The organism is Streptomyces sp. DSM 15324, assembly GCF_001514285.1.
Lineage (GTDB): Bacteria > Actinomycetota > Actinomycetes > Streptomycetales > Streptomycetaceae > Streptomyces.
Map to the genome: position 1 here is coordinate 867,189 of NZ_KQ949024.1, position 57,671 is coordinate 924,859.

General features: G+C 71.7%; 46 protein-coding genes and 1 pseudogene (2 of these 47 cut by a window edge). 19 read left to right on the forward strand and 28 right to left on the reverse strand.

The window, feature by feature from the left end; all coding sequences use genetic code 11:
* Positions 1-395, forward strand: the 3' portion of a protein-coding gene (locus AQJ58_RS09940; RefSeq protein ID WP_067247477.1) for a hypothetical protein. 226 nt of this gene lie to the left of the window's left edge; the window shows 395 of its 621 coding nt (coding positions 227-621); the start codon falls outside the window, past its left edge; it ends in the stop codon at positions 393-395.
* 376 nt (positions 396-771) lie between these two features.
* On the opposite strand, the gene AQJ58_RS09945 is transcribed toward AQJ58_RS09940, so the two are convergent.
* From AQJ58_RS09945 to AQJ58_RS09955, 3 genes are all read right to left on the reverse strand, one after another.
* The gene (locus AQJ58_RS09945; RefSeq protein WP_079078811.1) at positions 772-1,398 is read right to left on the reverse strand and encodes a hypothetical protein; all 627 of its coding nucleotides are present in this window, start codon (positions 1,396-1,398) and stop codon (positions 772-774) included.
* A 68-nt stretch (positions 1,399-1,466) separates the two neighbouring features.
* The gene (locus AQJ58_RS09950; RefSeq protein ID WP_067247482.1) at positions 1,467-2,168 is read right to left on the reverse strand and encodes a ribonuclease HII; all 702 of its coding nucleotides are present in this window, start codon (positions 2,166-2,168) and stop codon (positions 1,467-1,469) included.
* A gap of 87 nt (positions 2,169-2,255) precedes the next feature.
* Positions 2,256-2,885, reverse strand: coding sequence for a TetR/AcrR family transcriptional regulator (locus tag AQJ58_RS09955; protein ID WP_067247484.1), 630 nt, complete (start codon positions 2,883-2,885; stop codon positions 2,256-2,258).
* A 518-nt stretch (positions 2,886-3,403) separates the two neighbouring features.
* On the opposite strand from AQJ58_RS09955, the pseudogene AQJ58_RS09965 reads away from it, so the two are divergent.
* Positions 3,404-4,738: pseudogene (locus AQJ58_RS09965) on the forward strand (MFS transporter); the annotation flags it as partial.
* 325 nt (positions 4,739-5,063) lie between these two features.
* Here AQJ58_RS09965 and AQJ58_RS09970 read toward each other — a convergent pair.
* The 3 genes from AQJ58_RS09970 to AQJ58_RS09980 all read right to left on the reverse strand — a co-directional run bounded on the left by AQJ58_RS09970 (position 5,064) and on the right by AQJ58_RS09980 (position 7,376).
* Entirely contained in the window at positions 5,064-5,969 is a 906-nt protein-coding gene (locus tag AQJ58_RS09970; protein WP_067247488.1) for an ADP-ribosylglycohydrolase family protein, read from the reverse strand.
* Positions 5,966-6,640, reverse strand: a complete 675-nt coding sequence (locus tag AQJ58_RS09975; protein WP_067247491.1) for a histidine phosphatase family protein — start codon at positions 6,638-6,640, stop codon at positions 5,966-5,968. The genes AQJ58_RS09970 and AQJ58_RS09975 overlap by 4 nt, the downstream gene beginning before the upstream one ends.
* Positions 6,641-6,770: 130 nt before the next feature.
* The gene (locus tag AQJ58_RS09980; RefSeq protein WP_067247494.1) at positions 6,771-7,376 is read right to left on the reverse strand and encodes a YdbC family protein; all 606 of its coding nucleotides are present in this window, start codon (positions 7,374-7,376) and stop codon (positions 6,771-6,773) included.
* 153 nt (positions 7,377-7,529) lie between these two features.
* Here AQJ58_RS09980 and AQJ58_RS09985 point away from each other — a divergent pair, with 153 nt between their 5' ends.
* Positions 7,530-8,060 carry a TerD family protein gene (locus AQJ58_RS09985; RefSeq protein ID WP_067247826.1) on the forward strand — a complete coding sequence of 177 codons (531 nt, stop codon included), beginning with the start codon at positions 7,530-7,532 and terminating at the stop codon, positions 8,058-8,060.
* A gap of 104 nt (positions 8,061-8,164) precedes the next feature.
* Here AQJ58_RS09985 and AQJ58_RS09990 read toward each other — a convergent pair whose 3' ends face one another.
* Both AQJ58_RS09990 and nrdR read right to left on the reverse strand, forming a co-directional pair.
* A complete protein-coding gene (locus AQJ58_RS09990; RefSeq protein ID WP_067247496.1) occupies positions 8,165-11,068 on the reverse strand; it encodes a vitamin B12-dependent ribonucleotide reductase in 2,904 nt (967 codons plus the stop codon).
* Between the two features lie 163 nt (positions 11,069-11,231).
* On the reverse strand, positions 11,232-11,801 hold the full coding sequence (gene nrdR / locus AQJ58_RS09995; protein WP_067247497.1) for a transcriptional regulator NrdR: 570 nt from the start codon (positions 11,799-11,801) through the stop codon (positions 11,232-11,234).
* Between the two features lie 580 nt (positions 11,802-12,381).
* Here nrdR and lexA point away from each other — a divergent pair.
* Positions 12,382-13,161 (forward strand): transcriptional repressor LexA, encoded by a 780-nt coding sequence (gene lexA, locus AQJ58_RS10000; RefSeq protein ID WP_055635752.1) that lies wholly within the window; start codon positions 12,382-12,384, stop codon positions 13,159-13,161.
* An 84-nt stretch (positions 13,162-13,245) separates the two neighbouring features.
* On the opposite strand, the gene AQJ58_RS10005 is transcribed toward lexA, so the two are convergent.
* From AQJ58_RS10005 to AQJ58_RS10020, 4 genes are all read right to left on the reverse strand, one after another.
* Positions 13,246-15,228, reverse strand: a complete 1,983-nt coding sequence (locus tag AQJ58_RS10005) for an ATP-dependent DNA helicase (protein WP_067247500.1) — start codon at positions 15,226-15,228, stop codon at positions 13,246-13,248.
* A 260-nt stretch (positions 15,229-15,488) separates the two neighbouring features.
* A complete protein-coding gene (locus AQJ58_RS10010) occupies positions 15,489-16,091 on the reverse strand; it encodes a GNAT family N-acetyltransferase (RefSeq protein ID WP_234360013.1) in 603 nt (200 codons plus the stop codon).
* A 63-nt stretch (positions 16,092-16,154) separates the two neighbouring features.
* On the reverse strand, positions 16,155-18,176 hold the full coding sequence (locus AQJ58_RS10015) for an IucA/IucC family protein (protein WP_420712148.1): 2,022 nt from the start codon (positions 18,174-18,176) through the stop codon (positions 16,155-16,157).
* Between the two features lie 407 nt (positions 18,177-18,583).
* Positions 18,584-20,140: a diaminobutyrate--2-oxoglutarate transaminase family protein gene (locus AQJ58_RS10020; RefSeq protein WP_420712146.1), complete on the reverse strand. Its 1,557-nt coding sequence runs from the start codon at positions 20,138-20,140 to the stop codon at positions 18,584-18,586.
* Positions 20,141-20,421: 281 nt separating this feature from the next.
* Here AQJ58_RS10020 and AQJ58_RS10025 point away from each other — a divergent pair, with 281 nt between their 5' ends.
* Positions 20,422-21,642 (forward strand): trypsin-like serine peptidase, encoded by a 1,221-nt coding sequence (locus AQJ58_RS10025; protein ID WP_067247505.1) that lies wholly within the window; start codon positions 20,422-20,424, stop codon positions 21,640-21,642.
* A gap of 181 nt (positions 21,643-21,823) precedes the next feature.
* Here the strand turns inward: AQJ58_RS10025 and hflX are convergent, their stop codons facing one another.
* The 6 genes from hflX to miaA all read right to left on the reverse strand — a co-directional run bounded on the left by hflX (position 21,824) and on the right by miaA (position 30,373).
* On the reverse strand, positions 21,824-23,317 hold the full coding sequence (hflX, locus tag AQJ58_RS10030; RefSeq protein ID WP_067247507.1) for a GTPase HflX: 1,494 nt from the start codon (positions 23,315-23,317) through the stop codon (positions 21,824-21,826).
* Positions 23,318-23,477: 160 nt separating this feature from the next.
* Positions 23,478-25,175: a M1 family metallopeptidase gene (locus tag AQJ58_RS10035; RefSeq protein ID WP_079078813.1), complete on the reverse strand. Its 1,698-nt coding sequence runs from the start codon at positions 25,173-25,175 to the stop codon at positions 23,478-23,480.
* Positions 25,176-25,314: 139 nt separating this feature from the next.
* A complete protein-coding gene (locus AQJ58_RS10040; protein ID WP_067247509.1) occupies positions 25,315-27,501 on the reverse strand; it encodes a RelA/SpoT family protein in 2,187 nt (728 codons plus the stop codon).
* A gap of 299 nt (positions 27,502-27,800) precedes the next feature.
* Positions 27,801-28,670 (reverse strand): diaminopimelate epimerase, encoded by an 870-nt coding sequence (gene dapF, locus AQJ58_RS10045; RefSeq protein ID WP_067247512.1) that lies wholly within the window; start codon positions 28,668-28,670, stop codon positions 27,801-27,803.
* A gap of 89 nt (positions 28,671-28,759) precedes the next feature.
* Complete coding sequence (locus AQJ58_RS10050) at positions 28,760-29,326, reverse strand: hypothetical protein (RefSeq protein ID WP_067247514.1); 567 nt, start codon at positions 29,324-29,326, stop codon at positions 28,760-28,762.
* Positions 29,327-29,434: 108 nt separating this feature from the next.
* Positions 29,435-30,373, reverse strand: coding sequence for a tRNA (adenosine(37)-N6)-dimethylallyltransferase MiaA (gene miaA, locus AQJ58_RS10055; RefSeq protein WP_067247516.1), 939 nt, complete (start codon positions 30,371-30,373; stop codon positions 29,435-29,437).
* 150 nt (positions 30,374-30,523) lie between these two features.
* Between miaA and AQJ58_RS10060 the strand changes: the two genes are divergently transcribed.
* Positions 30,524-30,796 carry an antitoxin gene (locus AQJ58_RS10060; RefSeq protein WP_067247518.1) on the forward strand — a complete coding sequence of 91 codons (273 nt, stop codon included), beginning with the start codon at positions 30,524-30,526 and terminating at the stop codon, positions 30,794-30,796.
* Positions 30,797-30,806: 10 nt separating this feature from the next.
* Here the strand turns inward: AQJ58_RS10060 and AQJ58_RS10065 are convergent, their stop codons facing one another.
* The 4 genes from AQJ58_RS10065 to AQJ58_RS10080 all read right to left on the reverse strand — a co-directional run bounded on the left by AQJ58_RS10065 (position 30,807) and on the right by AQJ58_RS10080 (position 35,417).
* A complete protein-coding gene (locus AQJ58_RS10065) occupies positions 30,807-31,523 on the reverse strand; it encodes a class III extradiol dioxygenase subunit B-like domain-containing protein (protein ID WP_067247522.1) in 717 nt (238 codons plus the stop codon).
* Positions 31,524-32,572: 1,049 nt separating this feature from the next.
* On the reverse strand, positions 32,573-34,102 hold the full coding sequence (gene miaB / locus AQJ58_RS10070) for a tRNA (N6-isopentenyl adenosine(37)-C2)-methylthiotransferase MiaB (RefSeq protein ID WP_107122003.1): 1,530 nt from the start codon (positions 34,100-34,102) through the stop codon (positions 32,573-32,575).
* 65 nt (positions 34,103-34,167) lie between these two features.
* Positions 34,168-34,428, reverse strand: coding sequence for a hypothetical protein (locus AQJ58_RS10075; protein WP_067247527.1), 261 nt, complete (start codon positions 34,426-34,428; stop codon positions 34,168-34,170).
* A gap of 137 nt (positions 34,429-34,565) precedes the next feature.
* A complete protein-coding gene (locus tag AQJ58_RS10080) occupies positions 34,566-35,417 on the reverse strand; it encodes a PP2C family protein-serine/threonine phosphatase (RefSeq protein WP_079078816.1) in 852 nt (283 codons plus the stop codon).
* A gap of 1,182 nt (positions 35,418-36,599) precedes the next feature.
* On the opposite strand from AQJ58_RS10080, the gene AQJ58_RS10085 reads away from it, so the two are divergent.
* Positions 36,600-39,080 carry a SpoIIE family protein phosphatase gene (locus AQJ58_RS10085; protein ID WP_067247830.1) on the forward strand — a complete coding sequence of 827 codons (2,481 nt, stop codon included), beginning with the start codon at positions 36,600-36,602 and terminating at the stop codon, positions 39,078-39,080.
* 34 nt (positions 39,081-39,114) lie between these two features.
* Here the strand turns inward: AQJ58_RS10085 and AQJ58_RS10090 are convergent, their stop codons facing one another.
* Positions 39,115-39,939 carry a response regulator gene (locus AQJ58_RS10090; protein ID WP_234360004.1) on the reverse strand — a complete coding sequence of 275 codons (825 nt, stop codon included), beginning with the start codon at positions 39,937-39,939 and terminating at the stop codon, positions 39,115-39,117.
* Positions 39,940-40,115: 176 nt separating this feature from the next.
* On the reverse strand, positions 40,116-41,210 hold the full coding sequence (locus AQJ58_RS10095; protein ID WP_079078818.1) for a sensor histidine kinase: 1,095 nt from the start codon (positions 41,208-41,210) through the stop codon (positions 40,116-40,118).
* A gap of 205 nt (positions 41,211-41,415) precedes the next feature.
* Here AQJ58_RS10095 and AQJ58_RS10100 point away from each other — a divergent pair, with 205 nt between their 5' ends.
* From AQJ58_RS10100 to AQJ58_RS10110, 3 genes are all read left to right on the forward strand, one after another.
* Positions 41,416-41,901, forward strand: coding sequence for a cation:proton antiporter regulatory subunit (locus tag AQJ58_RS10100; RefSeq protein WP_067247531.1), 486 nt, complete (start codon positions 41,416-41,418; stop codon positions 41,899-41,901).
* A 4-nt stretch (positions 41,902-41,905) separates the two neighbouring features.
* Positions 41,906-43,132, forward strand: a complete 1,227-nt coding sequence (locus AQJ58_RS10105) for a cation:proton antiporter (protein ID WP_067247534.1) — start codon at positions 41,906-41,908, stop codon at positions 43,130-43,132.
* A gap of 301 nt (positions 43,133-43,433) precedes the next feature.
* The gene (locus AQJ58_RS10110; RefSeq protein ID WP_199844555.1) at positions 43,434-44,855 is read left to right on the forward strand and encodes a hypothetical protein; all 1,422 of its coding nucleotides are present in this window, start codon (positions 43,434-43,436) and stop codon (positions 44,853-44,855) included.
* Here AQJ58_RS10110 and AQJ58_RS10115 read toward each other — a convergent pair.
* Positions 44,852-45,334 (reverse strand): pyrophosphohydrolase domain-containing protein, encoded by a 483-nt coding sequence (locus AQJ58_RS10115; RefSeq protein ID WP_234360005.1) that lies wholly within the window; start codon positions 45,332-45,334, stop codon positions 44,852-44,854. The genes AQJ58_RS10110 and AQJ58_RS10115 overlap by 4 nt on opposite strands.
* Before the next feature lie 99 nt (positions 45,335-45,433).
* Between AQJ58_RS10115 and AQJ58_RS10120 the strand changes: the two genes are divergently transcribed.
* Entirely contained in the window at positions 45,434-46,432 is a 999-nt protein-coding gene (locus AQJ58_RS10120) for a TAXI family TRAP transporter solute-binding subunit (protein WP_067247538.1), read from the forward strand.
* A gap of 15 nt (positions 46,433-46,447) precedes the next feature.
* On the opposite strand, the gene AQJ58_RS10125 is transcribed toward AQJ58_RS10120, so the two are convergent.
* Entirely contained in the window at positions 46,448-47,860 is a 1,413-nt protein-coding gene (locus AQJ58_RS10125; protein ID WP_067247540.1) for a sensor histidine kinase, read from the reverse strand.
* 12 nt (positions 47,861-47,872) lie between these two features.
* Entirely contained in the window at positions 47,873-48,559 is a 687-nt protein-coding gene (locus AQJ58_RS10130; protein ID WP_067247542.1) for a response regulator transcription factor, read from the reverse strand.
* A 286-nt stretch (positions 48,560-48,845) separates the two neighbouring features.
* Here AQJ58_RS10130 and AQJ58_RS10135 point away from each other — a divergent pair, with 286 nt between their 5' ends.
* The 8 genes from AQJ58_RS10135 (at position 48,846) to AQJ58_RS10165 (ending at position 55,233) form a co-directional block, all read left to right on the forward strand.
* Complete coding sequence (locus AQJ58_RS10135; protein ID WP_067247544.1) at positions 48,846-49,625, forward strand: amino acid ABC transporter ATP-binding protein; 780 nt, start codon at positions 48,846-48,848, stop codon at positions 49,623-49,625.
* Positions 49,626-49,700: 75 nt separating this feature from the next.
* Positions 49,701-50,552, forward strand: a complete 852-nt coding sequence (locus tag AQJ58_RS10140; protein WP_067247547.1) for a glutamate ABC transporter substrate-binding protein — start codon at positions 49,701-49,703, stop codon at positions 50,550-50,552.
* Between the two features lie 118 nt (positions 50,553-50,670).
* Positions 50,671-51,336, forward strand: coding sequence for an amino acid ABC transporter permease (locus AQJ58_RS10145; RefSeq protein WP_067247549.1), 666 nt, complete (start codon positions 50,671-50,673; stop codon positions 51,334-51,336).
* The gene (locus tag AQJ58_RS10150; RefSeq protein WP_067247552.1) at positions 51,333-52,241 is read left to right on the forward strand and encodes an amino acid ABC transporter permease; all 909 of its coding nucleotides are present in this window, start codon (positions 51,333-51,335) and stop codon (positions 52,239-52,241) included. The genes AQJ58_RS10145 and AQJ58_RS10150 overlap by 4 nt, the downstream gene beginning before the upstream one ends.
* A gap of 174 nt (positions 52,242-52,415) precedes the next feature.
* Positions 52,416-54,017 (forward strand): FAD-dependent monooxygenase, encoded by a 1,602-nt coding sequence (locus tag AQJ58_RS10155; protein WP_067247833.1) that lies wholly within the window; start codon positions 52,416-52,418, stop codon positions 54,015-54,017.
* A 105-nt stretch (positions 54,018-54,122) separates the two neighbouring features.
* Positions 54,123-54,194 (forward strand): putative leader peptide, encoded by a 72-nt coding sequence (locus AQJ58_RS45625; protein WP_309544753.1) that lies wholly within the window; start codon positions 54,123-54,125, stop codon positions 54,192-54,194.
* Between the two features lie 95 nt (positions 54,195-54,289).
* The gene (locus AQJ58_RS10160) at positions 54,290-54,841 is read left to right on the forward strand and encodes a cupin domain-containing protein (RefSeq protein WP_067247555.1); all 552 of its coding nucleotides are present in this window, start codon (positions 54,290-54,292) and stop codon (positions 54,839-54,841) included.
* Complete coding sequence (locus AQJ58_RS10165; protein ID WP_067247835.1) at positions 54,832-55,233, forward strand: rhodanese-like domain-containing protein; 402 nt, start codon at positions 54,832-54,834, stop codon at positions 55,231-55,233. The genes AQJ58_RS10160 and AQJ58_RS10165 overlap by 10 nt, the downstream gene beginning before the upstream one ends.
* A gap of 354 nt (positions 55,234-55,587) precedes the next feature.
* Here AQJ58_RS10165 and AQJ58_RS10170 read toward each other — a convergent pair whose 3' ends face one another.
* Positions 55,588-57,671, reverse strand: partial view of an ABC transporter permease gene (locus AQJ58_RS10170; RefSeq protein ID WP_067247557.1) — the 3' portion only. It continues 451 nt past the right edge of the window; the window shows 2,084 of its 2,535 coding nt (coding positions 452-2,535); its start codon lies beyond the right edge, outside the window; it ends in the stop codon at positions 55,588-55,590.

The window sequence follows — 57,671 nt, forward strand, 5'->3', positions numbered from 1 at the left end:
CGTTCACACGACGTCAGGCACCTGCCGACGGCTGGATGTTCCGTAACGCGCTGCTCGCCCAGCTTCGCCGGGTCATTCCGCACGACCTGCGGCGGCGTACGCCGGTGCGGACCGCGGTGCTGCTCTACTGCCGCGAGGGCGACGCGCGCTGGACGGAAGAGGACGGCGCGTGGATGTGGGGCCTGCGTGACGCCTGCACGCTGCACGGGCTGCGCTGCGGGGCGTACATCACGCTGACCCGGGACGGCTGGCAGGTGCTCGGCGAGGGGCGCGGAGGCCGCCGCCCCAACACGGAATCCGCTCCGGAGCCCTTCGGTCTGTCCGAGGCACCGCCTCCCCTGCCGCGTACCGGTGGGGTCATGTCGGAGGTTCTGCGGCGCGCGGCCGCCCGCTGAGCGCATCAGGGGGTAGGACGGCCCGGACATGCTCCGGGCTCGCCTCGGTGGGCCTCGCGCAGGTCACTGCCCAGTCCCGGCTTTGAAGAGCATCCGGCGGCCGCTGGACCGCCAGGCGTCCCCGCATCCCGTGCCGCCCAGGTGCTCTGCAAGCGCTCGGCGGACCCCGAGCCCGGTGGGGCGCTGCGTCCGGCCAGCGAAGCCTGTGCCGTGCACCGGGGCTACCGCGGGGCCGCGGTCATCCGGCGGCCGGTTCCCGGACATGCCGAAGCGCGCGCCGAGACTCACGTCGTCCGCGCACGCGAAAGCACACCATGGAGGTGCCGCGGCAGCGAGGCCTGCCCGGCCCCGGCGCCTCCTGGTCCACCGGTTCGGCTCAGACTCCGGCGCCGAGCGCCGCGTTGATCTGCTGCGGGTCTCCGCAGACGATCAGCAGCGAGCCGGCCCGGGAACGAGCCGTCGTCAGAGCCGCGGCAGCGGAATCGCCGCCACCGTTGACGGCGACCACGACGACGGGCCGCACGCCCGCGCGGCCCGCGGCGGCGCCATCGGTGTAGAAGACGTCGTCCCCGGCGTCGTGCTGCGCCCAGTAGGACGCCTCACCGAAGGACAGTTCATGGACGGCCCAGGGGTGCTGATCACCGGTGGTGATCACCAGTACGTCACCTGGGGCGCGCCCCGAGTCCAGGAGCAGGTCCACGGCCTCCTCGGCGGCGTCCAGCGCCCCCTGGGCCGAGGCCGGGATCAGCTGGAGCTGGGGAGTCGCCGAAGCGGGCGCGGGAGTGGCCGGGGCCGAGGCCCCGGGCTTGGGGGCGGCGTCACGCGGGGTGCGCTGCACCGGCGGCGCGGGCCGGAGGGGGCCGGGACGACCGGGACGCGACGGAGCCGCGGGACGGGGGCCGGGTACGGGTCGAGGGGTCGGCGCTGTGCGGCCGCTGGCCGGAGTGGCGCGGGGACCCTGGGCACTCTCGTGAATCTGAGGCTCCTCGGGAATGAGAGGCATGGGCTGATTTTTATCAAACGTTGGTGCGGCTCGCGCCAGTGGGTGGCACATCAGTGCGAGCGGAATCGTCAGAAGTCGAAGCCGAGCTGACCCTCGATCTCCGGAACGCTTCCGTCCGCCCAGCTGCGGGCCTTCTTGAGGTGCCGCCACTGGGGCAGCGCATCAAGATACGCCCACGACAACCGGTGGTACGGGGTGGGGCCCCGCTCCTCCAGTGCGGCCTTGTGCACGGGCGACGGATACCCGGCGTTGTCCGCAAAACCGAAGTGTGCATGCTCGACACCCAGTTCGGCCATCATTTTGTCGCGCTGGACCTTGGCGATCACCGAGGCCGCCGCGACCGCCACGCACGAACGGTCGCCCTTGATGACCGTGCGGACCTGCCACGGGGCGCCGAGGTAGTCGTGCTTGCCGTCGAGGATCACCGCGTCGGGCCGGACGGGCAGCGCCTCCAGCGCCCGCCCGGCCGCGAGCCGCAGCGCGGCTGTCATCCCCAGGTCGTCGATCTCCTCCGGGGAGGCGTGTCCCAGGGCGTAGGACGTCACCCAGGTCCGCAGCACCTCGGCCAGCTCGGTGCGCCGTTTGAGGGTGAGCAGTTTGGAGTCGGTGAGACCTGCGGGCGGGCGACGCAGTCCGGTGACCGCCGCGCAGACGGTGACGGGGCCGGCCCAGGCTCCGCGGCCCACCTCGTCGACACCGGCAATGACCTTCGCTCCGGTCGTTGCGCGGAGGGAGCGCTCGACGGTGTGGGTGGGGGGTTCGTACGGCATGGCGCCCTTAGCGTACGCCGCCGAGATCCCCTCGCGACACCCCGGTTCGCCACGACCGCCCACCCGCCCCCGTCAGGCCCGCCTCCGTCAGCGGCAGGCGGCGTCCGGACGCAGCAGCGGAAGCATGAACCCGTCGATCATCTCTTCCAGCTCTTGATCGCTCCATTCACTTCCGCACACTTTGGATCGGTACATCATCATGGCCGGAATGGCGTCGAAGACGTAACCGTTCGCAGCTCCCTCCCCCACCTCACCCCGCTCAATTCCACGCGTGATGACTTCATGCAGCATCCTCACGGCCGGCTCGACGACCCCGCGGACGATCAGATCCCGGAACCGCTCCGACTGAGCTGGATCGCATTCGTGAATAATCGAACGCAACGCGAAGCCAGGTCGCGAGAACATCGCGTCGCGCGCCGTCCGACACAGCGCCACCAGGTCCTCACGCACGTTCCCGAGGTCGGGTGCCGCGTCCAGCCGGGGCAGCTCGGCACTCAGCGCATCGGCGACGAGATCCTCCTTGGAGGGCCAGCGGCGATAGACAGCCGCCTTTCCGGTCTGAGCCCCGGCGGCAACCCCTTCCATCGTGAGGCCGTTCCAGCCGACGGTGCCGAGTTGCTCCAACGCGGCATCGAGGATCGCGCGTTCGAGCACGGCGCCGCGCCGCCGGGGGGAGGCCGTCCGGGCAGGTGCGGCCGTCCAGCGCGAAGTAACCATCCGAGTGTCTCCAGGCGAGCAGAGGGGGCGGGGAGTTCCAAGCGGTGCGGGGGGCGGGGGTGGGTCTAGGCGACACAGCGGGGGACGGCGCCGACGGACACCCTGAAAGTGAACGCTTGCGTTCACTAGTGGGGACTCACTACCGTGAACGGGAGAGTGAACGCCAGCGTTCACTAATGCAGTTGTGGGGGAGCCATAGTGACAACCTCTCAGTTGACCCAGGACCAGAAACCGGGGCGCGCCCGCCGAGAGGGGCACCCCGGTGTGGCGCTCACCGTCATCGCGGCCTGCCAACTCATGGTGGTACTCGACGCGACGACTTGATCATGAGTCTCGGAGTCCTCCAAAAGGAGCCGAGGCTCAACGGCCCCCGAAATCTCCAGGTCAGGCAGGCCAACCGCCGTGGACACGTCCGGCACGGGAGCCGTATCAACGCCAGCAAGGGCAGCCACGACACGGCCCCAGGTCCCATCGTCCACCCACCTTGACCAGCGCGACATGAGGGACTTGCGTGCACCTCGCTCACCTTCGGCGGCCTGCTCCTGCTCGGCGCCCGAGCAGGGGACATCCTCGGCCGGCGCCGGGTGTTCATGACCGGAATCCTGCTCTTCACCTTCGCCTCGCTGCTCGGCGGACTGGCCCAGGAACCCTCGCAACTGCTGGCGGCCCGAGCCCTCCAGGGGATGGGAGGCGCCATCGCCTCGCCCACTGCACTGGCGCTCATCACCACCACGTTTCCCGAAGGCCCGGAACGCAACCGGGCCTTCGGTGTCTTCGCCGCCGTCTCCGCGGGCGGCGGAGCCATCGGCCTGCTCGCGGGCGGCATGCTCACGGAATGGCTGGACTGGCGCTGGGTGCTCTTCGTCAACGTGCCCATCGGCGTGCTGATCGCCTCCCTCACTCCGCTCTACATCAACGAGTCGGAGCGGCATCCGGGGCGCTTCGACATCGCGGGCGCCGTCACCTCGACCGCCGGCATGGCCTCCCGGGTCTACGCGTTCATCCGGGCCGCCGGTCAGGGCTGGCGGGACGATCTGACGCTCGGGGCCTTCGGCGCCGCGCTGGTGCTGCTGCTGGCCTTCGTGTTCACCGAGATGCGGGCCAAAGAGCCGATCACCCCGTTGAAGATGTTCGCCGACCGCACGTACCTGATCATGCTGAGCCTGGCGGCCGCGATGTTCGGCATGTTCTTCTACATCGTCCTCTTCGTGCAGAACGTGCTGGGCTACAGCCCGATCAGGGCCGGGCTCGCCTTCCTGCCCGTCACGGCCGCGATCGCGGTCGGCGCCGGCCTGTCGCAGCGCTTCCTGCCCACTCTGGGCCCCAAACCGTTCATGCTCGCCGGGGCCGCGCTGGTCGTGTCCGGCCTCTCCTGGCTGACGTTCATCAGCCCGGACAGCTCGTACCTGGGCGGAGTGCTGGGCCCGATGCTGGTGTTCGGCTTCGGCATGGGCCTGAACTTCGTGACGGCGACGGTCACCGCCGTCTCCGGCGTCGCCCCGCACGAGGCGGGTGCCGCGTCCGGACTGCTCAACGCCACCCAGCAGGTGGGGGGTTCGCTCGGTCTGGCCATCCTGACCGCGGTCTTCGGGTCGGCCGGCAAGGACGAGGCGGAGAAGCAGCTGCCGGCCTTCCTCGCCGACGGCACGGCCGAGCAGAAGGCCGAGTTCGCCAAGACGCGTCAACTGCCCGCCCCCTGGGGCAACGAGGTCCTCGCCCACGGCATCTCCACCGCCTTCGTCCCGGCCGCCGCGATAGCCTGCCTGGCCCTGGTCACCGCCTGGTTCGTGATCAAGGTCCGCAAGAGCGACCTGGACGCCCTGTCCGGGACGGCGGGGCCCATGGCGGGGTGAGTCGCGCGGATGGCCCGGCGCCGCCCCGAGCGCGGCCCGCTGGGGCGGCGTCACGGCCGTCCGCGACGCACCGTTGACCCCCAGCACCGCGCCGACCACCCGCGCGAACACGACGTACCCCATGCCCACCACCCCCCGACCGCTGCTCCCCGTCGCCCGCCGCCCGCCCGTGGCCTGCGCACATCGCGCGGCAGATGACCGAAGAACGCCCGCCGGTCACACAGAGTTCCCGGCGAACACACAGAGTTTCCGGGTCGGGGCGGAAGAATCCGACCTCGGGGGCGGAGGATGCCGACGCAGTGCTCACCGCCGCCGCTCGACCTGGTCAGGCGGGCGCAGCGACCCACTCCGGAAGAGCTTCCACCTGTTCCGCCCACGCGGCTGGAGGCATTCCGGTCTTACCGGCGGCCAGCACGCCGCCCACGATGGCGCAGGTGGTGTCGACGTCCCCGCCGACCTGCGCGGTCGTCCAGAACGCCGTCTCGTAGTCGCCGAGGGCGCGCGCCGCCGACCAGAGCGCGAAGGGGACGGTGTCATGGGCGGACGTACGCCGTCCGCAGCCCAGCACGGCCGCGACCGTACCCGCGTCGTTGTAGTCGAGCATGTCCCTGGCGCGTCGCAGACCGGCGCCCACCGCGCTCTTGGGTACCAGGGCGATGACACCGTCCAGCAGCGTCCCGGGGCCGGGCGGGCCTCCGGGCGCGCCGACCAGCGCGGCGGCCGCGGCGACGGCCATGGCGCCGACCACGGCCTCCCGGTGCTGGTGCGTGGGATAGGAGGAGATCTCCGCCTGGTGGGTGGCCTGCTCGGGGTCGTCCGCATACCAGGCCCCCAGAGGGGCGATCCGCATCGCTGCGCCGTTGCCCCACGACCCCTGCCCCTTGAACAGGGCCGCCGACAGTTCGCGCCAGTCGGCACCCTCCCGAACCAGCCGCAGCAGCCGGTTGACCGCGGGGCCGTAGCCTCGGTCGAAGTCGTGGTGCTCCGCGAAGGAGCGGGCCAGGGCGTCCTGGTCGATGCGGTCGTGCGAGGCCAGGACGGCCACCACCGAACAGGCCATCTCGGTGTCGTCGGTCCATTGCCAGGGACCGGGCGGCAGGGCGCGTTCCTTCAGCAGCGGGTAGTTCGCGGGTACGAAGAACTGGGACCCGAGCGCGTCACCCACCGCGAGTCCGCGCAGACTGGCGAGGGCGCGCTCCAGGCGCCCGTTGGAAGTGGAGTCAGCGGTCATCGCCCGCCACTGTATCCGGTGACCCCGTACGGCTCAGGATCTCGCCATCGGTCGAAAGGCCGGTCAAGGGTGTACTTGCCGTCGTCCCCGAGGACGAGCATGCGCACCTCGGCGTTCCCCGGGTTCGACAGCGACTCGAATTCGGCGACCGTCCAGTGGAACCAGCGCATGCAGAACAGCCGCATGGCGAGGCCGTGGGTCACGATGAGCACGTTCGGCGGATGGTCGGGGGCCTCGAAGCTGCGGAACAGGCTCTCCAGGAAGCCGCCGACCCTGTCGTACACGTCGGCTCCGCTCTCGCCCTGGGCGAAGCGGTAGAAGAAGTGCCCGTAGGCGTCCCGGTAGGCCTTCTGCAGCCGTACGTCGTCACGGTCCTGCCAGTTCCCCCAGTCCTGCTCGCGCAGCCGGGGTTCCTCGCGCACCCTGATGCGGTCGGGATCGAGATGGAAGGCCTGGAGGGTCTCGTGGGTGCGGCGGTAGGGGGAGACGTACACGCTGACGGGCTCGTCGCCGAGCACCTCCCGGAGCCTTTTACCGGTCTCCTCCGCCTGTCGCCGGCCCAGGTCGGTGAGGGCCAGCGCATGGTCGGGTTCACGCTCGTAGACGGTGTCATCAACATTGCCCGTTGATTCGCCGTGCCGGACAAGGATGATGCGCCGTGGTCGTGCCATGCCAAAACCCTAGATCGGGATGCGGCAGATCGAATACTCGTACGGCGCCCATACGGCGTAGGTCACACGCAGCGACCCTCATTCGTCACAGGAGTGCACATCTTCCCCTACAAGCGGTCAGGATCAGCGCTCATACCGTCCAGGCCGTCTCCAGTTCGACGATGTCACCGGTGAGGGCGGCGATGTCCGCCTCCGTCTGGGCGCGCAGGGCGAGCCGCTCCACACGTTCGGTGCGGTATTTTCCGTGCTCGGCCTCGGAACGCCACATCGACAGGACCATGAACTCGTGGCCGGGCGCCTCGGCGAACAGCCCGCGGATCATGCCGGGCGAGCCGGCCATCGCCGGGTTCCACACCTTCTCCTGCATGAGGGTGAAGTGTTCGGCGCGCTCCTCGTGGACCCTGCACAGGGCCACGCGCAGCAGGTCGGAGTCGGTGAAGCGGGGCTCGAAGCCGGTCTTCACGTCGAAGCGGTGGTCGAACAGGCGCACCTGGGCGTCCTTGAAGGTGCCTGCCTGGGCCGCGGCCAGCCGGTCGTGGGAGCGCGCCATGAAGGAGTCGTAAAAGGCACGGCTCTCCCAGAAGGCGAAGACATGCGCGACGGAGGGCCGGCTCCTGCTCCAGCCCCCGCCCTGTCCCCGAAATCCCGGCTCCCCCAGAAGCCCCGCCCACTTTCGCTGCCCCCGTTCGAAACCGCGGCGGTCCACCACGGTGCAGCGAATCCACTTGACCAGCACCGCGCCATGGTAAGGCCACAGGGCGTGGCGTCGGTCACTCTCTGGCGCAGAGCAGCCATGCCGTGAGCCACGCGCGCGTGGCAGGATGGACAACCGGCCCTGATGATCGGGGAGTTCAGGGTGAGGTCGGACGGTGAACGGGGAGGTAAGTCCGTGAGCGGCATCAACAAGGGGCTCCGCAAGATCGAGCTGGCGCTGAAGTGGGACCCGAGTCCGGCGGGGCAGCCGGCCACCGATCTGGACGTCGTCGCCGCGACGTACCTCGCGAGCGATCCGTCCGGGGCGCCCGCCTATGTGGTGCACTTCGACAGCCGCTCGCCGGACGGCACGATCTATCTCAACCGGGACAGCAAGGACGGCAAGGGTTTCGGCTGGGACGAGGTCATGACGCTCGAACTCGAGCGGCTGGACGCGCGGTACGCGCGCGTGGTGGTCGGTGTCGTCATCCAGCAGCAGCCGGCGCACCGCACGTTCGTCAGCGTCCGCAACCCCGCCTTCCGGATCCGGGAGGGTTACACGGTTCTGGCCGAGGACGAGTTCGGTGATGTGCTCGGCGCGACGGCGGCGACCGTCGGGGAGTTCGTGCGCGAGGCCGACGGCTGGACGTTCCACAGGGGGGTCCAGGGGTTCGAGGACGACCCGGCGACGTTCACCAGGGTCATGGGCGAGGTACGCCGGCCCTGATCCGGACGCCGCAGGTGCGCGCAGAGAACACCGAGGGCGGTGGAGCCGAGGACCGGCTCCACCGCCCTTGCCAGATCACGGGGACCTGGCCGGCACGGCGGGGATCAGCTGCAGCCGCTGGTCGAGCCGCAGCCCTCGCAGATGTAGCAGGACCCGGCGCGCTGCATCTTCGTACCGCAGGAGAAGCAGAGCGGGGCGTCGGCCTGGATGCCCAGCTGCATCTCCACCAGCTCGGCGCTGGTGTGGGCCTGCTGCGGAGCCGGCTTGACCGCCTCGGCGGCGGCCTTCGGGGCGGCGACGGCCTTGAGGTCCGTCTGGCGCGGGGCCGACTGGGCCAGACCTTCGACGTCGACGTCCTCCTCGGCCGGCTCGTAGGAACCGGTCTCCAGATGGCGCTGGCGCTCCTCGGCGGAGTGGATGCCGAGCGCGGAACGCGTCTCGAAGGGCAGGAAGTCGAGCGCCAGGCGGCGGAAGATGTAGTCGACGATCGACTGCGCCATCCGCACGTCCGGGTCGTCCGTCATGCCGGCCGGCTCGAAGCGCATGTTGGTGAACTTCGAGACGTACGTCTCGAGCGGCACGCCGTACTGCAGGCCCACCGAGACGGCGATGGAGAAGGCGTCCATCATGCCGGCGAGGGTCGAACCCTGCTTGGACATCTTCAGGAAGACCTCACCAAGGCCGTCGTCAGGGTAGGAGTTGGCCGTCATGTAGCCCTCGGCGCCACCGACCGTGAAGGAGGTGGTGATGCCGGGACGGCCCTTGGGGAGACGCTTGCGGACCGGGCGGTACTCGACGACCTTCTCGACCGCGGTACGGATCGTGTCCTCGGCCTTCGCCGTGATCTCGGCGGTCTCCTGCTCCTTGCTGTCCTTCGTCTTCGCGGAGAGGGGCTGGCCGACCTTGCAGTTGTCACGGTAGATCGCGAGCGCCTTGACGCCGAGCTTCCAGGCCTCGAAGTAGATCTCCTCGACCTCCTCGACGGTCGCCGTCTCCGGCATGTTGACCGTCTTGGAGATGGCGCCGGAGATCCAGGGCTGGATGGCGGCCATCATGCGGACGTGGCCCATCGGGGAGATGGCGCGCTCGCCCATGGCGCAGTCGAACACCTCGTAGTGCTCCTGCTTGAGACCGGGGGCGTCGATCACATTGCCGTTCTCGGCGATGTGGGCGACGATCGCCTCGATCTGCTCCTCCTGGTAACCCAGGCGGCGCAGGGCCTGCGGGACGGTGCCGTTGACGATCTGCATCGAGCCGCCGCCGACCAGCTTCTTGAACTTGACCAGGGCGAGGTCGGGCTCGACACCGGTGGTGTCGCAGGACATCGCGAGGCCGATGGTGCCGGTCGGGGCGAGCACGGACGCCTGGGAGTTACGGAAACCGTTCTTCTCGCCGAGACGCAGTACGTCCTGCCAGGCCTCCGTGGCGGCGGCCCAGACAGGGGTGTCGAGGTCGTCCATGCGGACGGCCGTGCCGTTGGCGTCGGCGTGCTGCTTCATGACGCGGTTGTGGGCGTCGGCGTTGCGGGCGTAGCCGTCGTACGGGCCGACGACCGAGGCCAGCTCGGCAGAGCGGCGGTAGGCCGTGCCGGTCATCAGGGAGGTGATGGCGCCGGCGAGGGCGCGGCCGCCGTCGGAGTCGTAGGCGTGTCCGGTGGCCATCAGCAGGGCGCCGAGGTTGGCGTAGCCGATGCCGAGCTGGCGGAACGCGCGCGTGTTCTCGCCGATCTTCTGGGTGGGGAAGTCGGCGAAGCAGATGGAGATGTCCATCGCGGTGATGACGAGCTCGACGACCTTCTGGAAGCGCTCGGCCTCGAAGGACTGGGTGCCCTGGCCGTCGTCCTTGAGGAACTTCATCAGGTTCAGCGAGGCGAGGTTGCAGGACGTGTTGTCCAGGTGCATGTACTCGCTGCACGGGTTGGACGCGGTGATCCGGCCGGACTCGGGGCAGGTGTGCCAGTTGTTGATGACGCCGTCGTACTGGATGCCGGGGTCGGCGCAGGCCCAGGCGGCCTCGGCGATCCGGCGGAAGAGCGCCTTGGCGTCGACTTCCTCGATGACCTCGCCGGTCATCCGGGCGCGCAGGCCGAACTTGCCGCCCTGCTCGACGGCCTGCATGAACTCGTCGTTCACCCGGACCGAGTTGTTGGCGTTCTGGTACTGGACGGACGTGATGTCGTCGCCGCCCAGGTCCATGTCGAAGCCCGCGTCGCGAAGGACGCGGATCTTCTCCTCTTCCTTGACCTTGGTCTCGATGAAGTCCTCGATGTCCGGGTGGTCGACGTCGAGGACGACCATCTTGGCGGCGCGGCGGGTGGCGCCACCGGACTTGATGGTGCCGGCGGAGGCGTCGGCGCCGCGCATGAAGGAGACCGGGCCGGAGGCGTTGCCGCCGGAGGACAGCAGTTCCTTGGAGGAGCGGATGCGGGAGAGGTTCAGGCCGGCGCCGGAGCCGCCCTTGAAGATCATGCCCTCTTCCTTGTACCAGTCGAGGATCGACTCCATGGAGTCGTCGACGGCCAGGATGAAGCAGGCGGAGACCTGCTGGGGCTGCGGGGTGCCCACGTTGAACCAGACGGGGCTGTTGAAGCTGAAGATCTGGTGCAGCAGGGCGTAGGCCAGCTCGTGCTCGAAGATCTCGACGTCGGCGGCGGAGGCGAAGTACTTGTGGTCCTCGCCGGCCTTCGAGTACGTCTTCACGATGCGGTCGATCAGCTGCTTGAGGCTGACCTCGCGCTGGGGGGTGCCGACGGCACCGCGGAAGTACTTGCTGGTGACGATGTTGACCGCGTTCACCGACCAGAAGTCGGGGAACTCGACGCCACGCTGCTCGAAATTGACCGAGCCGTCGCGCCAGTTGGTCATGACGACGTCACGACGCTCCCAGACCACCTCGTCGTACGGGTGCACGCCGGGGGTGGTGTGGATGCGCTCGATACGCAGGCCCTTGGTGGTCTTCGCGCCCTTCGCGCGGGACCCTCGTGCCGGACCGCTCGCCGTCTCTGTCATGCCGCCTCCCTGTACAGGCAAAAACGCCCTGAAATGCCACGATGTTCCCGTGGCACGGTGTGGTGTCTGGTGCTGCGGAGTCGATGCGCCTGGTCCGCAGCAAGTCTTGGTCCGCCGCCGCCCGACCGGATCCGGGGTGTCCGCCCGGTTCCGGTTTCGCCGGTCAGTCGGCGGCGTGGGCGGGCTCGGGGACCCGCGTGGTCCCTCCGCGCCCGCCGTCGTCCTCCTGGCCCCCCACGACAGCGTCCGGGTCGCCTTCGCGGTCGTCGTCGTCCGCGCCGGGGCGTCCCGTCTGGTCCCTGAGTTCCGCGATCGCGGCCTCGAAGTCCTCGAGCGAGTCGAAGGCCCGGTAGACGGAGGCGAAGCGCAGGTAGGCGACGAGGTCGAGTTCCTGCAACGGGCCGAGTATGGCCAGCCCCACGTCGTGGGTGGTCAGCTCGGCGCTCCCGGTGGCCCGTACCGCCTCCTCGACCCGCTGGCCGAGCTGGGCGAGCGCGTCCTCGGTGACGGGCCGCCCCTGACATGCCTTGCGCACGCCGTTGATGACCTTGGTGCGGCTGAACGGCTCGGTGACTCCGGACCGCTTCACCACCATGAGCGAGCACGTCTCCACGGTCGTGAAACGACGGGAGCAGTCAGGGCACTGGCGGCGCCTGCGGATCGACGTGCCGTCGTCCGTCGTACGGCTGTCGACGACACGGCTGTCGGGGTGCCTGCAGAAGGGGCAGTGCATGAAGTCCCAACCCTCCTCACAGCAGACTCAATGGCCTCGCCGGGCCTCACGGGCCCCTCGAAGCAGCCCCAAGCATAGGCGATCCTCGTGGATGCGAAGACCAAGGGCAACACAACTTGTGGGCCGCTGATGACATCCAAGCACTAGATATGGGGCTTGGACCATTCATCCAGGCCGTATCGCGTGTCGCGGTCGAACCCTTCACCCCGCGCGTTCCCGCCGTCACGGCGAGCACCCGAAACGGGCCCCACGCGCGCGTGTACAACCATGTCCGCGCGGCGTGTACGGCGATATCGTGGGCACCACAGCGAGGACCCACGGGGCTCTCGCGCGCGGGAGCGGATAGGTCGACCGCGGGGAACCTGATGGCAGACTGGGGCGGCACCGCCCCAGGGGCGCCCCGGCGGTGAAGAGTACAACAACGGACCCTTCCGTCCGCCGGTCACCACGTTGGCTATACACCCAGACACATGATCAAGTCAGGCTAACCACACTTTTTCACTCGAACGTGTGTTTGGCGCAACCTTTCGAAAGCAACTACCGTTGTGCAGCAGGGAGACAACCGAGAGGGGCCGACGACGTGACCACCACCGCAGACAGCGCCACCATCACCGCCCAGGACCGCTCCCAGGGCCGACTCGAGCCGGTGCATGCGATGAACGAAGCCGTGAACCCGGAGGGGCACAAGCGCTCCCTGCCGGGCCGACCTCCAGGCATCCGGGCGGACAGCTCGGGCCTGACCGACCGGCAGCGCCGAGTGATCGAGGTCATCCGGGACTCGGTACAGCGGCGTGGCTACCCGCCGTCCATGCGGGAGATCGGCCAGGCCGTCGGCCTGTCCAGCACGTCCTCGGTGGCGCACCAGCTGATGGCGCTGGAGCGCAAGGGCTTCCTGCGCCGCGACCCGCACCGCCCGCGCGCTTACGAGGTCCGCGGTTCCGACCAGGCCGTCTCCGTGCAGCCCACGGACACCGCCGGCAAGCCCGCCGCGTCGTACGTCCCCCTGGTGGGCCGGATCGCCGCTGGTGGCCCGATCCTCGCCGAGGAGTCCGTCGAAGACGTGTTCCCGCTCCCCCGGCAGCTCGTCGGCGACGGTGAGCTGTTCGTGCTGAAGGTCGTCGGCGACTCCATGATCGAGGCAGCCATCTGCGACGGTGACTGGGTCACCGTGCGGCGCCAGCCCGTCGCCGAGAACGGCGACATCGTGGCGGCCATGCTCGACGGTGAGGCCACCGTGAAGCGCTTCAAGCGCGAGGACGGCCATGTGTGGCTGCTCCCGCACAACGCCGCGTACGAGCCGATCCCCGGCGACGACGCGACCATCCTCGGCAAGGTGGTGGCGGTTCTCCGCCGCGTCTGAGCACGGCGGGCGGCCTCACCTCCTCCGCCCCCCTGACTGGGCCCCGGGATCCCTGCGCCGGTTCCGGGGCCCTGTGCTGTGCCCCTACGCCTGCTCGGCCTCGGTCTGCCGTGCCATCGCGTCGATCGCCGCAAGCGATTTCCGGACCTGGTTGCGGTCCGTGGTGTACCAGAAGTCCGGCAGGGAGGCCTTGAGGTAGCTCCCGTAGCGGGCCGTCGCCAGGCGCTGATCCAGGACGGCGACCACGCCCCGGTCCCCCGACGCGCGGACCAGACGGCCGGCCCCCTGGGCCATCAGCAGCGCCGCGTGCGTGGCGGCCACGGCCATGAAGCCGTTGCCTCCGGCGTCCTCCACCGCTTTCTGGCGGGCGCTCATCAGCGGGTCGTCCGGACGCGGGAACGGGATCTTGTCCATGACCACGAGCTGGCAACTCGTCCCGGGCACGTCGACGCCCTGCCAGAGCGACAGCGTCCCGAACAGACACGTCTTCGCATCCGCCGCGAAGTTCTTGATCAGCTCGCCCAAGGTCTCCTCGCCCTGGAGCAGGATCGGGAACTCGGGGATGCGACCGCGCAACTCCTCGGCCGCGAGCTGTGCGGCGCGCATGGAGGAGAAGAGGCCGAGCGTCCGTCCGCCGGCCGCCTGGATCAGTTCGGTCAGCTCGTCCAGCATGTCCGCGCGATCGCCGTCCCGTGCGGGCCGCGACAGATGCTTGGCGACGTACAGGATGCCCTGCTTGCGGTAGTCGAAGGGCGATCCCACGTCGATCCCCTTCCAGGGAGGAACGTCGTCTCCTTCCGTGCCCTCCGGCGCGAGTCCCAGGGAGGCGCCCACGCCGTTGAAGTCACCGCCGAGCTTCAGCGTCGCCGAGGCCAGGGTCACGGAGCGGTCGGCGAAGAGCTTCTCCCGCAGCAGGCCCGACACGGACATCGGGGCGACGCGCAGGGAGGCGCCGAAGCGGTCGTGCCGTTCGTACCAGACGACGTCGTACTCCGAGCCGGCCACGATCCGCTCCGCCACGTCGTGCACGCTCTCCACCGAGGCGAGCGCCTGCTTGCGGACGGCGTCCTCGTCCTGGACGGACCGGTCACGGGTGGCGCCGATGGCGGAGATGACGGTGCGAGCGGCGTCGCGCAGGGCCATGAGCGCGTAGTTGAGATCCTCCGGGATCTCCTCCAGGCGTCCCGGCAGGGCCAGCTCCATCAGGCGCTCGAAGCCCTCGGCGGCGGTCTGGAGCTGGTCGGCCACCTTCTCGTCGACCAGCTTCGCGGCCCGGCGCGCGGCCCGGTTGACCTGGCCGGGGGTGAGCTCGCCGGTGGCGACGCCGGTGACCCTCGACACCAGTTCGTGTGCCTCGTCGACGATCAGCACCTCGTGCTGCGGGAGGACCGGGGCGCCTTCGATGGCGTCGATGGCCAGCAGTGCGTGGTTGGTGACGACGACCTCGGCCAGCTTGGCACGCTCACGGGCCATCTCGGCGAAGCACTCGGCGCCGTACGCGCACTTGGTCGCGCCGAGGCATTCCCGCGAGGACACCGACACCTGGGCCCAGGCGCGGTCGGACACACCCGGGGTGAGGTCGTCCCGGTCGCCCGACTCGGTCTCGTCCGACCAGTCCCGCAGCCGCAGCAGGTCCTGGCCCAGCTTGCTGCTGGGCGCGGCCGCCTCGAACTGGTCGAAGAGGCCCTCCTCCTCGTCCTGTGGCACTCCCTCGTGCAACCGGTGCAGGCACAGGTAGTTGGAGCGGCCCTTCAGCATCGCGAACTCGGGGCGTCTGCGCAGCAGCGGGTGCAGCGCGTCGACCGTGCGCGGCAGGTCACGCTCCACCAGCTGGCGCTGCAGGGCCAGAGTGGCGGTCGCGACCACGACCCGCTCTCCGTGTGCGAGCGCGGGAACCAGGTAGCCCAGCGACTTGCCGGTGCCGGTGCCGGCCTGGACCAGCAGGTGGGATCCGTCGTCGATCGCCTCCGCGACGGCTTCGGCCATGGTCACCTGGCCGGGGCGCTCCGTACCGCCGACGGCGGCGACGGCGGCATGGAGGAGTTCGGGAAGTGAGGGCTTCGTCATAGCGCGACCACCCTACGGCTCGGCACTGACAAACGGGTGATCTCGCAGGTGGTCGGCGGGGACGGCGGCGAGGGAAACGGTAAGCGGTTCATGGTGCGGGCTTCTCGGAATTCGGGAGGGGAAAGGGTCGGGGAAGGGCCTGGGAAGGGCCTGAGCAAGGCATCGGCAGGCTGGAGAAAAATCCTCGGAGATTTTCGGGACGGGTGGGAACCGGCTGGAATCCCGAGGCGTTGCATGAGTGACGGGACGATTACACACAGTCACAGGACCCCGCGCAGGTGCCTGTCCCTGACCAAGAGGCCGGCCCGCTTCGCGGGCAGGTCGAGCTCGGCGCAGAAGCGGAAACCGGCACGAAGGAAGGCGGCGATGGAGGGGGTATTGCGAAGATCGGGTTCAGCTACGACACGTGAGCAAGCGGGTCTGCTGTCGAGTACGAGGTCGGCGACGGCTCTCAGCAGCAGTCCGCCAAGTCCACGCCCACGGGTGTCCGGGCCTGCGATGAGGAGATGGATACCGATGTCGTGAGGGCGGGCCGGGTAGTGGCGGGCCAGCGGGTCGAGATCTGCCCGGTAGATCTCCCAGTAACTCATCGGTGCGCCTTCCAGCAGGCCGAGGCACGGAAGGCAGTGGCCTTCGGTGAGCTGGGCGCGCAGGTGCCGTTCAGTCACGGTCCGGGGTCCCGACAGCTCCCAGAAGGCGGCGACCGCGGGCTCGTTCATCCACCGGCCGATGCGGGACAGGTCCCGGTCGACCTGTACGGGGACCAGACGGAAGGCTCCTGCGGGTGTGGGGGTGGGTCCCCAGTCTCCCGGGCGGTCGAACAGAGCTGCGGGCGCGGTGCCGGCGACGGCGAGCGGGCCGATGGGGGGCACGTCGGGGCTCCTCTCAGCAGGGAAGAAAGGGGGCGGTGTCGCGTATCCGGCGGTTCAGGAGTGCAGGGGGTTGGCGATGGTGACGTACACGGACTGGGTTTCCACGGGGCCCACGAGTTCGTCCATGCCGTGCAGCCGGGTCAGTAGATTGGCCTTGCAGCGCAGCACGGGTGAGTCGAGGAGGCGGGCGGGCAGCGAGCTGCGCGACCGGGCGGGACCGCAGGCCGCGGTGGTGAGGAAGCGGCGAAAGGCGGCGAGCAGCAGGTGTTCACCGGCGAGACGCTGTGAGCCGAAAGCCCCCACGAGCCCGAGGACGTTGTTGATGCCCAGGTAGTAGGCGAAGCGCTCGTCGGTGACGGCGTCGGAGACGAAGGTGTCGCTGTGCTCGCCGATACCGGGCAGCCGGGCTTCGAGTTCCGCGCGGCGGGAGGCACGGAAGTAGTAGCCCTGGTTGTCGCGGTACCGGCCGCCCGTGGGCCAGCCGTCGGGGTCGAGCAGGAGGAGCGTGTTCTGCTGGTGGGCCTCCAGGGCGATGCCCGCTTCCCCGTCGAGCCAGAGCACCGGTCGCACGACGTGTTCCAGATAGCGCAGGAACCATTCGACGGCGACGGTGGCGAGCGGGCGCCCGGTCCGGGCGGCGAGCCGGGTCACGACCTCGGCCAGTCGAGAGCGCTGTACGGGTCGCACGTCCGTGGTCGGGCTGAAGCCCCCGGCGACGCGCGGGTAGGGCCGGGGCGAGATCAGGCCGGCGACACAGGAGACGTCGTCCGCGGGGGTGAAGGGGTTGTGGCGGATCACCACGTCCAGCCCCGGCACCGGAAGACCGTCGCTCCCGTCGACGGCCAGCCAAGCGGGGTCGCGGACGATGTCGAACCCCGGGTGGGCGGTCAGCCACCGCCGGGAAAGCCCGGCGCGCAGGAGGCGGTGGACTTCGACGCCGCGGTGGAGTTCCTTGCGCAGGTTCTCCCGGCGGGAGTTGGTGATGTGCAGACCGAGCGACGTCTTGAGCATCGCCGGGGCGCCGGACCGGTAGACGGTGCGTAGGGAGGAGGTGGGATGCCAGGGACTGCCGAGCGGGCCGAGGTCGCGAAGCAGGCCGCTTGCGAACAGGGCGGCGACATCGGGGCGGTGACCGACCGCATGCCGTTGCCAGGGGTGCATCGGCAGGAGGGCGTAGCCGTCGGGCAGCGTACGGCGGACGGGCAACGGCAGTCCGGCGTCGGCGAGTCGGGAGGTCAACCGGTCCGCGGGGACGGCACGCCCGCTTTCCGTCCAGGCGGAGTCGGCGGCCAGCACGGAGGGGGCGACAGCCAGCCAGTGGAGCAGGAAGGAGCCGCGCAACTCGGGTGAGTACAGCCGTGTCTCCGCGTCGGAGAGGCCTTCGCGGCTCTTCGGGGTGGGGTGCAGGGGGTGGCCGAGGAGCAGGGCCTGTTCGGCCGCGAGGAACAGGTCGGGGCCGTCGGCGGGGTGCTTACGGCGCTCGCGGATGAAGTCGGTCGTCCGGCGGACGGAGTCCGCGACGCGGGCCACCAGGGCGACCGGGTCGAGGCCGTGGCCGGCCGGCCGGGGTGAGGCGGGCGTCTCGGCCGCGCCGGGCAGGGCGGCCGCATCGACTGGTCCGAGCGGCCGGGGCGCATCGGGGGCTCCGGCTTGTGCGGATGCCGCGGGCGGCTCGTGTGTCGCCGACGTCTCGGGAGTCCGGGGATTCGCCGGCGTCGCGGAGATCGCCGGCGTCGCGGGCATCGTAGGCACCGCCGGCGTCGCAGGCACCGCCGGCATCGTAGGCACCGCCGGCGTCGCAGGCACCGCCGGCGTCGCAGGCACCGCCGGCGTCGCAGGCATCGCAGGCGTCTCCCGCGTCTCGCGGGAGAGGAGCGCGGCGAGCGTGACGGCGTCCACGGGTGGGGACTGCTCGGGGGCGTCGGCCAGCCGTGGGAGACCGAAGCGGTGCCAGCCGGTGGGTGACCAGTGGAGGACGGGGGTGAGCAGGGCGGTGCCGCTGGAGGGGAGCGGCACACGGAGGGTGCCGTCGGCGGGGGCGGGCAGGCCTGCCTCGCGGACCCAGCAGCGCAACAGGCTCTCGACGGCCGCCGCCTGGGCCGCGGTGCGCGGGTCGGGGTGATCGAGGGGGTCAGCAGAGGCGAAAGGCCTCGGCGCGGCGGGGGTGGTCTGGCGCTGCTGGGGAGGGACGGATCCGTTCGGGGTGACATCGGTCGACGTAATGGAGGAGGTGGACGGTGACGGGACGGAAACAGCGGTGGTGGGACCGGAAGAGCGGGTGGGCTCAGGGAAGTCGTTCACGGGCGTTCCTCGTCGGGTGGGGCCGGCGTAATCGGCGGCGTGGGGGGCCGGGACGGCGGTGGGGTCGCGGCGGCGTGGAGCGGTCGGCCGGTGTCCGTCTGCTGGGCGGGGTGGGCGAGGGGCCGGGGCATGGGCGGAGCCGCCGCGGGGGCTTCGTCGTCGTAGGGTCTTCCGGCCCTGGGTCACCGCGTGCGGCCCGCACGGCCGTGCGGCTCCGGGACCTGCTTGGACTGCCGGTTCGGCTGGTCCTTGTCGCGCTGGTTCTTGTCGCGCTGGTTCTCGTCGCGCCGGGGTTTGCGGGGGGTGTGTCCACGGGCCGCCGCCTCGATCGCGTCGGCCAGCCGGTCGAGTACGGCGGCAGCCTGTTCGTCGGTGATCGTCAGGGGCGGGAGCAGGCGTACGACGCTCGCGTGACGGCCGCCCAGTTCGACGATCAAGCCGCGGCGCAGACACTCGCGCTGTACGGCGACGGCCAGTTCGGGGGCTGCGGGGTGGGGGCCACGAGCGGCAATGGCGTCCGTGCCCGCGGAGTCCATTTTCCTCTCCTCCCGCTCCGGGTCGACGAGTTCGACGCCGAGCATCAGTCCGCGTCCGCGCACATCGCCCATGCACGGGAAGGCCTCCGCGAGGTGTCGGAGCCGGGCCAGCAGGTGGGCTCCGAGGGTGGCCGCGCGGTCGGCGAGGCGGTTCTCGCGGACGTGGGCGAGGGTGGCGGTGCCGGCCGCCATGGCGAGCTGGTTGCCGCGGAAGGGGCCGGCGTGGGCGCCCGGTTCCCAGACGTCGAGGTCGTCGCGGTAGACGACGACGGCCAGGGGCAGGCTGCCACCGATGGCCTTGGAGAGGACCATCACATCGGGGGTGACTCCGCTGTGTTCCACCGCCCAGAAGGCGCCGGTGCGGCCGACGCCCGTCTGGACCTCGTCGGCGATGAGAGGGATGGAGCGGTCGGCGGTGATCTGCCGCATGCGCCGCATCCAGGTGTCCGGCGCAGGGATCACATCGCCCTCGCCCTGGACGGGTTCGAGGATCATGCCGGCGGGGCGCCGGTCCCCGGACTTGGGATCGTCGAGGACGGACTCGGTCCAGCGCGCGGCGAGTTCGGCGCCGCGATCGCCGCCGACGCCGAACGGGCAGCGGTAGTCCTGCGGATAGGGCAGACGGGCCACGCGGACGTCGAGGGCGCCGCCGGAGGCTTCGAGGGATCCGGTCGTCATGCCGTGACAGGCGCCGGCGAAGGCGAGAACGCCCGTGCGGCCGGTGGCGGCGCGGACCAGGGTGAGCGCCGCTTCGACGGCGTCCGTTCCGGCCGGCCCGCAGAACTGGACGCGGGCACGGTCGGCGAGCCCGGGCGGCAGGGTGCGGAAGAGTTCGGTGACGAAGGCGTCCTTGACCGGGGTGGCGAGGTCGAGGACGTGCAGGGGCGCACCCGAGTCGAGGACCTTGCGGATGGCCTCCAGGACGACGGGATGGTTGTGGCCGAGCGCGAGGGCGCTGGCGCCGGAGAGGCAGTCGAGGTAGCGGCGCCCGTCGGCGCCCTCGATGGTCAGTCCGCGGGCGCGTACCGGCACGATGGGGAGGGCACGCGCATAGGTGCGCGCCGCGGACTCGCGGGCCGACTGGCGCCGCAGGATGCCGTCGTGCGCGGAGCGCCGGCCGGCCTGGCCGACGGGGGACCTGCCGGCGGTCGATGGTCCGGTGGATCTCCCCGGAGGGACCTCCTCGGGCACTGGCTCGGTCACGGCTTGCTGTCCTCCCGCGGTTCGGGGGGCCGCGCGCGGGCAGCGGAACCCCCACCGCTACCAACCCCGGACGGGCGTCCTGGTTACGGGTTGCCTCAAGATCCCTGCCGTGACGGAACCGTTGCCCTCCTGTCGGAAGTCCCCCACAGCGAACGCATATCGTGTGGGGGCATCGCACAGGGCCGTGAGACCCGGCTGAACTCCGCGTGGGCACACGCCGGGTTCCGCCCCACGGGAGCGGCCGCAGCACCAAGTTCGTTGACAGCAGGGGGAGTCAGACCATGCGATCGATACGGCCGTCGTTCACCGCTCGTCGGGGGAGGCCCGCGCGCCGCAGAACCTCCCCCGTGCTCGGCGCCGTCGCCCTCGCCTCGGTGCTCGCGCTCACCGCGACCGCCTGCGACTCGGGCGACGCCGACGCCGACGGCAAGGCCACCGCGTCGGCCACGGCGGTCGGCGACGGAAAGATCACGATCCCGGACGACATCAAGGACCGGCTCAAGGAGCACGGGATCGATCTGGACAAGTGGAAGAACGGCGCGTGGAAGAACTGGGACAGGGACGACTGGCTGCGTGAGGCCAAGGACTACGTCAACCCGATCATCAAGGGCCTGTGGGACCCGGACCGGATGAGGGAGGCGGAGGACCCCGACCGGCGAGTCGACGACAACGACCTCTCCGGCGACCAGGGCGTGACCGACCCGACGCCCGAGCCCGTGGACGCGAAGGCCGTGCCGACGACGTACCACGCCAACGCCCCCGAGGCGGGCAAGGTGTTCTTCGATTCCCCCGAGGGCACGATGGTCTGCTCGGCGACGGTCGTGAAGGACCCGGCTCACCCGGGCAAGTCCAACCTGGTGTGGACTGCGGGCCACTGTGTGCACGCGGGCAAGAAGGGCGGCTGGTACCGCAACATCGCGTTCGTGCCGTCGTACAACGACAAGGGTCTGTCCGCCGAGCAGCTCCAGACGGCCACCAAGGAGGAGGCCGCGCCCTACGGTGTCTGGTGGGGTGACTGGGTGAAGACCTCGGACCAGTGGATCGCGCAGGGCGGGGAGACGGGCGGTGACGGCGCGCCGTACGACTTCGCCGTGATCCATGTGACGCCGGAGGCGGACGGTTCCGGCAAGTCGCTGGAGGAGACGGTCGGTTCGGCGCTGCCGGTGGACTTCGACGCTCCGGCGGTGCCGAAGGTGGACAGCATCACCGCGACGGGTTATCCGGCCGCGGCGCCGTTCGACGGGCAGAAGCTCTACCAGTGCCAGGACAAGCCGGGGCGGCTGTCGTTCAACGAGTCGGACCCGACGATGTACCGCATCGGCTGCACGATGACCGGTGGTTCGTCCGGCGGCGGCTGGGTGGCCAAGGGCGCGGACGGCAAGCCTGCGCTGGTCTCCAACACCTCGGTGGGTCCGGTGAGTTCGGGCTGGCTGGCGGGGCCTCGGCTGGGTGAGGTGGCCAAGGGTGTGTACGACTCGGTGAGCGACAAGTTCGCCAAGTGAGCGACGGGGCCGCCGGGCGGGAAGCGCATCGGCGGCCATGACGAAGGCCCGCCCCCTGGTGTGTGTCAGGCAAGGGGGCGGGCCTTCGTGTGTCAGGCCGTTGCGTATCGGCCTTCGTCTATCGGCCTTCGTCTATCGGCCTTCGTCTATCGGCCTTCGTGTGTCGGCCTTCGTGTGTCGGTCAGGCGAGGGGGGCCGGGACGTACGGTGCGAGGTCCGCGGCCAGTTCCTCGTGCACCCGTACCTTGAGGAGGGTGCCGTCCGCCGTGTGTTCCGCGGAGATCACCTCGCCCTCGGTGTGGGCGCGGGCGACGAGCTTGCCGTGGGTGTACGGCACCAGGGCCTCGATCTCGACCGAGGGCCGCGGCAGCTCGGCGTCGATGAGCGCGAGCAGTTCCTCGATGCCCTGGCCGGTGCGGGCCGAGACGGCGATGGAACGCTTCTCGATCCGCATCAGCCGCTGCAGGGTGAGCGGGTCGGCGGCGTCCGCCTTGTTGATCACCACGATCTCGGGCACCTGGGTGGCGCCGACGTCGTGGACCACCTCGCGCACGGCGGCCAGCTGCTCCTCCGGGTTGGGGTGCGAGCCGTCTACCACGTGCAGGATCAGGTCGGACTCGCCCACCTCCTCCATGGTGGAGCGGAACGCCTCGACCAGGTGGTGCGGCAGGTGCCGGACGAAGCCGACCGTGTCGGCCAGCGTGTACAGGCGGCCGCTCGGGGTCTCGGCCCGGCGCACGGTCGGGTCGAGGGTGGCGAACAGTGCGTTCTCGACGAGGACGCCGGCGCCGGTGAGGCGGTTGAGCAGGGACGACTTGCCGGCGTTGGTGTAGCCCGCGATGGCCACCGAGGGCACCTTGTGGCGCTTGCGCTCCTGGCGCTTGATCTCGCGGCCGGTCTTCATCTCCGCGATCTCCCGGCGCATCTTCGCCATCTTCTCGCGGATCCGCCGCCGGTCCGTCTCGATCTTGGTCTCACCGGGACCACGGGTGGCGAGGCCGCCGCCCTTGCCGCCGCCCATCTGCCGGGACAGCGACTGACCCCAGCCGCGCAGTCGCGGCAGCATGTACTGCATCTGCGCGAGCGCGACCTGCGCCTTGCCCTCTCGGGACTTGGCGTGCTGGGCGAAGATGTCGAGGATCAGGGCCGTACGGTCGATGACCTTGACCTTGACGACGTCCTCGAGGTGGATGAGCTGGCCCGGGCTGAGCTCTCCGTCGCAGATGACGGTGTCCGCGCCCGTCTCGATGACGATGTCACGCAGTTCGCCGGCCTTGCCGGAGCCGATGTAGGTGGCCGCGTCGGGCTTGTCCCGGCGCTGGATCACGCCGTCGAGCACCAGCGCGCCCGCGGTCTCCGCGAGGGCGGCGAGCTCCGCGAGGGAGTTGTCAGCGTCCTGCGCGGTCCCCGTGGTCCACACGCCGACGAGGACGACCCGCTCCAGACGGAGCTGGCGGTACTCGACCTCGGTGACGTCCTCGAGTTCGGTGGAGAGGCCCGCGACGCGGCGCAGCGCCGCACGCTCGGAGCGGTCGAACTGGTCGCCGTCCCGCTCTCCGTCGATCTCGTGGCTCCAGGCGACGTCCTCTTCCATCAGGGCATCGGCCCGAAGACCTTCGGGGTAGGCGTGCGCGAAGCGCTTCGTGTCCTGGGAGAAGGAAGAAGAGGAGGTCATTGGGTCCTTACGTCGTGGGGATACCGATGCCGGCGGGTTTCACCTTCCATGGTGCACAACGCACGAGCACCGCGGGAGATTCCCGCCCTCGTGCCCCGCGCCCCGTGCCGCGCCGACCTGACGATGGTCGCACGGTACGCCCCGTCTCGTCACGGCCTTATTACCGGCCCGGGGCCCAGGGAGCGGTGCGCGCCGGGCCGGCCGGGACGGCGTCGACAGCCTTGACGGCCTTGGCGGACTTGGCGGACTTGGCGGGCTTGGCCGGCTTGACTGCCTTGGCCGAGTGGACGGCCTGGGCGGAGTGTGGAGCCGGAGAGGCCTGCGTGCCCGCGTCTCCGGCCGCCGTCGGCTTCCAGTCCGGGTGGCCGGGCATCGGCGGGGTCTTCTCCCCGTACAGCCAGCCCTGGAAGAAGGCGCCGAGGTCGCGTCCGGAGACCTCCTCGGCGAGCCGGCGGAAGTCCGCCGTGCCGGCGGTGGAGTCCTTGTGGTCGCGCACCCAGTCCCGCTCGACCTGCTCGAACGCCTTCTGGCCGATCTCCTGGCGCAGGGCGTACAGGACGAGGGCGGCGCCGTCGTACACGTTCGGGCGGAAGATGCTGATCTTCTCGCCGGGGGCGGGCGCCTTGGGGAGCGCCGGTGGGCCGCCGGCGGCGCGCCAGCCGTCGGACGCGCCGTACGCCGCCTTCATGCGCTCCTGGAGGGTATAGCCGCCCTTCTCCTGGGCGTAGAGGGCCTCGTACCAGGTGGCGTGTCCCTCGTTGAGCCAGAGGTCGGACCACGTGCGCGGGCTGACGCTGTCGCCGAACCACTGGTGGGACAGTTCGTGCACCATGATCGACTCGATGTACCACTTGGGGTAGCCCGGCTCGGTGAAGAGATCCTTCTCGAACAGGGACAGGGTCTGTGTCTCCAGCTCGAACCCGGTGTCGGCCTGGGCCATGAGCAGGCCGTAGGTCTCGAAGGGGTAGGGCCCGACCTTCTTCTCCATCCAGGCGATCTGGTCGGGGGTCTTCTTCAGCCACGGTTCGAGGGCCGCCCGGTCCTTCGTGGGCACGACGTCGCGGACGGGCAGCCCGTGCGGTCCGTCGCGGTGCAGGACGGTGGAACGGCCGATGGACACCTGGGCGAGCTCGGTGGCCATGGGGTGCTGGGTGCGGTACGTCCACGTGGTCGTGGAGCCGGACCGGTCAGCGCCGGTGGGCAGCCCGTTGGCGACGGCTGTGTAGTCGTCGGGGGCGGTGATCCGGATGGTGAACATCGCCTTGTCGGAAGGGTGGTCGTTGCACGGGAAGACCAGGTGGGCGACGTCGGCCTGGTTGGCCATGGCGAGGCCGTCGGCGGTGCGCACCCAGCCGCCGTCCCGGCCGTCGGCGCCCACCGGGTCGCTCGTGTGCCGCACGGTGATGCGCGTCCAGTTGCCCGGCGTCAGCTCGTCCTCAGGGGTGACCACGAGGTCGTCCCCGGCGGTCTCGAAGGTCGCGGGCCTGCCGTCCACCTCGACCGACTCGACGTCACCCTGCGCGAAGTCCAGATTGATCCGGTCCAGGGTCTCGGTGGTCCACGCGTCGATGGTGGTGACGGCCTGGAGCGGCTTGCTGTTGGCACCGGAGTAGGTGAAGGAGAGGTCGTACGACACGACGTCGTAGCCGGGATTGCCGAGGTACGGGAAGAGGCGGTCGCCGATGCCGAGCGGTGCCGCAGGGGCGCTCGCGGCGACGAGGCAGACGGACACGGCCGAGGCGAGCAGCGCGGACTTGAGTCGGCGGGCGGCCGCGCCGGGCCGGGCGGCCCGCGGGCGCGGGGCCGAGAGGTGGGGAGCCGAGCGGCGCGGGGCCGAGGGGTGGGGGGTGAGCAGCATGGACCACGGCTACCAGCGCACACCTGTCGTACGGCGGCGACTCGCGCCCTTCCCACCCGAACGGGTTGCCCCCGCGCGCGCGGGTGCGGGTGCGCCGGGCGGATCGGAGTCGTACGACGGGGCCCTGCCGGGGGCCCGTTCAGGAGGCCGAGTCGTGGTGCTGGGCCCTGGCCACGTCGTAGACCCCCGGGACGTTCCGCATGGCACGCATGAGGGTGGGCAGGTGGGCCGCGTCGGGGAGCTGCAGCGTGTACGTGTGGCGTACGCGCTGCTGGCTCGGGGGTTCAACGGTCGCGGAGACGATCTCGGCGCCCTCCATCGCCATGGCCTCCGTGAGGTCGGCGAGCAGATGGGGACGGCCGAAGGACTCGGCGATCAGTGTGACCCGGCACTCGGTGGTGTCGCCCCAGCTCACGTCGACGGCCGGGCGCCCCGCGTCCGTCATGCGCGCCACCGCGGCGCACTCCACGCGGTGCACGGTCACCACTCCCCCGCGCACGGCGAAGCCGGTGACCTCGTCGGCCGGGACGGGGGTGCAGCAGCCGGCGAGGCGCACGCCGGCGTCGGGGCGGCCGACGACGGTGATCGCGGTGTCGGGGCGGGAGAGCGGGGCGTCGGCGGCCGGGATGTCCGTCACCGTCCGCGCCGCGTCGACGCTCTCCTCGGGCTCGGCCGGGGCCGGGTGGGTCGCCAGCCAGCGCTGGATGGCGATCCGGGCCGCGGGGGTGTGGGCGTGTTCCAGCCACTCCCTGGAGGGCTCGGAGGCGGGGTCCTGGCCCATGAGGAGCTGGACGGTGTCGCCGTCGCGGAGAACCGTGCTCAGGGTCGCCAGCCGGCCGTTCACCCGGGCGCCAATACAGGCGTGCGCGTCCTCGCCGTACTGCGCGTAGGCGGCGTCGACGCAGGTGGCGCCGTCGGGGAGGCCGAGGGTGCCGCCGTCGGGGCGGAAGACGGTGATCTCGCGGTCCTGGGCGAGGTCCTCGCGCAGGGTGGACCAGAAGGTGTCGGTGTCCGGAGCGGCCTCCTGCCAGGCGAGGAGGCGGGAGAGCCAGCCGGGCCGGGTCGGGTCGACCCGTTCCCCGTCGGGCCGCTCGCCGCCGCCGGGCCGCTCGCCGCCGGGCCGGTCCGCGTCCGCCGGGGCCCCCTCGCGGGTCTGTTCGTCCTGCGGACCGGCGTAGGGGTTGCCGAGGGCGACGACTCCGGCCTCGGCGACCTTGTGCATCTGGTGGGTGCGGATGAGGACTTCGGCGACCTGGCCGTCCCCACGGGCGACGGCGGTGTGCAGCGACTGGTACAGGTTGAACTTGGGGACGGCGATGAAGTCCTTGAACTCGGAGACGACGGGCGTCATGCAGGTGTGCAGCTCACCCAGGACGGCGTAGCAGTCCGCGTCCTCCCCGACCAGCACCAGCAGCCGCCCGAAGTCGCAGCCGCGCAGCTCGCCGCGCTTGCGCGAGACGCGGTGGACGGAGACGAAGTGCCGGGGCCGGATGAGGACTTCGGCCTGGATCCCGGCCTCGCGCAGGACCGCGCGCATCGCGTCGGCGAACTCGGCGAGGGGGTCGTCCGCGCGGGAGGCGTTGTCGACGATCAGCTCGCGGGTGTGCTCGTACTCCTCGGGGTGCAGGATCGCGAAGACGAGGTCTTCCAGCTCGGTCTTGAGGGCCTGGACGCCGAGGCGTTCGGCGAGCGGGATGAGGAAGTCCCGGGTGATCTTGGCGATGCGCTCCTGTTTCTCGGGGCGCATCACGCCGAGGGTGCGCATGTTGTGCAGCCGGTCGGCGAGCTTGATCGACATCACGCGGACGTCGCTGCCGGTGGCGACGAGCATCTTGCGGAAGGTCTCGGGCTCGGCGGCGGCGCCGTAGTCGACCTTCTCCAACTTGGTGACGCCGTCGACGAGATAGCGCACCTCCTCGCCGAACTGCTCCCGCACCTGGTCGAGGGTCACATCGGTGTCCTCGACGGTGTCGTGCAGCAGAGACGCCGTCAGGGTCGTCGTCTCGGCGCCGAGTTCGGCGAGGATCAGGGTCACGGCGAGCGGGTGCGTGATGTACGGCTCGCCGCTCTTGCGCATCTGGCCGCGGTGCGAGGACTCGGCCAGCACATAGGCGCGGCGAAGGGGTTCGAGGTCGGCGTCGGGGTGGTGGGCGCGGTGGGCCTCGACGACATGGCCGATCGCGTCGGGCAGCCGGCCGCGGGCGGGGCTGCCGAGCAGGGCGGCCCGTCCCAGGCGGCGCAGGTCGATCCGGGGCAGGCTGCGCCTGCGGCTCGTGGCGGGCGCTACCGGGCCCGGCATCGCAGGGTTCGTGGCCTCCGCACTCATGGGCACCTCCGGCTGCGTGGACCGGCGGACGGGGTGTCCCAGGGCGGACACGGCTCAGGGGACTTGGCAAAGGTCCCCCGTCCGGGCCGGTGCTTGATGCTACCGAGCCCATCACGTGCGACTGACCGCCTCTCGCCGAGCGTGAAACGGATCACCCATTCGAGCGACGATTCAGGGGTTTACGGTTTTGCGCCACCGGAATCAGGACCGGCCCCCCTTTCGAACGCCTGCCCCTGCCTCAGGTGTACGGTTACCCGCCCCATGAGCGCACAGACCTGCGATACGAAGACGTCATCCCGTCAACGAGCCGCGCTTTCAAGCCAGTCGGGGGCGATCTCGCCTGTGGCGACGATCACTGCGGGTCCGGTCATCTCGATCTCGCCGTCGGGGCGCTCCGTGATCACCAGACGGCCGCCGGGGACGTCCACGGTGTAGGTCGCGGGGGTCCCGGTGACGGCCGGGTCGACGCCGTCCCTGCGGGCCGCGGCCACGGCGACGGCGCACGCGCCCGTGCCGCAGGAGCGGGTCTCGCCGGAACCGCGCTCGTGCACGCGCAGGGCGACGTGCCCGGGTCCGCGATCGACGACGAACTCGACGTTGACCCCGTCCGGGTAGGCGGAGGCCGGGCTGAAGGGCGGCGGGCTGGACAGGTCGCCGGCGTGCGCGAGGTCCTCGACGAAGGCCACGGCGTGCGGATTGCCCATGTTCACGTTCCGTGCGGGCCAGCTGCGCTCGCCGACGCGCACGGTGACCTCACCCTCGGGCAGACGCGCCCGGCCCATGCCGACGGTGATGTCGCCGTCCTTGGCGAGGTGCACGCTCTTGACGCCCCCGCGCGTGGCGACGGAGATGTCCCCCTCGGGGACGAGGTCCGCGTGCTGGAGGTAGCGCGCGAAGACCCGCACGCCGTTGCCGCACATCTCCGCGATCGAGCCGTCGCCGTTGCGGTAGTCCATGAACCACTCGGCCTCGGCCGCCATGTCCTTCGCCTCAGGGTGCGTGGCGGACCGCACGACGTGCAGCAGCCCGTCGCCGCCGATGCCCGCGCGCCGGTCGCACAGCGCGGCGACAGCGGTCGCGGGGAGGTCGATGACGTTCTCCGGGTCCGGGACGATCACGAAGTCGTTCTCGGTCCCGTGCCCCTTGAGGAAGGCGATCCGCGTGCTCATTCCTCGATCGTACGGCGTGCGTACGACACCCGGCGCACGCGTGCGTGCCGAGGTCCGGGGCACGCTCGTGACGCGCGCGTGAACTCCGCTCAGCGCAGGCGCGCCACGCGCCACACGGCGAGGACGGCCACCACGGCGACCAGGACGACGTACGCCAGGACGACCCGCCAGTCCGGGCGGTGACCGGACCCGCGCGCGGGGAGGCCTGGCCACGTGTAACCGACGCGACGGGCGGCCATCATGCCCCAGCCGGCCGCGCAGGAGCAGATGAGCAGCCCCAGCATCGCGATCACGGCCCCGCTGTCGCCGAAGTCGAAGGCGAGCGGGAACGCGAACATCAGGGAGCCGGTCGCGGACAGGGCGACGATCGGAGCGAGCTGCCAGATCCGCAGCCGGCGCTGGGGGCGCAGCTCGACCTCGACCTCGGGCCCGCTCGCGAACATCTCCTCGGGCTCGGGACCGTCGTCGGTCACCCCGCCGCCCTGGGTGTCGTCCACCACGTCGGGATCCACCGCGTCGGGGCTCACCGCGTCGGGGCTCACGGCGTCGGGGCCCACCGCGTCGGGAAGGGCGCGCCCGTCCCGGGGCTCCGGTTCCCCGCGCTCGGGGGTGAGGCCCTCGGTGCCTTGTGCGGTGTCACGAGGGCCGGCCTCCATCGCCACGCGCCCTCCCAACTCGGACTCCACTTGGTCGATCGAAGCTCGATGATGGCACGGCACCGGAGGCACGGATGACGGCCTGGGCGTCCCGATGCCATGACGTGATCAGGCTGTAACCGGTCGTTCCACCAACGCCAGCGCGAGCTCCGGAAGTTTGGTGAGATCCGCCGCAGCCCCACTCAACCAGTGCACCCGCGGATCGCGCCTGAACCATGAATCCTGACGGCGCGCGAAGCGCTTGGTGGCACGGACGGTCTCGGCGCGCGCCTCGGCGTCCGTGCACTCCCCGGCGAGCGCGGCGAGGACCTGCTGGTAGCCGAGCGCGCGCGACGCCGTACGCCCCTCGCGCAGGCCTTGCGCCTCCAGAGTGCGGACCTCGTCCACGAGCCCGGCGTCCCACATGCGGTCGACCCGGCGGGCGATGCGCTCGTCGAGTTCGGGGCGTGCCACGTCAACCCCGATCTGGACGGTGTCGTAGACCGAGTCATGACCCGGCAGGTTTGCCGTGAACGGGCGGCCGGTGATCTCGATGACCTCAAGGGCGCGCACGATACGGCGGCCGTTGCTGGGCAGGATCGCCTGGGCGGCCTCGGGGTCGGCGGCGGCCAGCCGGGCGTGCAGCGCACCGGAGCCGCGCAGGGCCAGCTCCTCCTCAAGCCGGGCGCGGACCGCGGGGTCGGTGCCGGGAAACTCCAGGTTGTCGACGGCGCCCCGGACGTACAGCCCGGAGCCGCCGACGAGGACCGGCCAGCGGCCCTCGGCGAGCAGGGCGTCGATCCGGGCGCGGGCCAGCCTCTGGTACTCGGCGACGGAGGCGGTGACGGTGACGTCCCAGATGTCGAGGAGGTGGTGCGGAACTCCGGCCCGTTCCCCGGGGGTCAGCTTGGCGGTGCCGATGTCCATCCCTCGGTAGAGCTGCATGGAGTCGGCGTTGACGACCTCGCCGCCGAGGCGTTGGGCGAGGAAGACGCCCAGATCGGACTTTCCGGCCGCGGTCGGTCCGACGACGGCGATGACGCGGGGGGTGGGGGCTGCGCTGCTCACCGCACCAGTCTCCCAAACCGCCGGGGGCGCCCTCGAAGGTGTTGCGCGCCGGAGGCGTGGGGCGTCGCCGGGGGCAGGGCGGGATGCCTTCCGCGCGGGTACCGTATGGGTTGGTATGGGCGTTTCGGTACCTGTGAGGGAAGGTGGCCCATGGGTCTCTTGCACAATCTGAAGGTCAGGCTCGCCCCGGCCAAGGGCAAGGTCTCGCACCTCGCCCACGAGCACGGGCACAAGGTCACGCACGGTCTCGACAAGGCGGCGAAGGTCGTCGACGAGAAGACCAAGGGCAAGTACACCGACCGGATCCACACGGGCACCGACAAGGCCAAGGGGGCCGTGGACCGGCTCGCGCACAAGGACGAGCCGCCGACGGGCGGTGGCGACAGGTTCACCCCGCCGCGCACCCCTCCGCCGGCCTCCTGACCCCGCCCCGCTAGGACCAGGCCGCGACCACGTACCCCACTCCGTACGGCGCGTCCTCGTACAGGAGCGCGCCGCCGAGCCCGGCGTTCTCGGCGGCGCCCGCGAGGACCTGCCAGGGGGCCCGGCCGGCGGCCTTCAGCGTCTGTGCCAGCCCGGCGTCGAGTGACTTCAGCGCGCCGACGTCCGCGGTGCCCAGTGCCCGGGCGACCTCCGCGTCGAAGGGGGCGGCGCGCTCGTCGAGGTAGCCGGGCGCCTTCAGGGTCCGGCAGGCGCTCGCATCGCCCATGACGAGCAGCGCGACACGTCCGGCCCCGGCGCCCAGCTCTCTGCCCGCCTGGACGCACCGCTCGGTGGGCAACGGTTCACCCACCCCGAGTCCCTCGACGGGGGCGGCGGCCCAGCCGGTCCGTTCCAGCAGCCAGGCGGCGACGGCGAGCGAGGGCGGGAGTTCGCGCGCCGAGGGGGCGTCGGCGTCCGGCCGACCGAGCCGTACCGTCACGTCCACCCCGAAGCCGCTGAACGAGCCGCGCGCGCCCTCCGGATGCGGGCCGCGTCCCGCCTCCTCGGCGGGCCCGACGACATAGAGCCGGTCCGGCCGGGCGGCCGCGAGCACGGCCAGCGCCGCGGAGCAGGCGGCACGCGCCGCGTCCAGCTCGGGCGCGGCGCCCGCGGCGACCTCGGGCACGAGCAGCGGCGGACAGGGGCAGACGGCTGCGGCGACAAGCATGCTCGGCAGGGTAACCCTGCCGCACCCGGCACCTGGTCCGAGGCGTCGGTGCAACTCGACCGGCATCAGGCTTGGCCCATACGGCCGCGTGTGCCGACCGCGGGGTCTGCCGCACCTTTCTCGGGCGGCTTGGGCTAGAGGGGCCGGCCTGGAGGGGGCCGGGTTGGAGGGATCCGGGCTGGAGGGGCTCAGGCTGGAGGGATCCGGGCTGGAGGGGCCCGGGTTGGAGGGGGCCGGCCGGAGGGGCCCGGGCTGGAGGGGCCCGGGCTGGAGGGGCCCGGGCTGGAGGGGCCCGGGCTGGAGGGGCCCGGGCTGGAGGGGCCCGGGCTGGAGGGGCCCGGGCTGGAGGGGCCCGGGTTGGAGGGGCCCGGGTTGGAGGGGTCCGGCCGGAGGGGCTGGTGGTGGCCGGGGCTGCGGAGGCGGAGCACGACGCAGCCGGGGCGGGTTGACGGCGGCCGGACTGGGAACCCCCACCGGCCTAACCGGCCCGAGGCCCCTCCCCAGGTCTGCCGTGCGCGGACATCGGCAGACAGCACCGAACTCGGGGGACCTGCCGCGGTCGGGGGTCGTGCCCTGGACGGGGCAGGTCCGGCCAGGGTCGGGTCCCAACTGGGGTCGTGTCCTGGGTGGGGGGATCCCGGCCGGCCCCAGGACCCAGGCGAGGGGGCAGTCCTCGCCCAAGATCGGGCCCGAGGCAGAGGGGGCTGATCCCCGGCCAAGGTCGGGCCCAGGGCGGGCCAGGTCCCGACCAAGGACAAGTCCCGGACCGGACAAGCCCCCGCCAGGTTCACATTCCGGACCGGAGAGGCCCCCCGCCAGGGTCAGATTCCCGACCGGGGTGGCACCGCCAGGGTCAGATTCCTGACCGGACACGCCCCGCCAGGGGCAAGTCCCCGACGGCGGAGCAGGTCCGGGCCCACGTCAGGCACCGGCCAAGGTCAGCAACCTGGGTGGGAGGCACGCCCGGCGGCCGGGGTCAGGCTCCAGACGAGGGCCGCAGGCCCCTGACGGAGGGGCTGGCGTCTTTCAGGGGCGAGGCCTCGGCAGCGTCAGTCGCACCCGCACGCGTTGCCGGCGGGCACCGGCTCAGGGGCTGGGGCGCCGATCTTGGGGAGGCCCAGCATGACGCCGGCCGGCTTGGTGGCCTTCTCGGCGTTGCGCTTCTCCCACGCGTCACCCGCGCGCGTGCGGCGCACGGCGAGGACGGCGCCCTCAGCGAGGAGGTGGTGCGGGGCCGCGTAGGTGATCTCGACCGTGACGACGTCGCCGGGGCGGACCTCCTGGTCGGGCTTGGTGAAGTGGACCAGGCGGTTGTCGGGGGCGCGGCCGGAGAGCCGGTGCGTGGCGCCGTCCTTGCGGCCCTCGCCCTCGGCGACCATCAGCTCCAGGGTGCGGCCGACCTGCTTCTTGTTCTCCTCCCAGGAGATCTCCTCCTGAAGGGCGACGAGACGCTCGTAGCGCGCCTGGACGACCTCCTTGGGGATCTGGTTCTCCATGGTCGCGGCCGGGGTTCCGGGACGCTTGGAGTACTGGAAGGTGAAGGCCTGCGAGAAGCGCGCCTCACGGACGACGTGCAGGGTCTGCTCGAAGTCCTCCTCGGTCTCGCCGGGGAAGCCCACGATGATGTCGGTGGTGATCGCCGCGTGCGGGATCGCCGCCCGCACCTTCTCGATGATCCCGAGGTAGCGGTCCTGCCGGTAGGAGCGGCGCATGGCCTTCAGGACCGGGTCGGAGCCGGACTGGAGCGGCATGTGGAGCTGGGGCATCACGTTCGGGGTCTCCGCCATGGCCGCGATCACGTCGTCGGTGAAGTCGCGGGGGTGGGGGGACGTGAAGCGGACGCGCTCCAGGCCCTCGATCGTGCCGCAGGCGCGCAGCAGCTTGCTGAAGGCCTCGCGGTCGCCGATGTCGGAGCCGTAGGCGTTGACGTTCTGGCCGAGCAGGGTGATCTCGGAGACGCCCTCGCCGACCAGGGCCTCGATCTCGGCGAGGATGTCGCCGGTGCGGCGGTCCTTCTCCTTGCCGCGCAGGGCCGGGACGATGCAGAACGTGCAGGTGTTGTTGCAGCCGACGGAGATCGACACCCAGGCCGCGTACGCGCTCTCGCGGCGCGTCGGCAGGGTGGAGGGGAAGGCCTCCAGGGACTCGGCGATCTCGACCTGGGCCTCCTCCTGCACGCGCGCGCGTTCCAGCAGGATCGGCAGCTTGCCGATGTTGTGCGTGCCGAAGACGACGTCCACCCAGGGCGCCTTCTTCACGATGGTGTCCTGGTCCTTCTGCGCGAGACAGCCGCCGACCGCGATCTGCATGCCGGGACGGGAGGCCTTCTTCGGCGCGAGGCGGCCGAGGTTGCCGTACAGCCGGTTGTCGGCGTTCTCCCGGACCGCGCAGGTGTTGAAGACGACGACGTCCGCGTCCCCGTCGGAACCCTCGGGGGCGCGGACATAGCCCGCCTCCTCCAGCAGGCCGGACAACCGCTCGGAGTCGTGGACGTTCATCTGGCACCCATAGGTGCGGATTTCATAGCTCTTGGGTGCTGGAACGTCCACTGCGAGGCTCCGGTCGCTGCTGCTGGTCATGCCTCAAGGGTAGGTGGTCGCGCGGGAGCCCCGCCCCGGCCCTTTCACCGTCGCTCGACCGCCCCTCAGGTCTCGATCACGGCGTCGCATTCGGGGCAGACCACGGACTCGTGTTCCGACGGGTACCAGCGCGCTCCCTGGTGCTCCGAGGGCTGCCGGCGGGCCCGCACCATGGCGAAGGTGTCCTTACCGCACAGGGTGCGGGGCCCGGTGGTACCGGGTGTGCCGGGGGCGGCGGGGGCCGCGTGCACCCTGCGGACGTGGGATTCCGCGCCACCGGGTGCGGCCGCCGGGTTCTCTACTTCGTAGACAACGATCTCGCTCATGTCCGTACCGGTTCCTCGATGAGGGAGAGCACATGGCCCGCCGGGGCGGTGAACCACGCGATCAGCGGACCGCCACCACGGAGAAGGCCCTTGTGGCCCTTGTCGCAGGCCTGCCTCCGAGGCGTGTCGGCGGTCGTTCAGCCCCAGGCCCCGGAGGCGTCCGGGATCCCACCGTCCTCACCGTCCTCACCGTCCTCACTGCTCGCCCCGGACGCCCTGGACGCCCCGGACACCCCGTCCGCCCCGTCCTCAGCGACCCGTACGACCGCGAGCGTGATGTTGTCGGGGCCGCCGGCGGCGATGGCGGACTTCCACAGTTCGAAGGCGGCGCGGACGTCGTCGTACTCCCGCATCACCTCGTCGAGCGTCTCGTCCGGCACGGCGTCGCTGAGGCCGTCGGTGCAGATGAGGTAACGCTCGCCGGGGGCGAGGGGCACGGTCGACACATGGGGGTGCACGGGGCGGTGGGTCAGGGAGCCGCCCAAACACTGGGTGACCAGGGAGGTGATGTGCCGGCCGGGGCCGAGCGGCGGGCTGTCGTCCACGCTGACCCGGCGCAGCCCGTCGGGCGAGGCCGCGTAGACCCGGCTGTCGCCGACGTTGAACACCAGCGCCGAGCCCGGCCGTACGACGACTCCGGCGACCGTGGTCCCCATGCCGGCCAGGTCGTTCTCCGGGTCGCCGGCGGCCTCGTACACGGCTCGGTTGCAGGCGCTCAGGGCGTCGCGGACGGCGTCCTCGCCGGTCAGGAGCGTGCCGACGGCCGCGATCCGGCGGGCGACGAGGGCGCTGGCCACGTCGCCGCCGGGATGTCCGCCGAGCCCGTCGGTGACGGCGGCGACCAGGGGGGTGCCGAGCGGGAACACCAGGGTCTGCGGGTTCTCGGTGACGGTGGCGCACAGGGTCCAGGGCCCCACCACCAGGCTGTCCTCGTTGCGTTCACGGAGCAGCCCGGGATGGCTGAGCGCGCTGACGGCGACGTACGGCACGGGACGTCACCGCCGGGCCCGGTCGCCACTGCCGTCGCCGCTGCCGGTCTGGCCGGTCATGTCTCCAGCGTAGGCGGCTTGCGGGAGGTTTCCACCGGTCGCGCGGCCGGGCTTCCGTCCCGCCGCCGGCGCCACTGAGTCGATCTTGCCGGGGGTGAGGTCGGGACCGTACTCCCCGGCTTCCGGGCCCCGCCGTGACACTCGCGGACCGGGTTTGATCAACTTGGCTCGCTCTTTAGGTCGTTGAACGGTGAAATTGGCAGGAAACCGCCGGTGAGAATGTGTGAAAGGGGTTTCGTACGAGAACGGGAACGATAGGTTCCCAGCATGAACGCACGGCTCGCTCTGCTCAGCACTGTGGCCCCCGGTGTCACGGAGAGCGAGGTGTTCCGGCTTGCGTTGCAGCACGCTATGGGCGAACTCGACGCGCTCGGCGCGGCGATGCACCTGCGGGGCCCGATGTCGGCCCTGCGGCTGGTGTCGGCCGTGGGCCTCCCACCCGTTCTGACGAATTCCTGGGAGATCGTCGACCAGGACGGACCGTCGGCTCCGGCCCGCGCGCTCCGGGGGAGCAAGGGCGTGTGGGTACCGAACACCGCCCGGCCGGGGTCCGGGTCCCCCCGGCCTGCGTCCGCGTCAGCCGCACCGGGGTCCGGGTCCGGCGCACCGGCATCCGCGTCCGGCGCACCGGCATCCGGGTCCGCGCTGCCGAGGTCCGGGTCCGCCGTGCCGGGGTCCGGATCAACCGGGCCACGGTCCGGATCAGCCGGGCCCAGATCAGCCGGGCCAGGGTCCGGGTCCGCCCAGCCGAAGTCCGGGTCCGCCCAGCCGAGGTCCGGGTCCCCCCGGCAGGTCCCCGAGCCCGCCAGGCCGGTCTCCGGTTCCCCCCGGCAGGTCTTCGGGTCCCCCCGGCAGGTCCCCGAACCCGCCAGGCCAGTCCCCGAACCCACCAGGCCGGTCCCCGGGCCCGCCCGACCGGCCTCCACCCCCGCCGAGCCGGTCCCCGGGGCCGCGAGTCCGGTCCCGGCGCCCGTCTGGCCCGGCACCGGACTCGCCGCCCTCCCCGTGTTCAGCGGACCGCGGAGCGTCGGCGTGCTGACCGTGGTGGCCGGTGACCGCGGTGAACCCACGCCGGAGCAATGGGAGTTCCTGCGGTCCCTCGTCGCCTGGACCGAGGACCGCATGGCCCGGGCACCGCGGCCGTCCGGGCCCGCGCGGCCGCAGCCGAGCGGAGAGCGGATGCGGCGGGCCCTCAAGGAGGTCCGGGTCGGCTCGTGGGACTGGGACATCCGCACCGGTGAACTGATCTGGGACGAGGCGGCGCTGGAGCTGTACGGCACCCTGCCGGCCGACTTCACCGGGAAGATCGACAGCTGGATGCGGCTCGTCCACCCCGACGACCTGGCGCCCACACTGGCGGCCACCCAGCGGGCCATCCTCGACCGGTCCGTCTACGAGGACGCGTACCGGGTGCGGCGCGCGGACGGCTCGTACGTCTGGACGCACGCGCGCGGCCGGGCCACGTACGACGCGCGGGGCGAGGCGCTGCGGATGATCGGCGTGGGCTGGGAGAGCGACGAGCCGTGCAGCGCCCGCGACACGCTCGGCCGGGCCCTGCGGCACATGAGCGACGGCTTCCTCGCGGTGGACGACGAGTGGCGGATCACCTTCGCCAATCTGGAGGCGGAGCGGTTCCTCGGTTTCCCGGAGGAGGAACTGTTCGGACGGCTGCTCTGGGACCTGCCCGCCGCCCGGCAGGTGCCCGAGCTGCAGGCCCGGTGCCTGGCCGCCGCGGCCGAGGAGAAGCCGGCCGGCTTCGACGTGCGGGTGCCTTCCTGCGGCTGCCGCTACCACCTGCGGCTGGTGCCGGGACCCGACGGACGCACCCTCTACTTCACCGACGTCACCGAGAACCGCCGGCTCGCCGAGTCACGGCAGTCGGACGAGCGGGCCGCGGCCGAGCGGTCGGCGCGGATCGCGGAGCTGGCCGCGGAGCTCGCGAAGGCCACCACCTCGCAGGACGTGGTGGACGCGGTGGCCCGCCGGGTGCTGCCGCCGTTCGCCGCCACGGGGGTCCTGGTCCAGGTGACCGAGGACGAGCGACTGCACTCGGTCGGGGCCGTCGGCTATCCGGAGGACTTCCTGGCACTCATCGACGGCCGCCGCCGGGTGTCCGGCGACCCCTCCTGGGACGCGATCCGCTCCGGTACGCCCCTGTTCTTCTCCTCGCCGCAGGAGCTGACCGCGCACTCCCCCCATCTGACCGGCCTGCCGGAGCGCGCGGGCAAGCAGGCGTGGGCGTTCCTGCCGCTCACCGCCTCCGGACACACGTTCGGGGTCTGTGTGGTGGCCTTCGAACGGCTGCGCCTGCTCACCGCCGAGGAGCGCGCCCTGCTGACCACGATCAGCGCCCTCGTGGCGCAGTCGCTGGAACGCGCCCGGCTGTACGACGCCGAGTACACCCGCTCCCGCGAGCTCCAGCGCAGTCTGCTCCCCCAGGCGCTGCCCGACCTCGCCGCGTGCACGGCGGCCGCCCGCTATCTGCCCGCCGGACCGGGCGCGGACGTGGGCGGCGACTGGTACGACGTCATCCCGCTGTCCGGGGGGCGGGTCGCGCTCGTGGCCGGTGACGTCATGGGCCACGGGCTGCCGGAGGCGGCCACCATGGGGCGGCTGCGCACCGCCGTCCACACCCTGGCCGACCTGGAACTTCCGCCCGGCGAGATCATGGGTCACCTCAACGACATCGTCGGCGCCATGGGCGAGGGGTCGTACGCCACCTGTCTGTACGCCCTCTACGACTCGACCACCCGGCGCTGTTCCCTGGTGCGCGCCGGGCATCCGCCGCCGGCGCTGGTGCGTCCCGACGGGAGCGTGTACTTCCCGGAGCGGGACGCCGACCCGCCGCTGGGCGCGGCGGAGCCGCCGTTCGAGACGGTCGAGCTGGAGGTGCCGGAGGGCAGTCTGCTCGTGCTGTACACCGACGGTCTGGTGGAGTCGGCGAAGCGGGACATCGACGAGGGGACCGCGGAGCTGGCCCGGCTGCTGAGCGCGGCCCGCGCGCGCGGCGCGCTCGACACCGCCGCGGAGCTCGAGCGCCTGTGCGACACCTTGACGTCCACGCTGCTGCCCGCCGACCAGCAGGCCGCCGACGACGCGGCGTTACTCGTCGCGCGTCTGCACGCGCTGCCCACCGAGCGGTTGGCCTCCTGGCAGCTTCCCGACGACCCGCGAGCGGCCGGGCACGCCCGTCGGCACGTCCGGGAACAGCTCGCCCTGTGGGGCCTGAACCCGCTCGCCCCCACCGCGGAACTCCTGGTCAGCGAACTCGTGGGCAACGTCGTCCGCCATGCCCGGGGCCCGGTGCGGCTGCGGCTGCTGTACGGCGCCGAGTTGATCTGCGAGGTCTACGACGGCAGCCAGGCCATGCCCCGCATCCGCCGGGCAACGGAGACCGACGAGGGCGGCCGGGGGCTGCAACTGATCACGGCGTTGTCGGGGCGATGGGGCGCGCGCTACACGCCGCACGGCAAGTGCATCTGGACCGAGCAACCGCTGCCCGGCCCGGACGGCGCGCCCGAGGAATCGGCCGATGGCCGGGAACTGCTGTTCCTCGGGGCGACCGGCTTGGACCCGGACGAGGACTGGAGGACGCTGCTGTGAGGGCCGTGGACCGGCGGGGGAACCGACGGGGCCGTCAGGGGTCGATGAGGCCGGCGCGGATGGCGTAGCGGGTCAGCTCCAGGCGGTCGCGCATGCCGAGTTTCTGGAGGAGGTTGGCGCGGTGCCGTTCGACGGTCTTGGCGCTGATGTGCAGCAGGGTGCCGATCTCGCGTGACGTGTGGCCCTCGGCGACCAGTTTCAGGATCTCCTCCTCGCGCTCGGTGATCGGCCGCTCGGGCAGCCCCTCGACCCCGTCGCCGCGGTGCAGCCGCTCCAGGTAGGAGCGGACGAGGGCACGCTCGGCGCCGGGGTAGATGAACGGTTCGTCACGCACCACGGCCCGGCAGGCCTCGACCAGGTCGCGGTCGGCGACGGACTTCAGGACGTAACCGCCCGCGCCCGCCTTGAGGGCCTCGAAGAAGTACTGCTCGTTGTCGTACATGGTCAGGACGAGGATGCGCAGGGCGGGCAGCCGGCGGGACAGCTCACGGGCCGCCTGGAGGCCGGTCATGCGGGGCATCGCCACGTCGAGGACGGCCAGGTCGATGTCCCCGGCCCGGGCCCGCTCGACCGCTTCGGCCCCGTCCCCGGCCTCGGCCACGACCTCCAGGTCGGGCTCCCCGTCGAGAATGAGCCGCACCCCGCGCCGCACGAGGGTGTGATCATCGGCGAGGAGGACACGAATCGGCGGGCGACCGCCCTGCGGTTCCACCGCCTGTGCCCCGGCCGAGGACGACGTGCCGGCTCGTGCCCCGGCCGACCGAGGCGCGAACGACCGTGACGCAGCCGCCCGTGACCCCGCCGAGGACGGAATGGCCGCCCGGGACGCAGCCGCCCGCGACCCAGCCGGCCCCGACATGCCGGCCCGCGACCCGGCCGACCGAGGCGCGAACGACCGTGACGCGACCGCCCGTGCCCCGGCCGAGGACGGAGTGGCGACCCGGGACGCAGCCGCCCGCGACGTGCCAGCCCGCGACCCGGCCGACGACGACGTGCCGGCCCGGGACGCGGCCGGCCGCGTCAGGGCGTCCGCGGTCATCGGTCCGCTCCCATCAGGGGCGCGGCCGCCGCCGTGGCGGCTTGCGCCGTCACCCGCAGTCGTACGTCCGTACCCGCGCCGCCGGTCGTGCGCCGACCCGCACCGGAAGAACGTTTCTCCGTACCGCCCGCCCCCGAAGCACTGCTCTCCTTACCGCCCGCCCCCGAAGCACCGCTCTCCGGACCTCCCCGACCGCTCGGCGACGCCACGGTCAGCGTCGCGCCTATGAGCAGGGCCCGTTCCCGCATGCCCGTGATGCCCGCGCCTTCCACGGCCGCCGTACCGAGGCCTCTGCCGTTGTCGCGTACGAGGAGTTCGACGCCGTCACCGAGCGGGCGCAGCCGGAGTTCGGCGCGGTCGGCACCGGCGTGGCGTGCGGTGTTGGTGAGGGCTTCCTGGGCGACCCGGTAGAGCACGAGTTCCGTCTCCTCGGTCAGCGGAGGCAGCCCGGCGTGCACGTCGTGGCGCACCGTGAGCCCATGGGTGGTGAACTCGCCGGCGAGCGAGCGCAACGCGCTGAGCAGGCCGAGTTCGTCGAGGACGCCGGGACGCAGCCGGCGCGCGATGTGCCGGATCTCCTCCAGCCCGGCGCGGGTGGCCTCCTGGGCCTGCCCCAGTTCCTCGCGCAGGTCCTCCGGCGCGCGGTCGGCGACCCGCTTGAGCTGGAGGAGGACGGCGGTCAGGGTCTGGCCGACCTCGTCATGGAGTTCGCGTGCGATGCGATGGCGTTCGCCCTCCTGGGCGGACAGCGCCCGGGCCGCGCTGGCGGCCCGCTCGGCCTCCAGCCGGTCGAGCATCGCGTTGTACGTGGTGATCAGCTCCGCCGTCTCGACGGGCCCCGAGACCACGGCACGGGCGCCCGGTCGCAGCAGATCGGCACCGGCCATCGCCCGGCCCAGCCGCCCGAGCGGGGCCAGGCCCACCCGCAGTACCAGGACGTTGACGGCCAGGAGCACGGCGAGGCCGCCGAGGACGACGAGCGCCTCGCCCGGCAGTACGGGGGTGGAGACGGTGACCGGACCGAGAAGCAGCGCGGCGGCCACGGTCAGGCCGACGGCGTTGAGCGTGAAGATCCGTACGAACAACGACACGCTCCCGGTCCCTCCCTTCCCGCCACGCACCCACGGCACAGCCCTGACCAGCCTCTCCGGGCTCCACCGCCCCTGTCCATCCGTCACAACACCCATGTCGTCACCGTACGACCGGATGGCAGCATGACCGCTCCAGGCACCCTTCATTTTGAAGATCACCGACTTACCCGAAGAACGTAACAAAAAGAGCAAAAGGGGAAGAAAAGTGTCTGCTCCACGCCTCCGCACGACACCGCTGCCAGGCATCGGCGTCCAGTACGACCTGGTGACACGAGAGCAGCGCCATCTGTCCGTGGTGGCCCATCGCGACGGCTCCCGCACCGTCGGCGTGTACCGGGCCGACGACCCGGACTCCTGTGCCCAGTCGCTGCGCCTGACCGGCGCGGAGGCCGCTTCGCTGATCGATGCGCTGATGCCGTCCCATCACAGCCCGAGCCTGCTGTACACCAGCGACCTGGGCCTGGTCGCCGAGCGCATCGAGATCGCGGGCGCGTCCCGCTGGAACGGTCGCCTCCTGGGAGACACCCGGATGCGCACCGAGACGGGCGCGTCGATCGTGGCCGTGCTGCGGCGCGCGGAGGCCATTCCGTCGCCGACGCCGGACTTCCGGCTGGCGGGCGGCGACACCCTCATCGTGATCGGCACCCGCGAGGGCGTGGACGCGGCCGCGGCGATCCTCGGGCGGGAGTGATCGAGTGCACTCCGCAGTTCTGTTGATCGAGTTCGGTTCCATCATCCTGGCGCTCGGGCTGCTCGGCCGGTTCGCCGCCCGCTTCTCGTTCTCACCGATACCGCTGTACCTGCTGGCCGGCCTGGCCTTCGGCGAGGGCGGGCTGCTGCCACTGGGCGCGAGCGAGGAGTTCGTGGCCACCGGCGCCGAGATCGGCGTCATCCTGCTGCTGCTCATGCTGGGCCTCGAGTACACGGCGAGCGATCTGGTCTCCAACCTCACGTCGCACTACCCGTCGGGCCTGGTCGACTGCGCCCTCAACGCGCTGCCCGGCGCGGCCATGGCGCTGCTGCTGGGCTGGGGCCCGGTGGCGGCGGTGGTGCTGGCGGGCGTCACCTGGATCTCGTCGTCCGGGGTGATCGCGAAGGTGCTGAACGACCTGGGCCGGGTCGGCAACCGCGAGACGCCGGTCATCCTCAGCGTGCTGGTCCTCGAAGACCTGGCGATGGCGGTCTACCTGCCCATCGTCACGGCGCTGGTGGCCGGGGTGGGACTGGCTGCGGGCAGCCTCACCCTGGCCGTCGCGCTGGGCGTCGCGGGGCTCGTGCTGTTCGCGGCGGTGCGCTACGGCCGGGTCATCTCCCGGTTCGTCTCCAGCGACGATCCGGAGAAGCTGCTGCTCGTGGTGCTGGGCCTGACGATCCTGGTCGCCGGTGTGGCGCAGCAGTTGCAGGTGTCGGCGGCGGTGGGCGCGTTCCTCGTGGGCATCGCGCTGTCCGGGGAGGCGGCGGAGGGCGCGCACACGCTGCTGAGCCCGCTGCGGGACCTGTTCGCGGCGATCTTCTTCGTCTTCTTCGGGCTGCACACCGACCCGGCGAGCATTCCTCCGGTCATCCTGCCCGCGCTGGCGCTGGCCGTCGTCACCGCCGCGACGAAGATCGCCACCGGCTACTGGGCGGCCCGGCGCGCGGGCATCTCCGTCAAGGGCCGCTGGCGCGCGGGCGGCGCGCTGGTCGCCCGCGGCGAGTTCTCGATCGTCATCGCCGGTCTCGCGGTCACCGCCGGGATCGAGCCGTCCCTGGGCCCGCTGGCGACGGCGTACGTGCTGCTCCTGGTGGTCCTGGGCCCGCTCACCGCGCGCTACACGGAACCGCTCGCCCGCTGGTGGACGAACCGCCGGACCCCCCGGGCCGTCCTGCCGGAACAGCTGACCGAGTCCGTGCCGCGGTCGCAGACTTCGGTGGGCGACTGAGACGAGGGGCGCACGACGCGTCGGCGCGGACGGCACGGCAGCGCGGACCTTGGACCGCGTCTCCCAAGACGGGGCCGCGTTCATCCGGAGCGCGGCCCCAGCGGCCGGCCCCACTCCGTGACGCACGTCACCTCTCACGCTGACGGAATCCAGGGCCGCCGACGCGAGGACCGTGGCATGCTCATGGCTTGTTACCGGCAAGTAGGCATCCGGTGTCCCACCGTGCCCGGCCGGTCCCCCCTCTCCCCCCCCATCCCCAGGACTGACCTTGCGCAGACGCCTGAGGCACACCCGTGCCCTCATGCCCGCCTTAGCCGCATCCGCCCTCCTCCTCGCCACGGGCTGCTCCTCCGCCCAGCCCCAGGCCGCCTCCGCATCCGCATCCACTTCCGCCGTAGGGGAGTCCCCCGCCCCGGACTCCGACGCCGGCCGCTCGCTGGCGGTGGCGGCCGCACCGGCGGGCACGGCGACCGCCTCGGCCAATCCGGCCAGGTCCGACGGCAGGGCCCAGCGGACCGAACTCAGCGTCGCCTCGTACGACAGCAAGACCCGACGGGCCGTCATCTCCTCGAACGACACTCCCGGCCGGGCGAGTTCCTCCCCATCTCCAAGTTCCTCCCCCTCGCCGAGTTCCTCCCCCTCGGGCCCCGCCTCGCCGAGCGCCTCGGCGGCCCCGCGGCAGCGCACCGCCGTCGGCGACGTGATCGCCAGCGCTCCGGCACCCGGCGCCCCGCGGGGGCTCCTCGCCAAGGTCACCAAGGTTCTCGGCGAGACCGAGCGGGGCACGGAGGTGCAGACCGAACCGGCCCGGCTCAACGCCCTGCTCGGGGACGACACCGCCAAGGGCAGCGTGCCCGTCGACCCGGCCTCCTTCGACGTCGACACCCTGCTGCCCGACGTCGACGTCTCCTGGGCGGGCACGGGCGACGTCCGTGTCGGACCGGAGGGCGCGACCGTCCCGCTCGGCAGCCTGCGCCTCGACGTCCGCGCCGAACTGCCCACGGTGGCCCAGGGGTCCGTCTCCGCGGACGCCTCCGTCGAAGGCTTCGTCCAGGTCGCCCCGCAGGTGGACTTCCGGTACGGCGGCGAGGGCACCGGCACCGCGCCCGCCTCGGCCTATCTGGGCGTGTCCGGGAAGTGGACCTCGGGCTGGTCCCTCAAGGGCCGGGCCGGCGCCTCCGCCACCCCCACCCGGATACCCTTCGCGACCCTGCACGCCGACCCCGTCCTCCAGGTCGGTCCCGTGCCCGTGGTGGTCAACCTCGATCTGACCTGTTACGTCGAGATCAGCGGCGACGGAAAGATCACCGTGGACGTGGAACAGAACCTCAAGGGCGACTTCAAGGCCGGCGGGACCTTCGGGCTCGGCCGGGGCTGGACGCCGGTCAGTTCCTCCGACATGACCAGCACCCCCGTGCGTACCTCCGTCACCACCGCAGGGGGCGTCAAGGCGGCCCTGGGCGCCGAGGCAGGCGTCGGCCTCTACGGCAGTGTCGGCGTCGTCGCCGACCTCGCGCCGTACGTCCGCGGCGAGGGCACGGCCACGGTCACCGGCACCGACGAGGTGTTCAAGGCCAAGGGCAGCTGGGCGCTCTACGGCGGCGTCGACCTCACCGGCACCCTGCGGCTCCAGTTGACCATCTTCGGCACACCGGTGCTCCGCAAGGACATCCCCCTCGGCACACTCCACCGGGAGTGGAAGCTGGCGGGCAACACGCCCTAGCCATCCGAGGCGGCCCGCATCTGCGTCACCGCCACCTCAGCCACCCGGCCGTCCGTCTCCGATGCGCCGGTCGCCGCGCCGCCGGGTATCCATCCCTGGCGGCGCAGCACCGCGGAGACGTCCGGCGCCTCGTAGTGCTCCCCCTTGAGCACCTTGCCGTCGGCCCGGCGGGAGACCTGGCCGTCGGGGCCGAGCTTGGTCATGTTCGAGCGGTGGATCTCGGCGATCACCGCGTCGAGGTCGATGCCGTGCACCAACGCGGTGCCGTACGCGACGTAGACGACATCCGCCAGCTCGTGCGCCAGCCGGTCCAGCGGGCCGCTCACCGCCACCTCGGCGACCTCCGCCGCCTCCTCGGCGAGCAGTTCACCGCGGTGCGCGGCGAGGCCCGGGGACACCTCCGTGGGCGTGCTGCGCGCGTCGAGCCCGAAGGCGCGGTGGAAGTCACGGACCAGGTCCGCGGGCGAGGAAGTGCTCATGCCCCCGACTGTAACGAGCCCCACTGACAACGGCCCGGAGCGCCCGTCCCCGTGAGCCCGGCCTGGCCAGCCCCCCGCACCGGCTGGCAGGATCGGCGCATGTCCAAGGTCTTCACCCGTATCGGCAGACGGCAGGCCCGGCAGGGGGCGGCGGCCGGTGTCGTCGTGCTCGGGCTGCTGCTGTGGTGGCTGCTGCCGCTGGGCGAGGATCCGCCGAGCGGGACGATCACCTTCAGCACCGGCACGCCCCGCGGCGTCTACCAGTCGTACGGCACCCAGTTGCGCGCTGCGCTCGCCAAGGACATGCCGGGTCTGCACGTGATCCTGAAGTCCAGCAACGGCTCGCAGGACAACGTCGAGCGGGTGGCGACCGGCGGGGCCGACTTCACCATCGCGGCGGCCGACGCCGTCCAGCTGTACGAGTCGCGGCACCCGGGCTCGGCGGCCCGGCTGCGCGGAGTGGCCCGGCTCTACGACGACTACGTGCAACTGGTGGTGCCGCGTGACTCCGGCATCCGCTCCGTCGCCGACCTGAAGGGCAGGACGGTGGCCACGGGCCTGCCCGGCTCGGGTGTGCGCCTGATAGCCAACCGGGTGCTGCAGGCGGCGGGCCTGGACCCGGACAAGGACGTGAAGGCCGTGGACAAGGGCATCAACAACGGCCCACAGGCCCTGAAGCAGGGGGACATCGACGCGTTCTTCTGGTCCGGCGGCATTCCCACGGGCGGTCTGACGGGCCTGGCGAAGACCTTCGCCTTCCGGTTCGTGCCGATCGACGCCGCGCTCGTCGCCAAGATGCACAGCCAGGACAGCTCCACGAGCTACTACCGGGCCACGAACATGTCCGAGTCGGTGTACCGGAGTGTCCAGAACGGCGAGACGGTCCCGACGATCGCCGTGTCCAACGTGTTGATCACCCGTACGGACATGGATCCGCGGCTCACCGAGTGGATGACCCGGATCGTCATCAAGAGCCGGGACGACATCGGTTCGCGCGTCCACTCCGCGCAGTTGGTCGACCTGCGCACCGCGATCGACACCAACCCGCTCCCCCTGCACGAAGGAGCGCGGCGCTACTACCGCTCGGTGAAGCCGTAGGCCGCGGCGGGCCAATCAGGCCGTAGGCCGCGACCTCGGTACCGACACCGTCACCTTCAGCCCGGTCGGCTCGTGTCGGTCGTACGAGAGCGAGCCGCCGCCCGCCGCCAGCAGCGTGCGGGAGATGGACAGGCCGAGGCCCGAGCCCTTGATGTTCTGGTGGTGTGCGCTGCGCCAGAAGCGGTCGCCCACGCGCGCGAGTTCCTCGTCGGTGAGGCCGGGGCCGTGGTCGGTGACGACGACGGTGGACGTCTCGCCGTCGGCCGCGACCCGCACCTCGACGCGCTCGCCCTCCGGCGTGAACTTCACCGCGTTGTCGATCACCGCGTCCAGCGCGCTGGACAGGGTGACGGGGTCGGCCCAGGCCGTGGTGGCCGGGCAGTCGCCGACCAGCCGGACGCCCTTGGCCTCGGCCGTCGGCGCCCAGGCGGCGACGCGCTCGGCGGTCAGCGCGCCGATGTCGGTGACCCTGAGATCGGCCTCGGTGTGCTCGGCCAGGGCGAGGTCGAGCAGGTCGTCCAGAACCTGCGCCAGGCGTTTGCCCTCGTTCTGGACGGAGGCGATCTCCTCGTTGCCCTCCGGGAGTTCGTAGGCGAGCAGTTCGATGCGCAGCAGCAACGCGGCGAGCGGGTTGCGCAACTGGTGCGAGGCGTCGGCGACGAAGGCGCGCTGCTGCTCCAGCACGTCCTCGACGTTGTCGGCCATCTCGTTGAACGACCGGCCCAGCCGCCTGAGTTCCGGCGGTCCGCTCGCCACCGCCACCCGGGACTTCAGCCGGCCGCTGGCGATCGCGTGCGTGGTGATGTCCAGCACCCGTACGGGTTTGAGCACCCATCCGGTCAGCCGCAGCGCGGCGCCGATGGCCAGCAGCATGGCGGCCACCTCGCCCGCGCCGATGATCAGCCAGCCGTGCAGGATGCGCGACCGCATCGGCCCGGTGGGCGAGTCGGTGACGACGACCGCGACCACGTCACCGTCCCGGATGACCGGCGACGCCACGACGAGCCGGTTGCGCTGCCAGGGCCACACCTGTTCGGGGTCATGACTGCGCCGGCTGAGCAGGGCCTCGGCGTACGCCACATGCACCTCGCCCGCCCGGGGGACGGTGAACCCCTTGGGCGCACTGGCCAGCGGGGTACTCGTGGTGGAGAAGACGGCGGCCCGGATGTCGTAGACCTCGTAATAGCTGTCGAGTTCGCGCGCGAGCGTCAGCAGCCGCTCGTCCATGGACGCGGACGCGCTCGGATCCGTGCCCGACGGTACGGTGACGTTCTGGGCGAGCGCGGCGAAGCGCGCGGTGTCGTCGATCCGGTCGACGACCACCCGCTGTTGCTGCGCCCCGGCCACGCTGGCGGCCAGCGGTACCCCGAGGGCGAGCAGGACGGCCGCCAACAGGACGATGAGCAGCGGCAGCAGACGTGTGCGCAACGACGGTCCCCGCTACCCGGCCGGGGCGACGAGCCGGTACCCGACGCCGCGCACGGTCTCGATCAGGGCGGGCATGCGCAGCTTGGCACGCAGGGAGGCGACGTGCACCTCCAGGGTGCGCCCCGTGCCCTCCCAACTGGTGCGCCACACCTCGCTGATGATCTGTTCCCGGCGGAAGACGACACCGGGCCGCTGGGCGAGCAGCGCGAGCAGGTCGAACTCCTTGCGGGTGAGCTGGACGACCGTGCCGTCCACGGTGACGCGCCGGGTGGGCAGTTCGATCTGTACGGGCCCGAGCCGCAGCGCGTCCTCGGCGGCCGTGCCCGCGTCCTCGTGGACGGTGCGCCGGCTGACGGCGTGGATGCGGGCGAGCAACTCGCCGGTGTCGTACGGCTTCACCACGTAGTCGTCGGCGCCCAGGTTGAGGCCGTGGATGCGCGAGCGCACGTCGGAACGGGCCGTCACCATGATCACGGGGGTGGCGGTGCGCTTGCGGATCTTGCCGCAGACCTCGTAGCCGTCCTGGTCGGGCAGGCCGAGGTCGAGCAGGACGACTCCGAAGCCGGGGCCTTCGGGGACGAGCGCCTGGAGCGCCTCCTCGCCGTTGCGGGCGTGCGTGACGTCGAAACCGTGCCGCTTGAGGACCGCGGACAGCGCGGCGGCGACATGGTTGTCGTCCTCGACGAGGAGCAGCCTCATCCCGGCCCCCTCCGATTCATCGGCTGTTTGGTCTGTTTGTGTACAAAACGCGGGCACGCGCGCGTGCGCACCATGCAGTCACGCTGATGGACGATGACGCCGTCAAGTGGGTTCCGGTTGCACGCGGCTTCCGTTACCCGCCCGATACGCACCCACGTCCCAGGGCTACGACACGTGTCCGATTGCTATCGGATCGTGATGCTCAGATTCCCCTCAGATGTAATGACGCTGGTCGCGGCCGGTCACTACTGTCCTCCGAAACCGAGGTGGACGGAGCCTGAGAGCGATGACCGAAGTATCGGTGACCAAGCAAGACGCGGTCCCGCCCGGCGGCGATCTCGTCGTCCTGAAGAGCGTCAACAAGCACTTCGGCGCGTTGCACGTACTCCAGGACATCGATCTGACGATCACCCGCGGTGAGGTCGTCGTGGTCATCGGGCCCTCCGGGTCCGGGAAGTCGACCCTGTGCCGCACCATCAACCGTCTCGAGACGATCGACGACGGCACGATCACGATCGACGGGAAGCCGTTGCCCGAGGAGGGCAGGGCGCTGGCGCGGCTGCGGGCCGACGTCGGCATGGTCTTCCAGTCGTTCAACCTGTTCGCGCACAAGACCGTGCTCGAGAACGTGATGCTGGGTCAGGTCAAGGTCCGCAAGACGGACAAGAAGCAGGCCGAGGACAAGGCCCGCGCCCTGCTGGACCGGGTCGGCGTCGGCACCCAGGCCGACAAGTACCCCGCGCAGCTCTCGGGCGGCCAGCAGCAGCGGGTGGCCATCGCCCGGGCACTGGCGATGGACCCCAAGGTCATGCTCTTCGACGAGCCGACCTCCGCTCTCGACCCCGAGATGATCAACGAGGTGCTGGAGGTCATGCAGCAGCTCGCCCGCGACGGCATGACCATGATCGTCGTCACCCACGAGATGGGCTTCGCCCGATCGGCCGCGAACCGGGTGGTCTTCATGGCCGACGGCCGCATCGTCGAGGAAGCCGCACCCGAGCAGTTCTTCAGCAACCCGCGCAGCGACCGGGCCAAGGACTTCCTGTCGAAGATCCTGCACCACTGAGCCGAAGTCCCCGCGCCACTGGACCACCGGCACCCGCAGGGCGCCAGCCGTTCTCCACTCCCTAAGGACACAGCCATGAAGCTTCGCAAGGTCACCGCCGCCTCGGCCGTCGTGCTCGCCCTCGCCCTGTCCGCCACGGCATGCGGCGGCGACAAGAAGGACGACGACGCGGGCAGCAACAGCTCCAGCGGTGGCGGCGGCAAGATCAAGATCGGTATCAAGTACGACCAGCCGGGCCTGGGCCTGAAGAAGCCCGACGGCACCTTCGCCGGCTTCGACGTGGACGTGGCGACGTACGTGGCCAAGCAGCTGGGCTACGAGCCGAAGCAGATCGAGTTCGTGGAGACCAAGAGCGCCGACCGCGAGAACGCCCTCGCGCGCGGGGACGTCAAGTTCATCGCCGCCACCTACTCGATCACGGACGAGCGCAAGCAGAAGGTCGACTTCGCCGGCCCGTACCTGCTGGCCCACCAGGACCTGCTGGTGAAGGCGGACTCGAAAATCGCCAAGGGCGACGACCTCAACGGCAAGAACCTTTGTTCCGTGACCGGCTCGACGTCGGCGCAGAACGTCCAGAAGTCGATCGCCCCGAAGGCCAACCTCAAGGAGGTCAGCGGCTACTCGGAGTGCCTCGCCGGGCTGCAGAGCGGCGCCGTCGACGCTCTGACCACGGACGACAGCATCCTCGCCGGCTTCGCCGCCCAGGAGCAGTACAAGGGCAAGTTCAAGCTCGCGGGTCTGAAGCTCAGCAACGAGAACTACGGCATCGGCGTCAAGAAGGGCGACACCGCCACCCTCGACAAGATCAACAAGGCGCTGGAGCAGATGGTCAGCGACGGCTCCTGGCAGAAGGCGGTCGACGCCAACTTCGGCCCGGCGAACTACAAGAACGAGCCGGCTCCGAAGATCGGCGTCATCGTCAAGTAACCCCGGGCCGCTCACCGGTCATCCAGGGGCCCTCCCGGCGCGTCGCCGTCCGTCGCGATCACGGCGGCGGCGCGCCCTGCCCTCCACATACGCCACCCACCCGGAAGCGCGGGAGATCGTGTTCGACTTTCTTGAAGGTTACGACGTCCTCGGGGCGTTCGGGATGACGGTGAAACTCACCGCCCTGTCCGCCGTGGGCTCCCTGATCTGGGGCACCCTGCTGGCCGCGATGCGGGTCAGCCCGGTCCCGCTGATGCGCGGGTTCGGCACCGCCTATGTCAACCTCGTCCGCAACATCCCCCTGACCGTCATCATCGTGTTCTGCTCGCTCGGCCTGGCCGATGTCTTCGGGGTCACCATGGGCTCCCACGACTTCAAGATCCAGGGCTTCCGGCTGGCCGTGCTCGGCCTGGTCGCCTACACGGCGGCCTTCGTGTGCGAGGCACTGCGCTCCGGCATCAACACCGTGCCCCTGGGACAGGCGGAGGCGGCGCGCGCCCTCGGCCTCGGCTTCGCCCAGACCCTGTGGCTGATCGTCCTGCCGCAGGCCTTCCGGGCGGTCATCGCGCCGCTCGCCAACGTCCTGATCGCGCTGACCAAGAACACCACGGTGGCCGCCGCCATCGGCGTGGCGGAGGCCGCGTACCTGATGAAGACGATGATCGAGAACGAAGCGCAGACCCTCCTCATCGGCGCGGTCTTCGCGTTCGGTTTCGTGGTGCTGACCCTGCCGACCGGCCTCTTCCTGGGCTGGCTGGGCAAGCGACTGGCGGTGAAGCGATGAGCTCGGTCCTCTACGACACACCCGGCCCCCGGGCCCGGCTGCGCAACCTCGTCCTCACGGTGGTCTTCACCGCCCTGCTCGTCCTGCTCGCGTGGTGGGTGTGGCAGAAGATGGACGAGAAGGACCTGCTGACGTCCGTTCAGTGGAAGCCGTTCACCGAGTCGCAGACCTGGACGACGTATCTGCTGCCCGGCCTCGCCAACACCCTGAAGGCCGCGTCCCTGGCCATGGTGATAGCCCTTCCGCTGGGCGCGGTCTTCGGCATCGCCCGGCTCTCCGACCACCGGTGGGTGCGAGGCGTGTCCGGCACGGTGGTGGAGTTCTTCCGGGCCATCCCGGTCCTGCTGCTGATGCTGTTCGCCAACGAGTTCTACGCCCAGTCCACCGACATCACCAGCGAGGACCGGCCGCTGTACGCGGTCGTCACCGGCCTGGTGCTCTACAACTCGGCCGTCCTCGCCGAGGTGGTCCGCGCGGGCATCCTGGCCCTGCCCAGGGGGCAGACCGAGGCGGCCTACGCCATCGGGCTGCGCAAGGGACAGACGATGAGCAGCATCCTGCTCCCGCAATCGGTCACCGTGATGCTGCCGACGATCGTCAGCCAACTGGTCGTCATCGTGAAGGACACCGCACTGGGCGGTGTGATGATCGGATTCACCGAACTGCTCAACACGCGCGGCACGCTGGCGGCGAACTTCGCCAACCCGATCCCGAGCTTCATCGTGGTCGCGGTCATCTTCATCGCGCTGAACTTCCTCCTGACCACCTTCGCGGGGTGGCTGGAGCGGCGGCTGCGGCGCAGCAAGCGCGGCACGGGCACGGTGCTCGGCGCCGAGAAGGCGGACGAGCTGAACGCGGCCGAGGCGCTCGGCTCGTTCGGCGCTGGCGCGGGCGGCACCATCTGACGCACACTCAAGTGTGTGACCTGTACGGAGGCAGTGGCCAGCGCGCCGCTGCCTCCGTCGCTTGACGCAAACAACGCCAATGGGTTGCATACGTTCTGTGATCGTGCACCCTGCTCCAACCTGTTGTTCACTCTCGTCCCCGAGGACACCGTCGAAGGCAGGGAGCGCCACGCCGTGGACCCGGTGATCATCGTCGGAGCGGGGCCGGTCGGCCTCGCGCTCGCGCTGGCCCTGGCACGCCAGGAGGTGCCCTCGGTCGTGCTCGACGAGGGCCCCGGCAAGGACGAACCGCGGCTCGCGCGCACCGTCGTACTGCGCGAGGACACCGCCGCCCTCATGGAGCGGCTCACCGGGACGCCCCTGGACAAGGCGGGAACGCGCTGGTCCGGATGGCGGTCGATGCGGCGCCGGCAGGTGACGCAGGAGGTCGTGTTCGGCGAGGGCGAGCCGGCCCCGCTGCACATCGCCCAGCATGTGCTGACCGGCGCCCTGCGTACCGCTCTCGCGCGCGAGCCACTGGCCAAGGTCGTCGTGGACAGCCGGCTGGACTCCGTGGAGCAGGAGTCCTCCGGTGTCACCGCCCACACCCGCGGCGCCCGGGGCACCTGGTGGCGCGGCAGCTATCTGATCGGCTGCGACGGCCCCCGCTCCACGGTCCGCAAGCTCCTCGACATCCGCTTCCCCGGCCGGACGGCGGTGGAGCGGCACGCCGTTGCCGCGCTGCGGGTGGACCTGCCGTGGGACGGCGAGGCGTTGCTCCACCGGACACCGCCGTGGCGCTCGTCCGGCCCCTTTGCCGGGGAGGTCACCGGGCGCCCGCTGCCCGACGGCGTCTGGCGCCTGGACTGGCTGCTCCCGCCCGGCAACGACCTGGTCACCCCCGAGCTGCTGGTGGCGCGCGTCCGCGAGACCCTGGCGGGCTGGAGCGAGGGCCCGACACCGGAGTACGAGCTGCTCGACACCGGTGTGCACACCGTGCACCACCGGCTCGCCCGCCGCTGGCGCGTGGGCCGGATCCTGCTCGCCGGGGACGCCGCGCACCTGCTCGGCGCCCTCGGCACCCAGGGGCTCGACGAGGGACTGCGCGACGCCGACAACCTCGCCTGGAAGCTGGGCCTGGCCTGGCACCACGGCCCGCACGAGGCGCTGCTCGACAGCTACCAGAGCGAGCGCCGCGCCGTGGTCGCCGCCCGGCTGCGCGCCGCCGACCAGGTCCTGCCGCTGCTGCGCGGAACCGGCGGCATAAGGGCGTACGTCCCCGGCGCGGCCCGTGGCCACGACGTCCTGCTCTCCGACGGCCACCTGGGACGCGGCCAGCTCGGCGCGCCGGGCACGTACGCCGGCTCACCGCTCGCTCCGCAGCACCTGGAGGCGGAGGTGCCGGTGGACACGCCCCTCGGCTCGGCGGTCGAGGACGTACGGGTGACCGCCGAGGACGGCTCCTTCGTCCAGCTGCGGGACCGGCTCGGCCGGGGTCGGCTGCTCGTCCTGCTGATCGCGCCCGGTACGGGTGTGTGGGAGCGCCGCCACTGGGTGAGCGCCGGGCTGATGCCCCGGCTGGCCGCCGCCGTGACGGCCCTGCCGACGCCGGCCGAGCTGCTCGTGGCGGAGAGCTACCCGGGTGCCGCCGCCCACACCGTGCTGCTGGTACGGCCCGACGGCCACCTGGTCACCGCGCTGAACGGGGTACGCCCGGCCGACCTGTACGCGGCGGCCGAGGCGGCGGTGGGCGGAAAGGCGACGGAAGAGGCGACGGCGGGGTCGGCGGCGCAGTAGCCGGACGGATGACCGTACGCGCTGTCACTGTGCTGTCCGCATGGTGACAGTGAGTTGACCGGCCTCGACCGGCATGGTCTACTCCGGATCGTGACCGACACCGATGTGCGCCTGTGGCGGAGGGTCCATATGGACCTCGTCCGCTATGCGGGCTGCGTGTGTCGCCCCTCCTGCTGAACTCGCCCTCCCCTCTCCCCCGGCGTGCTCCGCCACGGCGCCTGTGCGCCCGCGCGCCGTCGCACGCTCCAGCGAACGTTCCCAGGACGGTGTCCGTGTCTGTCTCCCCCGTCGTGTCCCCCGCTGCGGCCCCCGCTGCGGCCCCCGCGCAGGCCGCGCCCACCCAGGCCGAACTCCTCGACTTCGCCCGGCGCACGGCCGCCGACGCCGAGCTGGTCGCCTCCCTCCCCCTCGACCCCGAGGGCCGCACCTGGGTGCGCCTGGAGGGGCCCGGCGGCAGCGAGGCGTGGCTGATCGGCTGGCCGCCCGGTACCGGCACCGGCTGGCACGACCACGCCGACTCGGTGGGCGCCTTCGTGACCGCCCGGGGAGAGCTCAAGGAGTACTCGCTCGCCGTGCGGCTGCCCACCGACGGCTGGAAGACCCTGGAGCTGACCGAGGACGTGGACCGGGAACGCACCCTGCCCGCCGGCCGGGGCCGCTCCTTCGGCCGCCACCACGTCCACGAGGTGCTCAACGAGTCGGGCGAGGAGCACGCCGTCTCGGTCCACGCCTACTACCCGCCGCTGCCGCGCATCCGCCGTTTCAGCCGCACGGGGCAGATCCTCCGCCTGGAGCAGGTCGAGCGCCCGGAGGACTGGCAGTGAGCGACGACAGCCCGCTCGGCATAGACGAGTTGCTCGACCGGGTGCGGGCGGGGTACGCGCGCGTGGAGGCCCGGGAGGCGTACGAGGCCGCCCGCGCGGGTGAGGCGCTGCTCGTCGACATCCGGTACGCGGCCCTGCGCGAGCGGGACGGTCTGATCCCCGGGGCCGTGGTCGTCGAGCGCAATGAACTGGAGTGGCGGCTCGACCCCCAGGGCAGCCACCGCCTCCCCGAGGCCACGGACCACGCACTCCGTGTCGTCGTGATCTGCAACGAGGGGTACGCGTCGAGCCTGGCGGCCGCCTCCCTGCACCAGCTCGGCCTGCACCGGGCGACCGACCTGATCGGCGGCTTCCAGGCATGGAGGGCGGCGGGACTGCCGGTGACGCCGTAGCCCGGCAGGCGGGCGGGCGGGCGCGGGCGGGACTGCCGGCGAGGCTGTGGCCGGGGGCGCGGCTGGACTGCCGGTGACGCTGTGGCCGGGCGCGGCAGGACTGCGCCGGTCACGCCGCAACCCGAGGACGCGGCAGGACTGCCGGGAGGGCCATACCCCCGTAGCCCCGGCGCACCGGTCGGTCTGGGTCCACCGCTCGCTGTCCACCGATCCCTGTCAGCGGCCCCCTGTCCGGGCCCCCTCTCCGGGCCCCTGCCCGCAGATCCCCAGCCGCGCTCCCCCGAGGCCCGCTTTCCCGAGCACCGATCCCGCACCGCCGACCCCGACCACCGCTCCTCCTTTTGCTTCCCGGCCTCACTCCTTGGCCGTGGCCGCCGTCACCGCGCGGACCCGCAGGGCCACCCGGCCGGGCAGGGCGGTGGCGACGAGGGCGAGCAGGCCGGCCGTGGCGACCACGACCGCGTACCCGAGCGGGGCGACCGCCGGTGCCGCGCGACCGGTCATCCCGAGGCTGAACGCGGTGAGGACCGCCAGAGCGATGGCGCTGCCCAGGGTCGTGGCCAGCAGGAGTACCGACAGGGCCTCGGTGCGCAGCATGCGCAGCACCTGACGGCGGGTCGCCCCCGCGAGGCGCAGCAGCGCGAACTCCCGGACCCGTTCGGAGACCGACATCGCGAGCGTGTTGACCACGGCGATCGCCGTGAAGGCGAGGACGAGCCCCATCGCGAGCAGGTTGACCTCCGTGTTCGCCTGCCGGCGCTCGGCCTGGAGCGAGTCGGCGACGGCCGGGGACATCACCGTGAGTCCTGGGAACGCACGGAGGGTAGTCGAGAGTTGTGTCTGTGTGCGGTCCGTGCTGACGAGCAGGGAGGAGGAGAGCGGGTTGTCGACGTGGCGGGCGAGGAGGTCGTGCGCGAGGGTGAGGTCTCCGTAGCCGAGGCCCCTGGTGTAGACGGCGGCGACGGTGAGGGTGGCGGGCGTACCGTCGCCGAGCGTGAGTCCCAGGGGGCTCCCGGGCGTCAGGTGGAGCTGGTCCGCGGCCAGTTCGCTGACGGCGACGGTGTGCTCGGTGAGCCCGGAGAGGGAGCCGGCGATGACGTCGGGGTCCCAGGTGCGGGTGAGTCCGGCCGGGGTGACGCCCTGTGCCGCGTACTTGTCGAGGCCGACCCTGACGGTGGTGCGGACGACCTCGGTGACGGCGTCGTGTCCCGTGCGGAGCTGCCGCGCCGCCTCGGCCGGGACGCCGGGTCCCCTGGAGGCGACGACCCAGTCGGCGCGCACACCCGCACGGGCCTGGGCGCGGGCCGCGTCGCCGAGGGTGGGCTGGACGAACAGCACGGTGCAGGTCATGCCGATGAGCAGGGTGAGGGGGGTGACGACGGAGGCCATCCGGGCGGCGTTGCCACGGAGGTTGGCGGTGGCGAGCCTGCCGCCGTGGCCGGTCAGCCGCAGTGGGCCGGACAGGAGCAGCGCGGCCGCTCTGACCAGGAGCGGTCCGAGCAGGGCGACGGAGGTGGACAGGACGACGACGGCGAGGAAGGTGACGGGTGTCGAGGCGGGTTCGGTCCGCAGGGCGCTGAGCACGGCGACGAGCACGGCGCCGCCGGCGAGCAGCAGCAGACCGGCGAGGAGCCTGCCCCAGGCGGGTCGGGTGCGCTCGGTCCGGGCCTCGGCGAGCGCCTCGGCCGGGCGGATCCGGGCCACCCGGCGGGAGGCGATACGGGCGGCGGCCCAGGCCCCGAACAGGGTCGCGGCGACGGCGGCCAGCGGCGGGAGGACGCCGACGCTGTGCTGGAGCGTCGCGGGCACGGCGCCCAGGGCGACGAACCTGTCGAACAGCCGGCCGCCCAGCAGCAGGCCGAGGCCTGCTCCGACCGTACCGGCGGCCGCTCCGACGATCAGGGCCTCGCGGCCGAGAAGCCTGCGGATCTGCCCGGACGTGGCGGCGACGGCCCGCAGCAGGGCGAGTTCCCTGTGGCGCTGCTGGACGGAGAGGGCGAAGGTCCCGACGACCACGAGGACCGCCACCAGCAGGGAGGTGCCCCCCATCGCACCGCCCATGCTGACCAGCCTGGTGCGGGCCGCGGCGGCGTCCAGGAACTCGACCGGGCCGCGGGCGTCACCGGTGCTGATCCGCGCTCCGGTGCCGCGCGCCGCCGTGGCCACGGCCTGCCGCAGCCGCTCCGGGTCGGTGCCGGTCTTCGGCAGCACGCCGAACGCGGTGACCTGGCCGGGGTGCGCGGCGAGGCGCCGGGCCTCCTCGCCGGAGAAGAAGAGAGAGGTCTGGTGGCGTACGGCCGTGGCGGGGGCCGCGATCCCGGAGACGCGGTAGGTGCGCGGGGCCTGTGTCGACTGGACGGTGAGGGGGTCGCCGGGTGCGAGGTGGGCACGCCGGGCGAGGTCGCGGTCGACGACGACGTCGGTCGGTCGCGTGGGGG

Bases quoted from the DNA above. Each gene is read 5' to 3' on its own strand.
- AQJ58_RS10050 (WP_067247514.1), bottom strand. From the start codon at position 29,326: ATGGAGGCCGGCCCTCGTGACACCGCACAAGGCACCGAGGGCCTCACC.
- miaB (WP_107122003.1), bottom strand. From the start codon at position 34,102: ATGACCAGCAGCAGCGACCGGAGCCTCGCAGTGGACGTTCCAGCACCC.
- hflX (WP_067247507.1), bottom strand. From the start codon at position 23,317: ATGACCTCCTCTTCTTCCTTCTCCCAGGACACGAAGCGCTTCGCGCAC.
- AQJ58_RS10040 (WP_067247509.1), bottom strand. From the start codon at position 27,501: ATGAGTGCGGAGGCCACGAACCCTGCGATGCCGGGCCCGGTAGCGCCC.
- AQJ58_RS10110 (WP_199844555.1), top strand. From the start codon at position 43,434: ATGCCCGCCTTAGCCGCATCCGCCCTCCTCCTCGCCACGGGCTGCTCC.
- AQJ58_RS10140 (WP_067247547.1), top strand. From the start codon at position 49,701: ATGAAGCTTCGCAAGGTCACCGCCGCCTCGGCCGTCGTGCTCGCCCTC.
- AQJ58_RS10035 (WP_079078813.1), bottom strand. From the start codon at position 25,175: ATGCTGCTCACCCCCCACCCCTCGGCCCCGCGCCGCTCGGCTCCCCAC.
- AQJ58_RS10075 (WP_067247527.1), bottom strand. From the start codon at position 34,428: ATGAGCGAGATCGTTGTCTACGAAGTAGAGAACCCGGCGGCCGCACCC.
- AQJ58_RS10115 (WP_234360005.1), bottom strand. From the start codon at position 45,334: ATGAGCACTTCCTCGCCCGCGGACCTGGTCCGTGACTTCCACCGCGCC.
- AQJ58_RS10150 (WP_067247552.1), top strand. From the start codon at position 51,333: ATGAGCTCGGTCCTCTACGACACACCCGGCCCCCGGGCCCGGCTGCGC.
- AQJ58_RS10085 (WP_067247830.1), top strand. From the start codon at position 36,600: ATGGCCCGGGCACCGCGGCCGTCCGGGCCCGCGCGGCCGCAGCCGAGC.
- AQJ58_RS09955 (WP_067247484.1), bottom strand. From the start codon at position 2,885: ATGGTTACTTCGCGCTGGACGGCCGCACCTGCCCGGACGGCCTCCCCC.
- AQJ58_RS10065 (WP_067247522.1), bottom strand. From the start codon at position 31,523: ATGCTTGTCGCCGCAGCCGTCTGCCCCTGTCCGCCGCTGCTCGTGCCC.
- AQJ58_RS09950 (WP_067247482.1), bottom strand. From the start codon at position 2,168: ATGCCGTACGAACCCCCCACCCACACCGTCGAGCGCTCCCTCCGCGCA.
- AQJ58_RS10025 (WP_067247505.1), top strand. From the start codon at position 20,422: ATGCGATCGATACGGCCGTCGTTCACCGCTCGTCGGGGGAGGCCCGCG.
- AQJ58_RS10005 (WP_067247500.1), bottom strand. From the start codon at position 15,228: ATGACGAAGCCCTCACTTCCCGAACTCCTCCATGCCGCCGTCGCCGCC.
- AQJ58_RS10130 (WP_067247542.1), bottom strand. From the start codon at position 48,559: ATGAGGCTGCTCCTCGTCGAGGACGACAACCATGTCGCCGCCGCGCTG.
- AQJ58_RS10060 (WP_067247518.1), top strand. From the start codon at position 30,524: ATGGGTCTCTTGCACAATCTGAAGGTCAGGCTCGCCCCGGCCAAGGGC.
- AQJ58_RS10120 (WP_067247538.1), top strand. From the start codon at position 45,434: ATGTCCAAGGTCTTCACCCGTATCGGCAGACGGCAGGCCCGGCAGGGG.
- AQJ58_RS10090 (WP_234360004.1), bottom strand. From the start codon at position 39,939: ATGTCGGGGCCGGCTGGGTCGCGGGCGGCTGCGTCCCGGGCGGCCATT.
- AQJ58_RS10135 (WP_067247544.1), top strand. From the start codon at position 48,846: ATGACCGAAGTATCGGTGACCAAGCAAGACGCGGTCCCGCCCGGCGGC.
- AQJ58_RS09945 (WP_079078811.1), bottom strand. From the start codon at position 1,398: ATGCCTCTCATTCCCGAGGAGCCTCAGATTCACGAGAGTGCCCAGGGT.
- nrdR (WP_067247497.1), bottom strand. From the start codon at position 11,801: ATGCACTGCCCCTTCTGCAGGCACCCCGACAGCCGTGTCGTCGACAGC.
- dapF (WP_067247512.1), bottom strand. From the start codon at position 28,670: ATGAGCACGCGGATCGCCTTCCTCAAGGGGCACGGGACCGAGAACGAC.
- AQJ58_RS09975 (WP_067247491.1), bottom strand. From the start codon at position 6,640: ATGGCACGACCACGGCGCATCATCCTTGTCCGGCACGGCGAATCAACG.
- AQJ58_RS09990 (WP_067247496.1), bottom strand. From the start codon at position 11,068: ATGACAGAGACGGCGAGCGGTCCGGCACGAGGGTCCCGCGCGAAGGGC.
- AQJ58_RS09970 (WP_067247488.1), bottom strand. From the start codon at position 5,969: ATGACCGCTGACTCCACTTCCAACGGGCGCCTGGAGCGCGCCCTCGCC.